A 57671-nucleotide genomic window follows, 5' to 3' on the forward strand; every position below is an offset into this window, starting at 1 on the left:
TTGTAACCGTTCGTGTTTTCAAACGGTTTGTTTTATATGCACTTTTTTATATTTGAATTTTTTTAAAATTTACTTGACTATTATTAGCTGGTCTATAAGCTATTTGCTTAAAACAAAAAAGGATGAGTATATAAGAAACTCATCCTTTTTACTTTATAAAATTTAATAACATCTATACGTAAAAAAAGAACATATTAGTACGGAGTGATACATTGTAAATATTGATTTTAGTGTTTCATCATTTATGTTATAGAATTTGCCACTGTCTGAAGCTTTAGCTGAGTTTGACATAATTCTATTGCAGAAATGATATAAACACTTAATCACTATTTACTAGTATCCGTAGTACTAATATGTTCTTTTTAAAAATATAATTATATTATATTATCTAACCCAAGCTCCGTTAGCAGCTAAAGTACAGCCATCAACAGTTGTGTTAGTAGCCATTCCTCCCCAAGAATTTAAATAATACCAAGTACCATAATCATTTAACCAACCAGTCTTCATTCCTCCCCATGGTTGCATGTAGTACCAAGCTCCATTTACAGGAACCCAACCAGTTTGCATACAACCTGAAGCGTTAGTGTAGTACCAAGTTCCATTATCATTAATCCATCCAGTCTTCATTGCTCCTCTAGTTCCATCTGAAATTGGATTTAAATAGTACCAAATTCCATTAACGTTCTTCCAGCCAGTAGCCATCTTTCCGTCATCGTTCATGTAGTACCAAGTACCACCTAAGTTTAACCAACCAGTAGCCTTAGTTCCATCTTCGTTAACATAAGTCCAAGTACCATCAGTAGCTTGTGCCCATCCTTTAGCATCTGTAACTGGCTTTTCATCTTCTTTGTCTTTGTTTCCGATTATTGAATAAACTTCATCGTCATCATCGCTCCAAACAGCCATGTTGTCTTTATTGTAAACTGATAAATGTGACATTAATCCATCTACTTTATAAACTTTATCCCAATCTTCATCGTTATCCCACTTATAAACGAATCCACCATCTACTCTCCATACATTTCCGTCAACGTCTGTATCAATACCTTCTATTTCATCATCACAGTCTTTTTGGATATCTGTATAGTAATATGAACTCTTTGATTTTAATTCAATTGTTTGAATTTCATGAGCATTTTTGCTATATGCAATTAATTTTCCATTAACAACACTATATGCAAGATCTGTTGAATTTTTTAAAGAATCCTCAATTTCATCTTTCTTTCCCTCATCATCAGAAACTATATAAGTAGTTACAGTTTTTGCATATTTAGCTCCGTCTGCATCATCAGACGCTTGTGCTTTTGATATCTTTTGAATAACTTTAAACTCTACAGTATTACATCCTTTATATTCTCCTAGTGTTGCTTTTCCATCTCTTTTAGTAAATGTATAACCATCTTCAGCCCCATCAAGACTACCATCCACAGTAACTTTAGCAGCTGCAGTAGTAGTAATACTATTAGTAGCATCTAATTTAGTACCATTTATTTTTTCTATATTATCTACACTTGTAACAATTATATTTGCTCTTCTATAAATATTATTTGAATCTTGTGCAATTGTTTTTGCATTACTAATTGATACTTGAATATCGTCATCCTTAAAAAGTTTATCAGTATCAGTATTCTTTAAAGTAACTGTGGCTCCATTACCAGTTGTAGTTTGAACTTTAATCTTACCTATATTATAATCAGCATCAATGTATTTACCTTTAGCATCAGTATATACATTGTAGAATGTACCTTTCTTAATTTTAGCAGAATCACCAGTACCTTCTATTTCAATACCCTTTGATGCATATTTAACTTGATACCAAGTTTCTCCATACTTATTTCCTGCAATCTCTTTACCATCTAATTTTGGAAATGCTTCTGAGCCATATGCTAAATCACCTGCTATTTTATATTCTTCACTTTTTTCTGAATATCTTCCATCTGTATCCTTTTTTATCTTCTTTTTTAAATCTGTTCCTGCATCCTCTGCATTATCTTCTTGGATATTATCATCTGTTACTTTACCATTTGTTAAATCAACAAAATAATCTCCATCTTGTATTTTAAGATACTTTTGTGATTTAATTCCATCAAAATCATCTCCTGAATCAAGATCTTCTAACGGAGTATATTTACCATCTTTTAAATAGTAAATTTCATCATTGTCTTCTTTAACAACATCTCCATCAATAACAAAAGTTCCATCTTTGTAAGCTTGTATATTATAAACCGTACCATCTTTTGATTCTATCCTCTTATAATCAGCTGCATTAACCCCAGTAGCTGGAACTAATGAAATTACAGCTGCTGCTGCAACTAATCCCGCCGTTATTTTGTTTGCTCTTTTAATCATTTTATTTCCCCCTATTTCAGTATTATTTTAATTATATGCATGCTACAAAATAAATATTTTTGTGTTTTTTATGCTTGTTGTTATATTTTCATTTTGTAGCTTCTTAAGTGTTCAATCTTTTATTTGTTAAATTATATAGTTGCATACTTTTTAATTGTGTGAACTTTTTGATTTATTTAATTTTTAACTTTAATTGTGTAAACTTTTTAATTTATTTGATTTTTATTTTCAAACCTTAAGTCTTAAGTCTTATTTCTTTTAAAATTGAATATTGTACTGTACTTATAACTACAATTTTTATTATATTAAAAGTAATATAAAATATATTTCATATTTTTACTTTTCTGCTATATAATACAAATCAAATTTTATATTTGGGTACCTTTTTTAATTTTTTTGTCAGAATTTATATTTTAGAAGAAGTGTAACTCCTGATTACTAAGAGCTTAAGATAAGTTTTTAAAGACTAAAAAATATTATCTTTAGAAACTTGAATGAAAATAACAAAGCTAATTTAAACCGTAATAATACTGCTAAAGAATTAATTAATATTCTTTAGCAGTATTACTTTTAAACTCAGAAAAATTAATTAGGAAATATGTTTATTTTTAATAATCACTATATACTACAACCCAATTTCCTAATTTAGGTACTTTTTTTGTAATATTATTCTTATAAAATCTAATTTTTCTAATATAAAATTTAAGTACACTTAATTTTTATCCATAAAAAAGAATTTTTTTACTTTATATTCCATTGTATTATTGTTTTAAATAAAAAGAACCCTACAAGGTAGACTTTTTATTAATTGCCTATCTTATAGGGTACATTTTATTGAATAATACGGTACAATTTATTTTATATATGCTCTATTTAATATAATTCATTATTTACATGGTTAACCTCTAAATATATACTAGAGATTCTAAATGAATTTAAATTAATAGTGGCTTTTATAATCTATATATTTCTAAAAACACGTCTATATGCAAAAAAAATAGGGATAAAAATCCCTATTTTTTAATATTATATTATATTATCTGATCCAAGCTCCGTTAGCTCCTAGGTTGCATCCATCAATAGTTGTGTTAGCAGCCATTCCGCCCCATGCTTGCATGTAGTACCAAGTACCATTGTCATTTAACCAACCAGTCTTCATTCCGCCCCATGATTCCATGAAGTACCAAGTTCCTCCTACATTAGTCCAACCAGTCTTAATTGCTCCCCATGATTGCATGAAGTACCAATTTCCTCCTACGTTAGTCCATCCAGTAGCCATAACTCCGTCATCTTTTAAGTAGTACCAAGTACCATTTAAGTTTAACCAACCAGTAGCTTTAGTTCCATCTTCTTTAACATAAGTCCAAGTACCATCTGTAGCTTGTACCCATCCTTTAGTAGTTACAACTGGCTTTTCTTCTTCTGTTTTGTTTCCGATTACTGAATAAACTTCATCTTTTTGATTCCAAGCAACCATGTTGTCTTTATTATAAACTGAGAATTCATTCATTGATCCGTCTACTTTATAAACTTTATCCCAATCTTTATCGTTATTAAATTCATAAATGTATCCACCATCTAATCTCCATACATTTCCATCAACATCTACTTCTACAGCTTTTGCATCTTCAGCATCAACATTTGTGATGTCAGTGTAAGTATATCCTTTGCTTACTTTTAAGTCTATTGTTTGAACATCTACTTTTCCAGTAACTGTTGTATCACAAGCAATAACTTTTCCGCCAGCAATACTGAAGTTTGCACCAGAAAGTAAAGTTTTGCTATTAACACCCTTATCGTCAGATATTACATAGTTAGTTACTGATTTAGAATATTTAGCTCCATCAACATCTCCTGAATCTTGAGCTTTTGATATCTTTTGGATAACATTAAATGATACTGTTTTATTATCAGTTGTTGTAAATGTCTTACCTGAAGCAGCACAGTTTGTAGCATCAAGAGTAAGTCCATTAACTGATGTTATTGTAGCTACACCAGTAGTTTTAAGTGTAATAGTTGCTGTTCTATAAATATTGTTAGAATCTTGTCCTATTACAGTAGAAGCTGAAACGTATGATGACAATTGCTTTGTTTCAACAGTACCTGAAGTAACTCCAGCAGTGTCATAGGCATCCTTTGTATTGTCTACTGTTGTTGTTTTAACAGAAGCACCAGTTGTTGTTTCAACTTTAACTTTTCCTAAGTTATAATCAGCATCGATGTAGTTTCCTTTTGCATCAGTATAAACATTTAAGTTTCCACCAATAGCTACATTATTTGTAGCTTTTGTAGCAGTATAAGTAGTTCCATACCAAGTTTCACCAAACTTGTTTCCTGTTAATTCTGTTAATGTAACATTTGCAGCATCATTACTGTATCTGTCATCTACTTTATCTTTAACTTTCTTTCTTAAAGCCATTGAAGCATCATCAGCGTTGTTTTCTGCTAACTTCTCATCTGTTACTTTACCATTTGTTAAATCAACAAAGTAATCTCCAGAGTCAACATTAAGATACTTGTCTCCATAAGCTCCTGTGAAAGTTGATCCTGAATCAACATTTTCTAATTGAGTGTATTTTCCAGCATTTAAGAAGTATACTGCATCTGTACCTTTCTCTTTAACGTCTCCATCAATAACGAAAGATCCATCTTTGTATGCTTTAGCACTGTAAACAGTACCTTCCTTTGATTCTATTCTCTTTACATCTGCAGCGTTAGCAGCAGTTGCTGGTACTAATGAAACTACAGCAGCAGCAGCTACTAATAATGATGTTATTTTATTTGCTCTTTTAAACATAATTTTTTTCTCCCCTTATCTTTTCGTAATTTTTAATTTTAATCATTTCAATTAAAATTTTTCATCTTTTGTGTTTGTAATTTTTATCTTTTGTAATTCAAGATTTTTACCTTTTGTTTTGAATTACTTGTAAAAGTTTCACGTGAAAAACTTAATAATCCATTTTAACTATGGAATATTATTTCACATTTACTTTTCGATACATAATACAGCCACTTTTTTATATTTCGGTCCTTTTTTGTCATACTTTATACTTTTTTGTCTGTTTTTTTATATTTTTCATTATATTTAATTCTTTTTCTTAGATAATTTTAGTTATATTAATATTATTTTCATATTATTCTTTAATTATCCAATTAAATATTTCTTATTTTACTGATAAAAGTATCAATTTATTTCTTATATTCTCTTTTTTATACTATAGCTTAGGAATATTCAAAAAATAACAAGTCAGTATGTTAGGATATTTGTCTTGTTGTTTTCTTTCATATGCCTATCTAAATATATTACAAAATTAACCTAGTATTAATTTTTATTTATTTCAAATAATAATATTGTCAATATTATTGCTTCTACACAATGGTTATCTTTAATATAAGGCACATCTTTGTCTATTATTTTCTCTCATGTGCCTAAATCTCTTTTATTACATTATTATTTCAGATATTTCAAATAAAAAAATTAAGGAAGTGACATGTTCTATGGCTAAAGAAGAGTCTCCTTATCTTCCAAAGGTAAGAACAGACTATCATCCAGATAATGATGATATAAAAAGTTCTTCATGTGGAGTATCTACTTATATACCTAATCCAGCAGTAGATGATATTGCCTCTAATAACATTGTCTGTCCTGAATTTGACTACACAGACAATATGGGATCAACAGAATACTTTGACTTAAACTCACCCCATCCAGAGCAAAGTTATATTAAACACTGTAACAGCTAATTTAAACATTAGATGTTTGAAAAAATTCACCCCTAAACAAAAAGGTGGAGAAATTAATTCTCCACCTTTTTTATATTCAATTTTATTACTGTATTGTAGATTATTGACGATAATTAAATAAAAAATAGTTATATTGTCTTAAATGTAGAGCAATACTACTGCTTAGTATATTAAATATAAATAATTATTGATATAATATATTAAAGACAAAAAAATAATGATAATTTTTTACTTAATTTTTATTTTATGTATTACAAATGTATACTATATAACTTTAAAATTGGCCCTATTTTAAGCCGTGTTGATATTGTTACACCTTTTGACTCTCACTTAAGAGTTCTGAAAGTCGAATTCTAATACACGCTTCACAAAAGTGTGCAATATAAACACTCTATTAAAACAGAGCGTAAAAATTGAAAACAAAGGAAGTGTAAAATTATGAAAAAACTTAGTTTAGGTGCAAAAATTAGTATAAGCATAGGACTTATAGTACTTATATGTTATTTAGGAGTATTTTCAACTATATTACTTCAGTTGCGATCACAAAGTATAAATGAAAGCGAAGTTTTAGCAAAAGAAGCATCAAAATCATATACTTCTGAGATTACATCAAATTTTAAAAATCTTGAAATTATAGTTAAAGGATTAAGAAGTGCAGTAACTAAGCAAATGGAATCAGGTATACAAAATAGAGAGTCTATCATAGAAATGCAAAAAGAAACTTTAACTATGAATCCTGAAGTTTTTGGGATAACAGTAGCATTTGAAGCAAATGCTTTTGATGGAAAAGATTCTTTATACAAGGGCAAACCTGAATTTGGTGAAAACGGTATGTTTATACCATATGTAAGCAGACTAGATAATTCTTTTGTAGTAGAAGGGGCTTACAATTCTGAAACAGAAATGACTTGGTATAATAAACCTAAAGAGCTAAATGGAACATACATTACAGAACCAACTACTTATAATATTAATGGAAAAGATATTCAAATGGCATCATTAGCAATACCTATCCTCGATAAAAGTAATAAATTTTTAGGTGTAATATCAATAGATTATAATCTTGATACATTAAATAAAATTATATCTGATAAGAAACCTCTTGGCGGAACTGTTGAATTAATATCAAATCATGGAATTTATGTAGCAAGTGGTGAAGATTCAAGTTTAGTAATGAAAGATGCTAAAAGCAATAATGCAACATGGAAAAACATTATAAATGAAACATCACAAGGAAAAGATTTCATGACTTATGGAAAGTCTGTTACAAAAAATCAAGATGTATTAATGGTATCAAATCCAGTTAATTTAGAAGGAACTAATACGAATTGGATTTTATGCAGTCAAATTCCAAAACAAAACATATTAGAAGGATATAACAACATACTAAAAAATGTTATAACAATAGCAATTATATCTTTAATTATTGTTATTTTAGTAATTGTATTAGTAATTAAGAAAATGATAAAAGGGATACAATATGCAGAAAGTCAACTAAATTTATTATCTAAAGGTGATCTTACTATAGAATTTGATAATGTTTATTTAAACAAAGAAGATGAAATAGGAAAAATGTTTAACTCAATGAATGAAATGAAAAAATCTTATAGAGATATAATAAGAGGCGTTAAAGATGAATGTACTATAGTACTAGATTCTATAAATACTACTAATGAAAAAATTGGAGATTTAAATGTAAAAATATCTGATGTATCTGCAACAACAGAAGAACTATCAGCTGGTATGGAAGAAACTGCAGCTTCAGTACAAGAAATAAATTCTTCATCAACAGAAATGGGCAGAATGCTAAGTAATATGGTTTCAAATGTAGAAAGTGGTGGAAAAACTGCAAAAGAAATAAAAGAAAGAGCTGTAAATCTTAAATCTTCAGCAATAAAATCTCAAGAAAAATCTAATAATATAACTTATGAACTTAAAAAAAGTTTGGAAGTGTCTTTAGAAAAATCTAAAGCTGTAGAGCAAATAAATGTTTTGACTGATGAAATATTAGAAATAACTTCTCAAACTAATCTTTTAGCTTTAAATGCAGCGATAGAATCTGCAAGAGCAGGGGAAGCTGGGAAAGGGTTTGCCGTTGTAGCAAATGAGATAAGAGGACTTGCTGAAAATTCAAAAGAAACAGCAATTAAAATTCAACAAATAAGTAAAGATGTAACTGAAGCAGTTAATGGACTTAAGCAAAGTTCTAATGAAGTTATTAATTTTATTAGCAATCAAGTGGTCGATGATTATATTAAGCTTGTTGATACAGGAGAACAATATAAAAATGATTCAAGTATATTTAATGATTTAGTTACTACTATTAGTGAAACTTCAGAAAAATTGCTTCATTCAACTGAAAGTATAATTTCAGCTATAGATGAAGTAGCACTAGCAACAAATGAAGGTGCTGATGGTACAAGCATTATTGCTACTAAAGCAACAGATGTAGTTCATTTGACAGAAGAATTTGTAAATCAAACATATAGAACTAAAGAATGCGTAGATAAACTATTAGACACAGTATCAGTATTTAAAATTTAACTATTTTACTATGTTAAAGAGTGTTGATATTGTAATATAAAACTCAATTAACTCCTATACCCATCTTCACCAAATTAAAGGGGTTGTCTCATAATGCAAATCATTTAATGATATGATGTATATTCAAAAAAAATAGAAATAACATTTATGGAAGAAGCATTGAAAAATAAGCTTAGAGTTTCTTCTTTAATAAATGTTATTTCTATTTCTTTGTTATTACTTCACTTGATAATTCTGAGACAGCGCCTTTTCTATTTCCTAAGGCACATTCAAAAAAATAATAGACCAGTAAGCTCGTCTATTATTTTATTTCATGTGCCTAATGTTGAATATTCCAATTTTGTTTTGTTGCATATAATGAAACTCCATCTTTTTCACTGGCTTCAAGTATACTTACTCCTCCAGCTATCAAATTATTATATGCAATATCTTTAGCTATGCTGTTAGTTGCTCTAGTCATCACACCAATATCTGCTCCAATATAACATATAAAATCCCAAGTTGATGATGTATCAAGTCCATGATGTGATACCTTAAGTACATCTATTTTTGCACCTTTTAAAAGATCATACTTTGATATATCTCTTTCTGCAGCCCATTGTATGTCTCCAGTAAATAAGGCATCTAAATCTCCATATTTTAAATATACAACTGCTGATTGATTATTAATTGACCAATATTTAGCAGATGCTCTTTTATCTCTTGAATCAAAATAATCTTTATCTATTTGAATAAATTTTAGTATACCCTCTTCATCTATTTTTGTTCCTTGAGTTGCATCTAATAATTCAATATTATTTTCTTTCATAAATTCCATTGTTTTTTTGTATACCTTATAATCATTATTCATAATTTTAATTGAATCATCATCTAAACCATCTAGTTTTGTCTCTGAGCAATCCTCTATATGACTATACTTAGGCATATAAACTTTCTTTACAGTAAACTTCTTAAGTACTTTTAATAACCCACCAATATGATCTGAATGTGGATGAGTTATTATAACGTAATCTATTATTTTGTTTCCATCCTCATCTTCTTTAAGATTTTGACCTGATAGGAAATTGATTAATTTGGTTTCACTGTCTTTAGTGTTATATCCAGTATCAATTAAAGCAGTTTCTCCACTTGGAAGCTTTGTATATATGCAATCAGCATCTCCAACATCTAAATATTTAACATAAAGATGTTCTTTCATTATTCCTCTTCCTATATATAATCCATTTTCATCAAAGCTTTCCATATTACCATCTATAATTACATCACCAATAGCTAATTCACTATTTGCTTTAACATAATAACGATTATTGTTTATGCTTATCCACTTATTAGACACCATTTCTCCATCTTTAGTGGAGTAACTTTGAACACCATTTTTTAAATATACTCCTGTTTGTAATAGTCCACTACCATTAAAATAGTACCATTTGTCATCAATATTTACTTTGCCTCTTACCATAGATCCTGATTCAGTTAGATAATATTTGTCTGCTCCTAATTTCATCCATCCAGTTTGCATTGTGCCATCATTATTCAAATAGTACCATCTGTCATCAATACCAATCCAATCTGTTTTCATGATTCCAAAATCATTAAAGTTATACCATTTGCCAGCAATTTCTTGCCAGCCAGTCATAGCAGAATAATCACTATCAAGATAATAAATATTTCTATGAAGTTCATAGTTTGAATCTTTACTTGGATCAAATTCTACCTTTGAATGATTCTCTAAGCTTGTACCATTTTCTTTATCTTGTATTTTATTATTCTCTATTAAAACAGCTTGAGCAATTTTAGGATCTTTTTCTGTTCCTTTATATATGTATTCATCTATTTCAAACCAACCAGTTTTCTTTAACATACCTTCTTTATTAAAGTAAAATCTCTTTCCGTTAATTACTCCCCAGCCAGTTTTGTTTTCATTTACTTGTGAATTGTCATCTGAAACTTTCTTTGTTGTTTCATCTGTTTTATCTTCTGAATTATTAATTGAAGTCTTTTCCTTAGAACTCGCTGATGAGTCTAATGTATTACTACTTGTCCCATCATTGTTTACTGAAGTCTTCGAATTATCTACATCACCATGTGTTGAATCTAATTCATTGTCTATTTCACTTCCATTAGTACCTACCTTATTGGTATTTAAAATACTATTATTTTTTTTATTACTCGTAGCGGCATATGCACTTGCCTGAAAGCAAAATCCACTCAAAAACACCATAACCATAACTAAAGTCAAAATTCTCTTAAACTTATTTTCCATAATACTTAATTGCTGAAATTATATAAAAATTATATACACGATAACTTTATTGCTACCTTTCTACTGCATTTTAACAGCTTGTCTTAAAATAAAATCCTACTTAGTAATCTACTTACTAATTATCATTATCAGTAATAATAACCTTTATAAATTCAAAGCAAAAATCCCTCCCCTCGAAAACTTTTCCAAGTGTATTATACCTTATATAGGAAATTTTCTCAATTAATCTATACTAATTAACTTAGATAAAAAAAATTATAAGTAAATATTTTTCTCTAAGTCACATGTATAAGATAACAAATAAAATATGCGACGGATATTTTGTATCAATCAAGAAGAAAAGTTTAGCTCATAGTTTATCTATTAACTAAACTTTTTTACACAGTATGACGCAAAATATACTAACATACTGATTTATTATTTTTTAACATGCCTAATTATTTTAATAATAGATTACCCAAATAATCTATCGTTAATGTATATATGTTGTAAAAATTAATGTATATAAGTTCTAATTAATATTCTACAGTTAGTTTATTATAGGGTAATGAACTATATGTAGTATATTTCATAGAACATATATACATTAAATTTAGAGTGTTATGTGAATTTGATTAAGAATCTTTAGTTCAACATATATATATTATTTTTAACTTAAGGCCTTAGCAAATTTTTCATCCATAAATTTTTTTGTATTTTTAATTACATCTTTCCAGTCATCATTTCCAACATACCAAAATTCTGCTGTATACTTTCGTACCCCAAGATTCCATGATTTTTTGATTATCTCTTCAAAATTAACATGTCCTGCACCAAAAGTAATTTCTCTAAACTTTCCAGGTACTGTTTCTTTTAAATGCACAGCTGAAATATGTCCTGTACCTTTATTAAAATCTTCTACTGCACTTGTTCCATATTGCAAAGTTGCATTAGTTATATTTCCACAATCTGGATATATTTGAAGATATGGAGAATTAATCAAATTAACAAATTTCATAGCTTTTTCAACTGTATTCATAAATTCTGTTTCCATAGTTTCAAAAGCAAGTATTACACACTTATTTGCTGCCATTTCAACAGATTTTCTTAAGTTTTCTTCAAAATATTTTTTTGTTTGTTCATTTCCTTGTTCATAGTAAACATCATATCCTGCTAGTTGAATTATTCTAATTCCTAAATCTGAAGCTAAATTTATTGCCTTTTCCATTATTTCAATTCCTTTATTTCTAGTAGCTTCGTCCATACTACCTAAAGGATATTTTCTATGTCCGCTAAGACACATTGTTCTTATTTCCATTCCACATTTAAACATAGTATCTACAAGTTCTTTTCTTTCTTCCTTTGTCATATCAAGTCTTGATAATTTCTCTTGAGTTTCATCTATACTAACTTCTACAAAATCAAATCCATACTCTTTTGCATAATTTAATTTTTCTTCCCATGATAAAGAAGTTGGCATTGATTTTTCATATAATCCTAATGTATATTCCTTCATAAAATCACCTTCTTATCTAAAGTTTTACTCTAAACATACTGACTTGTTATTTTTTCTAATATGACCTACACTCCAAGCATTACATACCAAAGGTCGTAATTACAATTATTACATCCCTGAGGTATCAACTATTGTCCATAATAAGCATTTGGTCCATGTTTTCTCATAAAATGCTTATTCATTAGCTCTTTTGGCATAGCTTCAATAGTCTTATTTGTTAAAATTTCTGTATTCCATGCCATCATTGCAACTTCTTCTAGGACAACTGCATTATGAACTGCTTCCATAGCATCCTTTCCCCATGTAAAAGGTCCATGATTTTTAACTAAAACACCTGGTACATGCGATGGATTTATATGTTTAAACGTATCAACTATTACCCCGCCTGTATTATATTCATAATTAATATTTATTTCTTGTGGTGTCATATCTCTTGTGCAAGGAATTTCATCATAGAAATAATCTGCTTGAGTTGTACCATATGCCTTAATATCTCTTCCTGCTTGAGCAAATATTGTAGCCCACCTTGAATGAGTATGAACAATTCCTCCTATTGAATTAAAATCTCTGTATAACTTAACATGTGTTGGTGTATCTGATGATGGTTTGTATTTTCCTTCTACAACATTTCCATCCAAATCAACTACCACCATGTCTTCTGGACTCATTTTTTCATAATCAACACCTGATGGTTTAATGACTACTAGTCCCTTTTCTCTATCTATTGCAGAAACATTTCCCCATGTAAAAGTTACTAAATTATATTTTGGTAAAAGCATATTTGCTTCATAAACTTCTTTTTTTAATTCTTCTAACATACTTATTCCTCCTAGAAATATCTAAATATAGGATTTGAATTTTCACTTTAATTAATCAGTTACAAAGTATAGTGCAGCTTCTCCAAGTTCCCTATTTGCTGATATTATAATATCTCTATCTTCATCATGTACAACAGCTACATTGCTTGGACCTATTCCAGCTTCTATAACTTCTGTTTTAAATGTAAGTTTTTCTTTATCCTCACATTGAATTACGAATAATTCTTTTTCAACTCTTCTATATCCACCAATTATGCTTGGAACTCCTCTTAATTTTCCGCCCCAAACAACATGTCCAAAGTCCATTTCTTTAGGATATTTATAAATTACTTTATATTCTCCATCAATCTTTTTATTAATTAAGAAGTTTCCTCCATGGAAATCTTCTATAGTGACTAATTCATCTTCACCATCTTCATCGATATCTACAACTGCAATATCACTGATTGGTTTATTTAAAATTTGTTCTACAGTCCAATCTTCTTCTAAACTTTGTGGTGGAGTAACTACAAATGCACCTTCTTCAGACGTAACTATTCCAGCCATCTTGCCATTCCAAGTAGTTCTACAATATCCATGATTCTTTGTTAATCCTTCTTTTATAACTTTAAGTTCTATTGGCTCATTTAAATCTTCTGGTAGAATTCCAACATAAATTTTACCTGGATCTGACCAATCATCTTTAAATTGTTTTGAGTTACATAAAACTGAGCCTAAAAAGTAATTTACTCCGTTAGCAGTTAATATATCAAATCTATGAACATAAGGTAGATCTAATAAAGTCTTTACTGTCCATTTATCATCTTTTTCAGGTTTTGCCCAAACAATTGTAGCTTTTTCAGATTGAAAAGTTGGAAAGAAATTTTGTACTGCTAAAAAGTCTCCATTCTTACCTGGTACAGGTATCATTGACATTGTTCCACCAGGACCATCCCAAACTGTTGATTGCTTAAAATCTTCTCCTGAATAGCTATAACAATCTCCTTCGCCTTCAGTTGCTAGTAATATTTTTCTTTCTCCATCCACAATAGTACTACTAGTTGCATAACATCTATGTAATAGTGTTAAACACTTCTTTTCAAATTTCATAACTTTACTCCTCCAATTTAACTATTGTTTATTTGCTACATATTAATATATATGTTGTAAAATGATTTCTTCATGAAATTTACCACTGAAGGACTTAAAATCATATAGATTTCTAATTACAACATATATATTTAAATTATCTTTTATTGACTATTTTATTTATAAAATACCATTATCTTCTTATTTACTAATTATTATTTTTTATTTACTACATTTTCTACTATTTTCTCTTCAATTTCTTTTTCTGATAAAACATTTTTTAATCCTATAACTATAGTTCCTGAATCTTCAGCTCTTTTAAAGTTTGACATTAATACTTGTGAACAAAATACTACATCAAAATTTGATGCTTGGCTTTTAGCTTCTCCAACACTACTATGTTGAATCGATACATCTATATTTAATTTTTTAAAAACCTTTGCTATTTTCATCTTTATTATTTGGCTTGATCCCATTCCACTTCCACATGCTGCTATTACTTTTAACATTATGAACATCTCCCTCAAAATTTATTTTTTAAATTCTCAATTATAAATTATTCTTATATTTTGTTTAAGTTAGGTATCTAATAATAGATAACCATACTGATCTATTATTTTTTGAATGTTCCTTAATTAGTCAACATTTGATAATGCACAATTGTAGATGAAATTCCTTGAAAATTTCTTTAAACGTGTCTTTCAAAAACTCTCAAGGAACTTCTTCCCTCCTGCATTGTGAACAATTTTTTTGTTAATTATGATTCTGCTCCCATTTCACTAAGATATTCGTCATAATCTTCTGCTATCTTAAAATATCCCTTTTTATTTTTTCTATATTGAAGTTGTGGTATAACTAGTAATGCTATAAGTACAATTCCAAATCCTACATATTGGAAATTCTTCATTAGCACTCCAATTACTGGCCATACTGTATCAAAGTCAAAGTTTCCATGCCATCCACCAAATTGTGCTAATTTAAAGTAGTAAGCTGCAAATGCTCCTCCTAATACTTGGATAATTCCAGATACAAAAGGAATAATAATTGCTGCTTTTAAGCCACCTTTTTTATTTGCAAATACTGCAAATGTTGCATTATCAAAGAATACTGGTACGAAACCTGTAATTATTAATACTGGGCTCTTAAATACTACTAAACCTATAATTGATATAAATTGTCCCAATGCTCCAAATAAGAAACCAATTGTTACTGCATTTGCATGACCAAATCCATATACTGCTGCACAGTCAACTGCTGGCATTGATCCTGGTAAAATCTTATCTGAAATACCTTGGAATGATTCTGTAAGTTCTGAAACGAACATTTTAACTCCAAGTTGTAATATACTTAAGTAAACTGCAAAGTTTAATGATTTTTCCATTATATAAAACATAAAGTTTCTATCTGGATTAAAGGTTTTATCAATTTGTTGTAATAAATCTGGTCCTAATATCCCCATTATTATTCCAAAGAAGAACATCATTAATATACCAGTCGCTACTACGTTGTCATTAAAGATTGATAAGAATCCAGGTAATTTAAGATGTTCAATTGATTTTTCTTTATTACCAATTTTTCCTGCAATCTTATCTGTAAGCCAAACACCAAACATTTGTTGGTGACCAATTGCAAATCCACCACCTTCTGTTAATTCTTGAGTAGCTTCAACTGTAAGATTTGATGATACTGCCCAATAAGTTCCAAGTAATAATCCAAGCATAATTACTGCTTGTGTATCAATTATTTCTGGGAAACAGAATAATACTATCCATAGTGCAGTTGAAGATTGTTGCACCATTATGTGACCTGTAATAAATACCGTTCTTATTTTTGTTTGTTTTCTAAACAATACTAAAACTATATTAAAAATGAATGCTATTAAAAGTACCATCATCATTAGTGAAAATGATCTACCTATATTTTCTATAGCTGATTGTGCTGCCGTTTGTCCGAAGTAAGGATCTATAACAGCTGCCGTTAAATTAAAACGATCTTTTAATCCTGCCAGTATTGGTCTAAAATTACTTACCAATCCACCAGCTGCTACATTAAGGATTAAATAACCAACTATTGCTTTTATAAATCCTGCTATAGCTTCATAAATTGGACGTTTTAATAATAAATAACCTATTAGTACTATAAAACCAATAAAAAATGCTGGGTTAGTCAAAATATTAACCTGGAAAAACTTCCATATCGACATTAGTATATCCATTTTTAATTCCCCCTAATAATTTAATAAAATTATTCTTTTTTTAAATTGAATCCTTTAATCTTATTATTTTTATCCTATTGTTTTGTTATACTGATTTTTCTTCTGTAATTTTAAGTATTTCTTCTAAATCTTCTACACTTTTAGCTTGAAGTAATTTCTTCACAATGGTTTCATCATCTATTAACTCAACCATATTAGATAAATTTTCTAGGTGTATGTTATTATCAGTTGATGCTAATACAAAAAATAATTGTGCATCTTGTTCTGGATCATCACTAAAATGAACTGGTTTTTCAGTTTTCATAAAACAAATTGATGTTTCATTAACACCTACACCTTCTTGTGCATGTGGTATACATATATTTGGTGCTATAACTATATATGGTCCATATTTTTTCACGTTTGCTATTATTGAATCTACATAAGATGCATCTATCGCGCCTTCTTTTATTAAAGGTTTACATGCTGCTTCAACTGCATCCTCCCAATTTTCAAATCCTTCATGAAATGAATATCTTTTTTTCTCAATTAATCCTTTTAACATAATCTTCTTCCCCCTATTTTTAAATGGAGGGCTAAAGAACATCTTAGCCCTCTTTGAATATTCCTTATAAGAATGATGTATATGGTAAATTTATTTCAGTTTCAAAGCAATCATCAAATCCTCTTGGATAATGATATTCTCTCTTTTCATTATCTACTGGGAATGTGAATTTTCCTCCTACTTGCCATATAAATGGGTTGAAGTTATATTGTAATCTATCTTTCTTCATATCAAATAATACTAATATTTCCTTTGTATCTGCTTGAAAATTTGACCAAATATCATGATGGAATGGAATAACAACTTTTGTATTTAATGATTCTGCCATTCTTAAGATATCTACTGATGTCATTTTATCTGTAATTCCTCTTGGATTTTCTCCATATGATCCTAATGCAACATCAATTTTATGTTCATTTCCATGTTTTGCATAATAATTTGAATAATGTGAATCTCCACTATGATAAAGATTTCCACCTGGAGTTTTTATTAAATAGTTAACTGCTTTAATATCCATATTAATTGGCATTGTTCCTCTTAAATCTCCTTCTGGAGGTGCTGTAATTAATGCTGTTCTATCAAATGCTTCTAATGCAACTATTTCTATATCTTTAACTTTTACTGTATCTCCTGGTTTAACAACGATACATCTTTCCTTTGGCACTCCCCATCCAATCCATTTATCTACACATGCTTGTGGTCCAATGAATGGAATACTTTCATCACAATTTTGCATAACTGCAGCTGCAACGTTTACATCAATATGATCATTATGATCATGTGTTGATAAAACCGCATCTATTTCTTTAATGCCAAATGGATCTAATACAAAAGGTGCTACTCTTAAATTTGGTTGAAGTTTCTTTCCTCCACACATTCTAGCCATTTGGTGTTCTGAATTTATATATGGATTTGCTTTTGTCTTCTTTCCACTTCCACACCAAAAATCTATACATATATTTGTACTTCCTTCTGATTTAACCCATATTCCTGTACATCCTAACCACCACATTGAAAAAGTACCCGGTTTTACATTTTCTTGTGCTATCTCTTCATTTAACCAAGTTCCCCATTCTGGAAAAGTATTAAGTATCCATGATTCTCTTGTTATTTTTTCTACTTGTGACATTTTTCATTTCCCCCTAAAAATTATATTTATTTTATGTATGTTGTGTATGTTGTTTCTAAATTTTAATATTCTAATTTTATTTTTACCTTGAACCTTATGTTTTGAATGTTTTGAACCTTTGTTTTTTCGTTTATTGAATGTTTTGTTTGTTTATGACTTTATATTACATCAATAGTTCATTTAATTCAAGCTTTTTTTGAATTATTTTAATATTTTTTATTATATTTGAATTTTTTGAATGTTTGGATTGAACTTTATGATTATTTGCATTATAATAAGAATAACAAAGTAAGTAAAACTTCTTTAAATAATAAAATTAAATATAAAAATATTAGGTAAAGGTGACGATAGATATGAAAAAGACACAAAGCATAGTCTCTAAAAGGAGAGATAAAATTTTAGAATATTTAAAAACAAATGAAACAATTAGTACTAACGAATTAGCAGAAAGATTGCAAATTTCTCCTCTTACCTTAAGAAGAGATTTGCAAGCATTAGATGAGGAAGGTTTAATAATAAGATATTATGGTGGCGCAAAATTATTAAATAATGCAGATACTGATATTGATAATAAAAATATCATTGAAGAAAAAGATATCAATTTAAAACGTAATCTCAAAAAAAATTGTATTGCAAAATATGCCGCTGATTTAATACAAGATGGAGATACAATATTTATAAATTCAAGTTCCACAGCACTTTTAATATTAAAATATTTGGATTCTAAAAGAGTTAATGTTGTGACTAACAATGGTAAGGTACTTCAATCAACTATTGGTCCTAATATTGAATTAGTGTTAACTGGAGGGCAAGTTTATGAAAGAAAACAATCTTTAGTTGGTGAATTTGCCACTTATATACTTTCTAAAATAACGGCTGATAAATGTTTCTTAGGGGTTAGTGGTATCGCTTCTGATTCTGGAATAAGTACTTCAGTACTTCAAGAAACATTAATAAATCATGAAATGATAAATCGTTGTAGCGGTCCAGTATATATTTTATCTGATAGTTCAAAAGTAGGTAGACATCACAATTTCTCTAGTGGAGATATAAATGAAATCACTCATCTTATTACTGATTGTGATATTGAACAAAAAGAAATTAAGAATTTTGAAGACAAAGGTATTAATGTAACAACTATAGACTATACAAAATCAATTGATTAGTCCCAAAAAGAAATAGAATTTATACTTACGCAAGATGCATTAATAAATTTTTTATTAGAGTTTCATCATTTTAGGGTGAAAAAGTGCTTCATTTGCTTACAGTTCATCTCCAAAAAGAAATAGGGATAAGTCTTTTACTAAATATTGCATCAAAAAATTTCTTATTAGAGTTTCATCATTTTAAAGGTGAAAAGTGTTACTGTCTGAGAGAATTTGTCTCGAGTTTAACACTTTTCAGTTTTGAAATGATAGACAACTCTTATAAGAAATTTTCTGCAATACGAAGTAAGGCACATTAAAATAAATAACAAGTCAGTATGCTGGTCTATTTTGCGTCATACTGCGTCGGTAAAGTCATCCCATAGCCTGCTATGAGATGACTTTATCTCCTTGTCTTACACAAAATATACGTCGTATCTTTGACTTGTTATTTTCTTTAATATGCCTAAATACTTATCCCTATTTCTTAAAAACACATCTATCTTTTGAATGTGCCTAAATTCCATAGAATTCTGTAAATGCTTTTATTGTGTATTCATTATCTTTTACTGCTGCTAATTCCCTTACTGAATGCATACTAAGAAGTGGTGCACCCATATCTATTACTGGAATGTTTAATTTTGAAGCTGTTATTGGTCCTATTGTTGTTCCACCCTTTACATCTGATCTATTTACAAATTCTTGACATGGAACTTCTGCTTTGTTACAAACTTCTTTAAATATTGAAGCTGCATAACTATCTGTTGAATAGCTTCCTGATGCTGCAATTTTTATTACTGGACCTTTTCCAAGCATTGGTCTACTTGTTGGATCATGTTTTTCAATATAATTTGGATGAAGTGCATGTGCTAAATCTGCTGAAATCATCACTGAATTTGATAATGTTCTCTTAAAGTCTTCTCTATCTTTTCCTAAAGCTAATGTAATTCTTTCTAATATATTTTCTAATAATGAAGAATTTGCTCCTTGAGCTGTTAGACTTCCTATTTCTTCATTATCTAATGCAACTAATACTTTTGTCGCTTTAGTTTTATTGCTTTGCAAAAGTCCTTTTAGTCCTGCAAAAACCATCCAAAGGTCATCTAATCTGCCTGATGATATAAATTCCTCTTCCATACCAATTATTGATCCTTTTTCAAATTCATATAAAAACAAATCAAAATCTAAGATTTCTTTTTGCTCTACATTCAAACTTTGTGCTATTAATTTTATTAAATATCCATCTTTTTCTAATTTATCATTTGCCATTGTAAGTAGTGGTAATGTATCTTTTTGCTTGTTGTATTCATATCCTTCATTAATAGTTCTATTCATATGAATTGCTAAACTTGGTATTATTAAAACTGGCTTTTTTAAATCAACTAATTCTACTCTTGGCTTTAATGGAGTTTTTCCTTTTAATGTAACTCTACCTGCAATTGATAATGGTCTATCAAACCATGTGCTAAGTATTGCTCCACCATAAACTTCTGTGTTTAATTTTAAATAATGTCCTTCTACTTGCATTTCTGCTTTTGGCTTTATTCTAAATCCTGGTGAATCTGTATGAGCTCCTATTAATCTAAAGCCTTCTTCTTCTATGTTTCCATTACCTATTTCAAATGCTATTATTGCAGATTGATTTTTCATTACATAGTATTTGTTTCCTTGTTTTAAATCCCATTTATCGCATTCCTTAACTTCCTGATATCCTTCTTTATCTAGAATATTCTTTACTTCGTAAGCTCCATGAAATGCACTTTTACTGTCATTTATAAAATCTAATAATTCTGTTGTTATACTCACAATGATTTCCCCCTATTTTTTAATATATTGATTTATTTTAATTAAAAGTTGATATTGTAATATAAACTTCATCGTCCATGAGCTTTATATTACAATATCAACACTATACTAAACCATAGCGTAATATATTTCTTTTCTATAAGGCACATGAAAATAATATGTCTAACTACATTACTATTACCTACTAAATAGTATCAAATTATACTGTTTTTATCAAATCTTCCTATTAAGTATTCTAAAAATAACAAGTCAATATTATAGTCTATTTTACAAATACTTTTTAGTGTATTAAACTATACTTATTGTGTATGATTGGAGTGATTTTATGTTTTGTGAATTTCTAGTTAATACGTTTATTAAAGATAATTCTAATATAAAAGACGATAAGGTTAGAAATTCTTATGGAATTCTTGGTGGAGTTATTGGAATTCTTATAAATGTAATTCTTTTTTCAATTAAACTTTCTGTTGGATTTTTTGCATCAAGTATTGCTATCATTGTAGATGCTTTTAACAATTTATCTGATGCTGCATCTTCTTTTATTACGATTTTAGGCTTTAAACTTGCAAGCAAACCTGCCGATAAGGAACATCCTTTTGGACATGGACGAATTGAATATTTTTCAGCTTTAATTGTAGCTTTTATGGTTATGCTGGTTGGACTTCAATTTATTAAATCTTCAATTACAAGAATTATGAATCCTGAAATAGTTAGATTTGAGGTTATTCCTTTCATCTTACTTTTAGTTTCTATTTTTCTTAAAATTTGGCTTTCAACATTTAATAAATTCGTAGGCAATAGAATTGATTCAGCTGCTTTAAAAGCTGCTGCTGTAGATGCTTTAGGCGATGTATTTACTTCTAGTTGTGTTGCTATATCATTCTTTGCATCAATGTTTACTTCTGTCCCAATAGATGGTTTCATTGGACTTATAGTTGCAGGATTTATTGTTTATTCAGGTTTTTCTTTAATTAAAGATACTCTAAATCCTCTTTTAGGAGAAGCTCCTGATCCTAAACTTGTTAATGAAATTATTGATAAAGTCTTATCTTATAAAAATATCGTAGGTGTACATGATTTGATAGTTCATAATTATGGTCCTGGCAAATGTATGTCTTCTATTCACGCTGAAATACCATCTAATATTGATATAATGAAAATACATGAAATTATAGATAAAGCAGAAAGGGAAATTTCAGAAGAACTTAAAATTTACTTAGTAATCCATATGGATCCAATATGCATTATTGAAGGTGAAGTCAAAGAAGCTCATGATGAAATCTTAGAGCTTATAGAAGAATATGAATATATCGACTCTATTCATGACTTTAGAATAGTTGGTGAAGGACAAGTTAAGAATCTTATCTTTGATATTGTTCTTAATTCTTCTCTTAAAGAAACATTAACTGATGAAGAAGTTATTAATAAAGTAACATCCAGAGTTAAATTACTACACCCTAAATATAACTGCGTAATAACTTTAGATAAACACTTCCTTTAACTTAGTAATTTAAAAGAAATAACTCTAAATGCTAAAATCAGCTATTTTAAGGCATATGAAATAAACCTAAAGCATAACTTTATCTTAGCACTAATTACCTATTATTAAAAATTAGGGGGAATAATAATGAAATGTCCACATTGTGGAAAAGATTTAGGAATTACTAATAACAATACTTATGAAAATGATAATAGTTACAACAAAAATACTAATAATATAAATGATAAAATTGACTACAATAAACATCCAAACTTAAATAAAAGTACTAATCAATATAATTACTCTTTTAATGAAAATAATATTGATATAACAGATGAAGAATTCATTGCTTTTGTTGGAGATAAAAAAAAGGACTATTACTTAGAAAAATTCAACATATTTAAGACTGATAATAAATTTGGTTCTTGGAATTGGCCAGCTTTTTTATTTTCTAGTTGTTGGTTATTATATAGAAAAATGTATCTTCCTGGTATACTATTACTCTGTTTAAAAATATTTATTGCCATGTTGTTACCTTTCTTTTTAGGTATTGTAAGTTTTATTGTATCTATTTTAATGGGTATATTCGGAAATAATCTTTATATTAGGCATGTAAATAAAAGAATTAAAAAGATTAAAAATAATTCTTATAATATAAAAAGAGAATATTATTTTAGACATATTCGTTTTAAAGGTGAAACTAATATAGTAGCAGCTTTTATTTCTGCATTTATTTATTTAATAATTATGCTATTATTAATGACTTTCACAATTGCAAAGTATTCTAATTATTATAACCATTCATCAAAACATTACTATAATAATAATAACAACAATAATAATAACAATAATAATAATAATAATAATAATAATAGATATGATAATCATTCATCTAATGATGATAAGTTTAATGAATTCGATGATAACTACGATAATGACTCTGATAATGATGATTCTGATGAACTTTACAATAAATATGATGTTCCAATAGATTCGCCAATACATAATTACTAAAAATTTTTAAAAAATACCATCTTAGAGAGAAGTTTACCTCTGAGGTGGTATTTCTTTGTATTAATTACGCTATGTTTTAGAAAAGTGTTTATATTATTATATAATAGACCAGTATGTTCGTCTATTTTGCATCTTTGGTCTATTATTTTTTTTCATGTGCCTTATACTTTATTAAAATGTAACAAATGTACATAATGTAAATATTATATATTATATAGTCATTTTTATATTTGGTGGAGTTGTGTAGATATCCATTTACGATTAGAAGAACTTATCTACGGTATAGTGCCTATTATCACACACTTTTTATAAGATATGAGTATTACAACTAATAAACATCAGATAAGGCACAATCAAAAAAATAACAAGTACATTTGCCAGCCTATTTCCCATCATAGGAAGCTCGATTCGCATACGCTCACTGAGTAAGCGATTTACACAAAATCATAGATTTTGGTTCTCTGCTCATCGGCAAATTGAACTAATAGGCCTGCTATGAGAGCAATTCATCTCCTTGCCTGATGAAAAATATCCATTGCAACTTTGGACTTGTTATTTATTTTCATGTGCTAAATTATTTATAAAAGGAGATTTGATTATGTGTGAAAATTTTAATCTTTTAGATAATTGTACTTTACAAAGTTTTAATAAATGGTCACAAATTCCTTATCCTGAACAAACTAAAGTCTATCATGGAATTGATCCAACAGCAGGTTCTTGGCCTTTATATTATTTTAAAAATCAAGGTAATGGAGTATTTACAACTCTTGATGGATCACCTATTTCATGGGAAATCATGAATCCAAGTAATGTGAATTTCATAGAAGAGCTTAAAGAGGTTCAGTATGTACAAGCTCATATAACAGAAGAACAAATTAAGATAGCTAAATATTGGGGAAATGGAGTACCATTAAATCAAATTATACCAATTGCACTTCAATTAATAAACACTTATAAAATAACTCCACCTAAATCGGCTAGAATACTATCATCTGTTGGAAATACCCTTAATGATGCATTTATATTAACTTGGTACTTTAAATATTTATGGGATTATCCAAGACCTTGTCAATTAGATAGAAGCCTAAACACAATATTAGCCACTCCTCAATTTCCAACTTATCCCTCTGGTCATTCAGTAGTATCATCTGCCTCAGCAGTAATTTTATCGTATTACTTTCCAAAAGAAAAAAGTAAGCTTTATGCCTTAGCACAAGAAGCTTCAATTTCACGACTTTACGGTGGAATACACTTTAGATCAGATTTATCACAAGGAATAAGACTTGGAAAACAAATAGGAAGACTTGTAGTTACAGAACTCAAAAAAGAAGCTGACAAAGATGGAGTAATGGTAGATGTACCAAGATTAGATTTTTTAGATGCACCTATAATTCCTAAATACTAAATACTCCTCTACAAGTTATTAAAAGAAGGGGGATATTTCATATCTTCCCCCTTTCACCTATAGCTCATATAAAAAGAAATAGGGATATGCATTTACTTAGTATTTCAGAAAATTTCTTGAAGAGTTGTCTATCATTTCAAAACTAAAAAGTGTTAAACTCGAGATAAATCTCTCAGACAGTAACACTTTTCACCTTTGAAATGATGAAACTCTAACAAGAAATTTTTTAATGAAATACTAAGTAAAAGGCATATCCCTATTTCTTGTCTAAAGGCTTATAATACTTTAGACAAGAAATCTATTGTTCTTGGATTCTTAGGATTTTTGAATACTTCTTCTGGAGTACCTTCTTCTACTATGTTTCCTCCATCCATAAATAGTATTCTATCTCCAACTTCTCTTGCAAATCCCATTTCGTGAGTAACAACTACCATTGTCATTCCTTCTTTTGCAAGGTCTTTCATAACATTTAACACTTCTCCAACCATTTCTGGATCTAGAGCTGAAGTTGGTTCATCAAATAACATAACATCCGGTTCCATCGCTAATGCTCTTGCTATTGCTATTCTTTGTTTTTGTCCACCTGATAATGATGATGGATATGCATCTGCTTTATCCTTTAAGCCTACCTTATCTAATAACTCCATAGCTTTCTTATTAGCATCTTCATTTGAGATTCCCTTTACTTTTACAGGTGCTAAAATTATGTTTTGTAATACTGTTTTGTGTGGGAATAAGTTAAATTGTTGAAATACCATACCCATTTTTTCTCTCATTGTATTTATGTTTGTATCTTTTGAAGTTATATCTTTTCCTTCAAATTCAATAACACCTGAAGTTGGTTCTTCTAGTAAATTAAGACATCTTAAAAATGTACTTTTACCTGAACCTGAAGGTCCAATTACTACAACAACCTCGCCTTTTTCTGTGTGATGATTAATTCCTTTTAATACTTGATTTTTTCCAAAACTTTTGTGTAAATCTTTAACGTATATCACTTATCTTTAGTCTCCTCTCTACATGTCCTAATATTCTTGTTAGTGTGAAAGTTATTACAAAATAAATAACAGCGGCTACCAATACTGGTTCTAAACCTAAAGCTGTATTTCCTCTTACTATTCCTGCATTGTACATAAGTTCCGCAACTCCAATAACTGAAACCATTGATGATTCTTTAATTACTGAAATAAATTCATTTCCAAGTGCGGGTAGAATATTTTTAAATGCTTGAGGTATTACAATGTAAGTCATTGATAACTTTTGACTCATTCCTAAACTTCTTGCAGCTTCCATTTGACCATTATCAACTGCATCAATTCCAGCTCTAATTATTTCAGAAACATATGCTGATGAATTTAATGCTAATGCAAATGCACCTACAATCATGTCAGGAAGGTCTATCCCTATTAATCTAGGTAATCCTATATAAATTATATATATTTGAACTAAAAGTGGAGTGCCCCTTACAAATTCCACATAAGCTGCTGATATAAAACTTATTGGTTTGAACTTTGAACGTCTTAAAAGGGTTAAACAAAGCCCCATAATTGTTCCAAATAATACTGCAAAAAATGCTAGTACTATTGTTATCTCTGCGCCCCTTAAATAATATTCATAGTATTTTCCTAAAAATGTAAAATTCAAATTTCGTTCCTCCTAGTCATTTCCTTAATATGCAACTTAGATATATATTAGATTAGGCATCTTCAAAAACTCCCTAAGGGGTTTTATCCTCCATTATTAGTTATTAATTACTAATTAATCTACTAAGTTGTTTGCTTCTATTACAAATTGTTCTATCTTTTTTTCATCTTGTAATTTCTTTATTGTTTTATTTATTTCAGCTTTTAATTCATCTGAACCTTTTTTCATAGCAATTGCTGATCCACCTTCTTCATCTTTTAAAACTACTGATGTTAATGCTATATCAGAATTCTTTTCAACATTATATTTAGCAACTGGTAATTCTACTAAAATTGCATCCACTTTATTATTTTTTAAGTCTAACACTAAATCTGTAACTTTTGCTAATGATTTAAGTTGTGCATCTGGAACACTTTTCTTTGCAAGAGCTTCTTGTATTGAACCTTTTTGAACCCCAATCTTCTTACCTTTTAAATCATCAATTGATTTAATCTTGCCTTCTTCTCCAGCTTTAACTATAAAACCATGTTCTGCATTATAATATATGTCTGAAAAATCTGCATTTTCTTTTCTTTCTGCTGTTGGTGTCATTCCTGCAAATACCATATCAACTTTCTTAGCTTGAAGTGCCACTAATAATCCATCAAAATCCATATCATTAACTTCAAGTTCTACTCCTAAGTCTTTTGCAAGTTCTTTTGCAATTGAGATATCAAATCCTACAATTTGATCTTTTCCATCTATTTCTTTATGAAATTCATATGGTGGATAATCAGCACTTGTGCCAACTACAAGTTTACCTTTTGCTTTAATTGCATCTAATGCAGTTGATTTATTGCCTGCACATCCTACTATACTTATTGCAATAGTCCCAATTGCTACAATCATTCCTAGTTTTTTTAATAATCCTTTATTCATTGATTTATTCCTCCTAATTATTTATTATAATTTAGGCCTATTCAAGAAAATAACGAGTCAGTATGCTAGTCTGTTTTTTTGTCATACTGCATCTGTAGTATGAGTCCATAGCCTGATATGCATTAATACTATCTTCTTACCCTTACATAAAGTGAAACTTTTCAGGTGGAATTTTATACTCCAGATGAATTTAGTTGAACTTATACCATCAAGGGCACCTCGTCTTAAGACAAAATATACGGCATATATTTGACTTGTTATTTTCTTTCATGTACCTTATCCGTTTCTACTATAGTATAATTATACAATAGAAACTAATAATTATGCAATAAAAATTGTATAATTATTAAATATTTAAAATAAAAAATTAAATTTATACTAATACCTAGGATTATTGTTTCCTAATTACTGAAAGTCTATGCAATGCTCTAGTGCACATAATATATTTTACTAATGATTGTATTTCATCTTTTTCCACAACTATTACTCCATCAAATTCTAGTCCTTTTGCAAGGTATGCTGGAATTAATACTCTTCCACCTTTGTATAATACATCTTCATTTTCAAAACTTTGAATGCTAATTTTTTGTTTAAGCATAGATGAAATTTCTCTTAATTCTTTCTTTCCATTAAAAATTACTGCAATATTCTCAAGACCTTCTTCTTCATAATCTTCAATTATTGAAATAAGTGTATCTGTAAATTCCTCATCTGAAAAAGTTTCTTCTTCTATTATAGGCTCACCATTTCTAACTAAAGGTATTATTTTATCTTCTTTTAAGAACTTAGTTGCATATTCCATTATTTGTTGAGTAGATCTATAACTTTTAGTTAATGAGTATTCTTTTACTTCTACTTTTGATTTATCTTTATTAAATAATTCTTGAAGATTAAGCATTGCAGGTTCTTCCTCTAGCTCAATTAATCTTTGATTAGAATCTCCAACTATTGTGTAACTCTTACACCCTGTTAGCTCTTTTATAACTTCAAATTGTATAATACTATAATCTTGAGCTTCATCTATTACAATATGTTTTACATCTTCTTTAATTTTTTTACCATCTAATTTAATCATTAGATATAGTATCCCTGACAAATCCATGTATCCTAATTCTTGAGTATTAGTTAAATTTTTATATAAATCTATAATACATTCATGGTTAATCCATTTATCTAATTCTTCTCTTGAAGTTATAACATGTCTTACTATCTCTCTTACTTTCATTCTTCTTAAATACTCTAAATTGACTGTTTCAATATCTACCTCATCTTTTGTTAATGCTGCTATCTTTTCCTTCATTTCTTCATTTAATTTATATACAACTTCATCTCTCTTATCCTTAATCTTTGAGATAAGTACTCTTTTTATCTTTTCGCTTCTTCTAAACAAAGGCATGTATTTATAGTGAAGGTTAAATAAGTCTTCTATTTCTTTAATTCCAACAATTTCTTCTCCATTGAAATTCACTGATTTTATATTAAAATAATTCTTATTTAAATCCTCTGCACCTTTATTTAATAAATCTAAAAAGTTTCTTGAGCTCTTGTATTTATATTCTTTAAGTGCTTCTTTATCTCCGTTCATAGCATCTTCTATATAACTTCCAAAACTTTTTATCTTTTGATTTTCTATATCTAATTCTCTTTTCGCAAAATTTTCAAAAGTAAATTGTTTTATTCCACCTTCACCTAGTGATGGCAATACTTGAGCTATATAATCCATAAAGATATCATTTGGCCCAAAAATTAATACCTTGTCTCCAAATTGTTTTCTGAAATTATAAAGTAAATAAGATATTCTATGAAGTGCAATTGTAGTCTTACCCGAACCTGCAACTCCATTTACAACTACAACTTTATTCTTATCTTCTCTTATAATTTCATCTTGCTCTGATTGTATAGTCATAACTATATCTTTTAATTTATCTGATGAATTTTCAGTTAATATCATTTGGAGTATCTCATCTTTAACATCAACCGCTGAATCAAATAATCCTTTAAGCTCTCCCTTTTTAACTATAATTTGTCTTCTTGATAATATACTAGCCTTCATTTCTCCACTAGGACAAATATAACTTGATTCTCCTAAATTCCCCTTATAAAATAATGATGAAATTGGAGCTCTCCAATCCACTATAATAGGTTCAGATCCATCCTCTAAAGTTAGTCCATATCTTCCTATATAAAGTTCTTCTGGAAGATTACCTTCTTCCATAAAACTTATTTTACCAAAGTAAGGTGCTTCTTTAAGGCTAGTAAATTCAATAAGTCTCTTATCTATTGTCTTATAGGCCTCTTCTTTAATATAATTTTCATGATCAAAATAATCTATAATTTGATCTTCGTCATCTTTATATTCTTCAATAAATTTTTTTCTAGATTCAAGTATATACTTTGCTACATCTTTTCTTCTTTCTAAGTACATAAGTATTTCTTTACTAAGAATATTTAAAACTTCTTGTAATTTATTTTGTTCTGTTAAAAAATCCATTTCTTGATTCAAAATAACTTTATCCCCTCTACATACATTTTATTAGGCACATGAAAGAAAATAATAGACATGCATACTGGTCTATTATTTTTTTGAATGTGCCTTAATTCTGAATTGTATACTAATCTTTGACTATTTCCTTAATTTAGAAATAGAGATATGATTGCTAAATGGGATCAATCATGTCTCTATTTCTTTAAATATGACTTATACTATTTTTTTGAATATGTCTTATTATTCTTCACTGTTAGAGGCATCTATAGCATCATTTAGAGTTTTATCTAGATTTGATCCTGCTTCTATTTTTACTCCTACTGTTTTTAAAAACTCTGCTTTTTCTTTTTCCTCATTTGCTTTTTTTAATTGGTCTATCTCTTCTTGTTTTTTTCGTTGTTTTTCTTTTTGTTCCTCATTTTTTTGTTCTCTTTCTTTATCTTTCTTATCCTTCTGTTCTTTCATGTCTGGATACTTTTCATAAATAAATCCCATAAATTCATCACCAAAAAGAGTTTCTTTTTCTAAAATTACATTAGATATTGTATCTAATAAATCTCTATTTTCTCTAAGAATTTCTCTAGCTTTATCATGCGCGGATTTTATTATTTTTAATGTTTCCTGATCCAACAATGTTGACGTTTCTTCACTACAATTTCTCACAGCTCTACCATCTAAGTATCTGTTTTGAATTGATTCAAGTGCCATCATATCAAATTTATCACTCATACCATATACAGAAACCATACTTCTAGCTGATTGAGTAGCTCTTTCTATATCATTTGAAGCTCCTGTTGAAACCACATTAAATACTTCTTCTTCAGCTGATCTTCCACCTAGCATAACTGTAATTTGGTTCATTAAATCTTCTTTCGAAATCAAATATTTTTCTTCTTCTGGAAGTTGCATAGTATATCCTAGCGCTCCCATAGTTCTAGGAACTATAGTTATTTTATGAACTGGATCTGTTCCCTCAAGTAACGTTGCAACTAAAGCATGACCTACTTCATGGAATGCTACTAATTCTTTTTCCTTTGAAGAAAGAATTCTATCTTTCTTTTCCTTACCTGCAATTATTACTTCAACAGCATCTCTTAAGTCTTCTTGAAGTACAACTTTTCTTCTAGTTCTTACCGCTCTTAAAGCTGCTTCATTTACTATATTCGCAAGATCTGCTCCTACTGCACCAGGAGTTCCTTTTGCTATCTCTACAAGATCTACATCTTCTCCAAGATGTACATTTTTTGCATGGACTTTTAATATAGCTTCTCTGCCTTTAAAATCTGGTCTATCTACTATAACTCTTCTATCAAATCTACCTGGTCTTAAAAGAGCTTTATCTAAAATTTCAGGTCTATTAGTAGCTCCAAGTAAAACTACTCCTTTTGATGGATCAAATCCATCCATCTCTGCAAGTAATTGATTTAAAGTTTGTTCTCTTTCATCATTACTTTGCATTTGATTATCTCTACTCTTACCTATTGCATCTATTTCATCTATAAAAACTATACAAGGGGCTTTTGCTACTGCATCTTTAAATAATTCTCTAACTCTTGAAGCTCCAACTCCAACAAACATTTCAACAAAGCTTGAACCTGATAAAGAGAAAAATGGCACCTTTGCTTCTCCTGCAACAGCTCTTGCAATAAGAGTTTTTCCTGTTCCTGGAGGTCCTACAAGTAATACTCCCTTAGGTAATTTTGCTCCTATTTCTGTATACTTACCTGGACAATTTAAAAAATCTATAACTTCTTTTAATGATTCCTTAGCTTCTTCTTGCCCTGCAACATCTTCAAATGTTACTCCTATTTCATTTTCTATATATACTTTAGCATTATTTTTGCCGATACCCATGATACCGCCACCCATGCCGCCTCCGCCATTTCCCATTTTAGCAAATATGAATTTCCAAATGAAAAAGAATGCTACCATAGGTAAAATCCAACTAAGAGCAAAATCCATAAGTGGTGTCTTTTTAGGACTTGTTCCTTTAAATATTATCTCTGGATGTTGTTGTAATGTAGATATTAATTTTTCATCATTAACATTTCCTGTATATAAAGTTTTATCTTTAAATTCACTATTCTCTGTAGGCGTTATTATTAAGTTTTCATTTGTAATAACAACCTTTGAAATTTCTTTATTTGCTATCATGTCTGAAAATTCATTATATGTAATTTCTTTAGTCGTAGCTGCTTCTTTTACATAATTAGCAGTCATTATAAACATAAATACCATTATGAAATATATAATCATAGTGGTATATCTTTTTTTCTTATTTTTGTTATTGCCTTTCATCAAATCATCCCTTCTCTCAAGCTGTGTCCATATATTGTTAGATTTAAACATTATAATTATGTTCTTTAAAATGCCTTAACAAATTATTTCCACATATTTTTCATCATGTCGTGTGTTTTATCTTTTCTATTTATTGTTAAATCATTATCAACAATAAATGTATCTCCTTTATTAATTAAAATATCTCCTTCTTTTGGAGTTCCTTTAATTTCTGAAACTGATATCCTTAACATATCACCATTATAGCATTCAAGTATTGCATACATTCCTTCAATTCTGTCTATTATATATTTATTTCCCATATCCTACCCACTCCCCACTTCAATATACAAAACTAACACTATACAACTGACAATTATCATTAAGGTATATCCAAATAAATAACTAAAACTCCTTTGAAGCTTTATCCCCCATTTTTTATTGTACATTGTCAATTTATTAACTATTCGGCATATTCAAAAAAATAACAAGTTCGTATGCTAGTCTATTTTGTGTCATATGCCTTATTCATTGTAATAGCTTATCTAAATAGTATACCATAATAATTAAAAATAAATCTTTCTATTTAAGACTTCCAAAATCTTTTATTGGCCAAAATTTAATTTGAGCTTTTCCTTTTATGTCACTCTCATCTATATATGGATTTATCCATTTTCTTGCATCATTTGAACGTATTCTGTTATCTCCTAAAAAGAAATATTTATTAGCTGGTACATCAAAAATACCATCATAATGTTCATTATTTTTTACATAATCTTCTTTTATGTCTTTTCCATTTATATTAACTACTCCATCTTTTATTTCAATATGATCTCCTGGTAATCCTATTACTCTTTTTATTACTGTTTCATGAAGTTCATCAGAATAAAATACTACAATATTTCCTCTATTAATTTTACTTAAATCATAAACTCTAGTTACAAATAACTTATCTCCAATATTTAAAGTTGGAACCATAGATTCACTTGGAATATAAACATTATATACTAAAAATTTGTTTATTAAAAAAGCAATTGCTAATGCTGCAAATATTGGAATTATCCACTCTTTAAAAAAACTTCCAGTCTTATTGGGTAGCTTTTTTTGTACTCTAACATTGTTATTATCTTTAACATTGTTATCAATTTCTTTTAAATCCTTGTTATCATCTTTAACATTATTGTTAATTTCTTTTGAATCCTTGTCATTATCTTTAATATCATTATCAATTTCTTTTAAATCTCTGTTATCATCTTTAATATTATTGTCAATTTCTTTTGAATCCTTGTTACACATTAAATCTTTCTCCTCTTATATCAATGTACTTCAATGTACATTGTAAAGTATCAATTTATTAATCATTGTACATTGGTTATATTATAATTAATTATCAATTTAGTGTTTATTTATACATTTGAAAGTCATTTAATGGATATATTTTTATTTTAGCTTTTCCTTCTATTTTATCTCCTTCTATATATGGATCTTTCCAACACCTAGAATCATCTGATCTATCTCTATTGTCTCCTAAAAAGAAATATTCTCCTTCTGGAACATCAAAAGTTCCACTGTAATGATCATTATTTTTCACATATGGTTCTTCTAACATTTCTCCATTTCTCCATACAACACCATTTTTTATCTCTATATGATCTCCTGAAATTCCTATTAATCTTTTTATAAGCGTTGCCTTTAGTTCATCTGATTGAAAAATTACAATATCTCCTCTTTGTAAGTTTTCCGGATTATGCACTCTTGTCGCAATAAGTCTATCCTTTACTCCTAATGTTGGAATCATAGAGCCACTAGTAATCCATACACTATAAATTAGAAATTTCCATAATAATAATCCTATAACAACAGCAGCTATTATTGTTGGTGCCCATTCTTTAACAAATCCTTTTTTGCTACTATCCTCCATCTCATTTCCACCTTCCTATATTATAATCAATATAATAATATAAAATATATATCGCATTTTTGACTAGTTATTTTATTTCATATGCCTAAGTATATCATTTTTTTATTTAAATTACCTTATGAAAAAAAATATGCACCAAACATTTTTGGCACATACCTCTTTTTTATATATTATATCTTGGGAAAGAATATTAATAAAAAGCTTTTTTAATTTATAAAAACATAATATTTTTAGTTAAACTACTTCATTCCTTATTACATCTTTATAAGTTTCTCTTTTACAGACAAGTCTTGATTCCTTGTCTTTAACCATAACTACAGCTGGTCTTGGTATCTTATTGTAATTATTAGACATAGAATATCCATATGCTCCTGTAGTCATAACTGCTAAAATATCGTTTTCCTTAACTTCTGGAATCTTAATGTGTTCTAATAATATATCTCCTGATTCACAACACTTACCAGATATAGTAACTGTTTCTTCAGAATTATCCTCCACTCTATTTGCAATAACACATTCATATTCTGCATTATAAAGTGCTGGTCTTATATTATCAGTCATTCCACCATCTACTGAAACGTATTTTCTTATTCCTGGAATATCTTTAATTGATCCTACTGTATATAGGGTTATTCCAGAATTTGCAACTATACTCCTGCCTGGCTCTATAATTAAAAGTGGTCTTTCTTGGCCAGTTCGTAAACAAACCTCATCAACTTTATTTAATATTGTTTCACAATACTCTTTAGTTGTCCTTGGTTTATCCTGTCCACTATAGTATATACCAAAACCTCCCCCTAAATCCAGTTCTTTTATCAAATAACCAGTATTTTTTTGTATTTTTTGTATTAATTCCATCATTATTTCAACTGCATCTTCATATGGTTCTAGTTCAAATATTTGTGAACCTATGTGACAATGAAGTCCTGCTAAATTTATATTAGGAAGCTCTATGGCTTTTTTAATTGCATCTGTTATCATATCTCCTACTGGTGCAAATCCAAACTTTGAATCTACTTGACCAGTTTTTATATACTCATGAGTATGTGCTTCTATGCCTGGTGTTATTCTTAAAAATATATTTTGAATTTTGTTATACTCACCTGCTAATTTATTTAAAACTTCCATTTCATAATAGTTGTCTACAACAAATCTTCCAACCCCAAGTTTAACCCCTAATTCAATTTCGTCTAACGTCTTATTATTTCCATGAAACATTGTTTTTTCTAATGGAAACTCTGACTTATATGCAGTATATAATTCCCCACCAGATACAACATCTAAATATAATCCTTCTTCTTTTACTATTTTGCACATTGCAATAGTTAAAAATGCTTTTCCTGCATAGGCAACTCTATTTTCATTTTCACTACATTTAAAGTACTTATAATAATCATTACAATATTCTCTGATTAATTCCTCATCCATAACATATAACGGAGTACCATATTCTTTCTTTAGTTCAGTAGCTTTTACCCCTCCAACTACTAATTGGTTATCTTCAACCTTCATCGTACCAAATAATTTCATCTTTCTACCTCCATTAATTTTTTGTTTAAAAAACAAACGCCACAGATAAACCTATTTATCTGCGACAGGTAGAGACTCTGCTAGTTAGGATTTTTTGTTGCTTTTTTGCTTATTGCTAAACTTAATCATCTTCAAAAAATAACTAGTTAATATGCTAGTTTATTTAGTGAAATATTTTTGCAACTATTATACCTTGTAGCTCCCCACATTAAGGCACATGAAAGAAAATAATATACTAAAGATGCGTCGTAGATCGAGTCTATTATTTCTTTGAATGTGCCTAAGTGACAGTTATGCATATATTATATACATACCCAGAAATAAACTTTTACAAATAGCTTATTCCTTCGGCCATAATCCCTTTCTCTATAAATCATAATCTGTCGATTCCTTATAGATACTTATAATTACAGCACCTCTACCCAGGTCATGTTCTTATTACTATCTTATTAAACTATTAAAAATATGATATCATATTTTTAATTTAAATCAACACTTTTTAATAGTAATCTAAAATTTTTATAAATTTATTAATTTATTAATAAATAGCCCTCATTTTTATATTTAATTATTAATATACAGCTATTAAATTTAATTGAGAACAGAAAAAGCTAAATCCTAAACAAAAATTTCTTGTATTTTTAATGTTTAATATAAAAGTTCTAATTAAATTATCTTTTGCAATATTATTATACCCAAATTGTTTTTTTGCATAACACACTCTCTTCTACAGTTAAAAATTAGCACCTACACGCTTCTTATATAACTGTTTAAATTTGAAAGTTAAGGTAATACTTTTTCATTTTAATAAAATCAAATTGGTCTTAAGAAATAATTACCATTTAAACCTTAAATTAGTTTAAATGGTAATTATTTTATATAAGTTCATCATTATTAAATAAAGCATCTATAAAAAAAAATAGGGATATGCTTTTACGTAGTGATACATTAGTGAATAGGACTTCTAGTATTTCATTATTTATAAGATAGAATTTGTCACTGTCTGAGCCCTTTAGGCGAGTTTGACAAAAATTCTATAACATAAATGATTAAAATACTTAAGTCATATTCACAGTATCCGTAGTATAAACATATCCCTATTTTTTTAAAGTATATATCTTATTTATCATTCTTAGAAATTTTAAATTTAGATACTAACTCATTAAGTCTATCAGAAAGTTTTGATAACTGATTAGCTCCATTACCAATTTCCTCCATAGAAGCAGTCTGTTCTTCAGCACCAGCTGATATCTGTTCTGTAGCAGATGCTGTTTGCTCAGATATAGCAGATGTATTTTTCATTTCTGTCACAGTTCTTTCTGCAGTTTGAATCATTGTTTCTGTAGCAGATGATACATCTTTTACAACAGAGAAAATATTGCTAATAGCTTTTTCAATATCATCAAAATGAGTTCCAGCTTGTAATGCAACTTGCATACCACTAGTAATTTCATTTGAACCATCGTCCATACTATCTGTTATAGATGAAATCTGCCCTTGTATACCACTGATTAAATTAGATATTTGATTAGCAGCAATTGATGATTGCTCTGCAAGTTTTCTAACTTCATCTGCAACAACAGCAAAACCACGTCCTTGTTCCCCTGCACGAGCAGCTTCTATAGCAGCATTAAGAGCAAGTAAATTAGTTTGATCTGCAATGCTAGTAATAACTTCAACGATTTTACCAATTTCTGATGATTTTGCAAGTAGTAGTTTGCTTTCATCTAAGTTTTTCTTGTTATTTCCAACAATTATCTTCATACTATATACTGCTTTATCTACTGCTTTAAAAGCTACAGAACTTATATTGTGTGATTGCTCAGCAGTTTCAAGCATGTAGTTACATTTGCTAGTAACAGCTTTACTTGCTTTTTCCATTTCAATAGTCTTGTCAACAGCTAAACCTACTTGTCTTGCTTGTTCTGTAGTATTTTCTGCGACAAATTGTATTGTCTTAGCAGCTTCCTCTGTAACCTTGCTAGCATCATCACATGAACTTGCAAGCTCACTTGAAAGACTATTAACCTTTTTTGATTCACTATTTATGTCTGTCAATATATTTCTTAAAACTTGAATAGTATTATTAAATGCTTTAGAAAGATTTCCAATTTCATCTTCAGACTCAATCTCTACAGAACCACTTAAATCACCAGTAGAAACATCATCAGCAAATTTACTAAGCTTAGTTAATGGCTTAATAAGATGACTAGCAGCAAAATATATAGCTAATGATAAAATTACTGTAATTACAAATGCTATTACTAACATAACTACTAGCAATTTATTAGATGCCGCAAAAAGTTCATCTTGATATACTATATTAACTACAGTCCAGTCTGATATTGAAGATTTAGCATAAAAAGCAATTTTTTTATCATGACCTTCACCAAAGCGGAATATCCCTGGATTACCACTTTTAACAAGTTCACCAAGTTTATTAAGATCTGCATCTTTAACTGTACTGATTTTTTCTTTCATAGCCCAATCTTCGTTTGGATGAGCAATAAAAGTTCCATCATTTGCAAGCAACATTCCATATCCTTTTTCGCCGTACTTCATATTTTTTACAATGTCTTGTACTGCTTCGATTTTTAAGCTTGCACCAGCTCCTGCTGTGACCTTACCAGTATCATCCTTTTGCCATGCAAACATTAATACCATATTTGTTTTATATGCTTCAGAATATGCAGGTTTCAAAATAACATCATAAGGGATACCACCGTTATGAGTGTATCTTTCTGATGCTTCAGTTACTGCTGCTTTAGCCCAAGGAGAAGTTTTAGATACTCCATCTTTTACATTATAATAACGTGCTTGAAGTTTACTTAAACTATCAGGATTACTCCACTCATTTGGTTCTAAAGAATTTACAATATGTAAGGCTGCATATTGATCAGGATATGTTGTATTAATAAATTTCCAACGTGCTAAATTCACTTCATCTATAAGTTCTATAGATTGATTATTACTTTCAAAATCAAGATTAGGATTAATCTCCAAAATACGCTTCGTCATAGGATTGTTAATAGTTTCGCGTACTTCAGCAAGTCTCCCTGTTAACCAAGTATTAATATGATTTGTAGCTTCAGTTGTTCTTGTTGACATTGAATCAGTTAACTCTTTTTCGATTATATTATTGAACTTAAAATATGCTACCCCTGTTAGCGACAATAATCCAACTATAACTAATGGTAAAATTACCACCATAAATTTCCATTTAAAAGACATTTTCATATTCTTCATGTTTTATCCCCTTTTAAGTATTAACTATTTGTTAAGTTATATTAAAGGTTAAGCTGTTTTTTCATATCAGCTTAACAGAATTAGTATTAAGGTATGTATAAAAAATTAAAGCTTTATATTTTTATTGTTGAAATTTACTATTATGAAGCCATATGTGATTTAGCTCATCTTCACTATTATCAAAAGTTTTTCTATTTCTCATCTCTTTAGCAGGTACTCCTGCCACTAGAGAATTTGCTTCTACACTTTTATCTACTAATGAACAAGCAGCTACTATAGACTGCTTTCCAATTGTTACACCTGGTAATATAGTTGAATTTGAATATATCTTAGCATAATCTTCTACTATTACAGGACTATACTCTCTTAAAAAATGGTCATGTTCTAAATGAGAATGAGTAAATATTGTTACTCCTTCAGTTATAACTACTGAATTTCCTAATATTACACCACCCTTAGAATCTATAAATACTCCCCTATTTAAGAATACATTATCTCCTACTTCAATATTATCTGGTATATTAAAACGAACATTTTCTTCAGCTATGAAATTTTCTCCACATGATTTAAACATTTTTTTTGCTAATATTCTTCTAAATGGAATAGAAAAATTAGATATAAGGCACATAGGTGATTTATCTAATACATCCCATAAAAAATGTAAATATCTCTTTTCTTGTGAAAAACCTATTTCTTGATTTTTAGGTAAATAATCTCCATATAGTTCAATTTCTTCTAATATTTCGAATGGAAAAGAACATTGTAAAACATTTAAAATATCTATTACACCATTTTTGGTTATACCTTTACTTACGATATCTTCTATTTTACATAACAAGTTATCTATTTTACTCATATGTTATTATGATTATTAAAATTGCAAGAAAAAATAATCATTTTCTCCTTTCTGTAATTTATTAACGTTTGCAATTTTATTAAATAAGGCATCTTCAAAAAATAACAGTTCAATATGCTACATATATTTTGTGCAAGACAAAGAGATGAACTTCACTTATAGTTTGTACTCTCTACGAACTTCGTCTTACAAAGTATGGTGCAAAATATACTAACATATCGACTAGTTGTTTTTTAAAGATGCCTAAGTATGATTGTATGTTTTATCTCAAAATTTTAAGCTACTAATCCTAATTAATAAGTAGCTAAACTTAAACTTGACACGTCACTTTTACATTTATTTGTAAAACTAACTATTTTATATCAAATACTTATTTCGAGACATTAGTTAAAAAGTGCCTATTAATAATAAACACTAAAATATAAACAAATATAAAATTTGAAATATTAACTATATTTTGGTAACCTGACAATCATAGAAAATAAAATTTCCTTAGACTCATAGCTTTGCGACCTTACCTTTCGATAAGTTTGCTATTATCATTATAGATTTTAAACTTGCAATGGTAATTATGACATTTATTGCACTAAATTTCAACATAATAAACCTTTTTTTTAATATTTTATTAAATATATTATATTTAGATATATCTAACAATGTTTTTTATGATAATTTTATACATATTTTACAATTTTATATTATAGGCATATTAATTTATAAATATATTACTGATTCTAATGTCATTTTTTTCTTGCTTAGTTATATAAAACACTTCTTAAAAATAATGCAGTTTGATTATGATATAATAGTTGCACAAATTAAAATGCTGATTTATATATTAAAATGCACTTATTTTATATAGTTTTAAATCGATATAAATTAGTAAAAATAAAATCTAATAAAAGGACTGTGATATATGAAAAGTGTAAAAATAAAAATATTATTACCTGTTTTTCTAATGTGTATATTTTTTGTAAGTTTTATGATAATTCAATTTATGTATACAAATAATAATTTGAAGTTAGTAAAAGAAATGAATGCAAAATATTTTTCTACTATTTCAAAAGCTGAGGAATTAAAACTTGATGTTGTACAAGTTCAACAGTGGCTTACTGATATAAGTGCAACAAGGGGAGCAAAAGGTTTTGATGATGGCTTTAATACAGCTGAAGAATATGCTAAAAATATAAAATTAGTTACACAAGAACTTAAGCAAATAAATCCTGAAAATACACAATATGTTGATGATATAGAGAAGAGTTTTGAACCATATTATGAAACTGGTAAAAAAATGGCCAATGCATATATTAGTGGTGGCCCTGAACAAGGTAACTTATATATGGAAGATTTTGATGCTACCGCAGAAAAAATTAATAGTCAAGTTGATAAATTTAAGACTTTATCAAGTGAAAATATTAAAACTTCTATAGAGAATATAGAACAATCAATAAAAGATACAATAAAATTAATAGTATTATCTATTTTACTTTTAATAATAATATCTACAATATCATGGATGTTTGTTACAAAAAGTATTGTTAACCCAATAACCAAAATATTATCAAAATTAAAATCTATGGCTAATAATGGTGGTGATTTAACACAAAAGATCGATTTTGTTAGTGATGATGAAATTGGTGAGTTAGCAATCAATTTTAACTTAATGCAAGATTCCTTTAGAAATATCATTAAAATTATTATTGAAGAATCTAATACTGTTGAGAACAAAGTTAAGAAAACAAATGAAAATATTAGTCAATTAGATATGTTAATTGAAGATATTTATTCTACAACAGAAGAACTCTCTAGTGGTATGGAAGAAACAGCAGCATCAACAGAAGAAATGCATGCAGTAGCTTCTGAAATTGATTCACACATTGAGTCAATTACAACAAAAGCAAAAGTTGAAGCTGAAAATTCATCATTAATTAAAAAGAGAGCAAATGAACTTAAAAATACTGCTATTTATTCTAAAGAAATAGCAGTAAAAATTAATATCGAAACACAAAATAAGCTTTTAGAAGCTATTGAAAATTCTAAAAAAGTAGAAAAAATAAGTGTTTTATCTGAAGCTATTTTACAAATAACATCTCAAACTAATTTGCTAGCGTTAAATGCAGCAATAGAAGCAGCCAGTGCAGGTGAAGCTGGCAAAGGATTTTCTATAGTAGCTGATGAAATTAGAAAGCTTGCTGAAGACTCCAAAAATACTGTATCAGAAATTAAAAATATTAATGATATAGTTGTTAATACAGTACAAAACTTAGTAAGTACATCAAAAGATATGATTGAATTTATAAACAATCAAGTTATAAATGATTATGAAATGATTGTTAAAACTGGTGAACAATATAGCAATGATGCAATTATGATTAATAATATGACAACTGATTTTAGTGAAAAATCCAATAACATAATGATTTCAATGGATGCAGTTATGGAATCTGTAAATGAAATAACTAAGGCAAATAGTAATTCAGCAAATGGAACAAACAATATTGCTAGTAAAATGAATACAATCTCTGAAAAATCTACTAATGTAGTTCATTTAGTTAAAGAAGTTAATAATAGCACTGATAAATTAGTTGATATAGTCAGTAATTTTATAGTGTAGTTTTTTAAATATAGACTATGTTTTAAGGAATGTTGATATTGTAATATAAACACTATTTTAAAACATGGCCAAAACATAAAAAGTAAGTGGCTGTCTTAGAATTATCAAGTGAAGTAATAACAAAAAAATAGAAATAACATTTATTAAAGAAGACTAGAAAAATTTCGCTAAGCTTATTTTTCAATGCTTCTTCCACAAATGTTATTTCTATTTCTTTTTTTGAATATACATCATATCATTAAGTGATTTGTATTATGAGACAGCCCCATTGTTTTATCAGATATATAACATACGTAACATTCCATTCTCTTTCATGTACCTAATTTACTCACTGTGTAAATTGATTAATGAAAAAGAATCTATTCTTTATTCGTTTCTATATACATCCATAAGATCTCCCATAATACTTGCCGATGATGGAGGTGTATATGTTATTGCATTAGCACCTGCTAAAATAGTTTCTTTTATAGATTGAGTTGTTGGTCCTCCTGTTGCTATTACAGGAAACTCTGGATATTTTGATCTTATATTTCTAACAATTGCAGCTGTATTTTTACCACCTGAAACATTTAAAATAGTTGCTCCTGATTCTATTCTTTCTGCAATATCTTCATCTTCTGATACAACTGTTACTACAACTGGAATATCAATTGTAGATCTTATTCTTCTTACAACTTCATTGGAAGTTGGTGCATTTACAACAACACCCATAGCTCCTTTAAACTCTGCATCTAATGCCAAATTTATAACTCTTTTTCCCTGAGTTATTCCTCCACCAACACCACAGAAAACTGGTACATCTGCTGACATAATAAGTGCTTGTGTAATTAATGGTTGAGGAGTAAATGGATATACCGCAATAATTGCATCTGCATTAGTATTTCTGATTACTGCAACATCAGTACTAAATAATAACGATTTTATTCTTTTTCCAAAAATTTTAATTCCTCCACAATCTCTTATTACTGTGGGAACTTCAACTACATGATTTCTTAATGTTCCTTTTATTTCTGGAACAAACTTAGGTTCTTTTGTCGCCATACACTTAACCCCCTATTAGGCATTATCACTAAATAATAAACCTATTTATATATATTAGGCATATTAAAGAAAATAACAATTCAAAGATACGACGTATATTTTGTGTCAGACAAGGAGATGAAATAATCTCATAGCAGGTATGGGATGATTTTGCCGACGCAGTATGACGCAAAATAGACTAGCATACTGACTTGTTATTTATTTTAATGTGCCTTAGGTTCCCTCTTTCCTTCAAAGGCCTTATATTAACTTTTTTAATTACATAATCGTATAAATATATTATACTCTTTTCAATTTTTTCTTAAAGATATTTTTTCCGATGAAGTTTTCCACATTATCCACAGTTTTTATCCACAGTTTTGTGAATAGTGTTAATATTTGTTATATCTCTATATTTAAATAATTTATTTTAAATTTCGATGCATCTTTATTTTACAATTTTCTATATATTGTTACATACTATTTACAATTATCTATATATAGCATAATCAAATATAATAGAAATAAAATTATCCACAGTTTTATCCACAAGCTAATTTCGTTATCCACATTATTCGTACAAGCCGTATTTTGCTGTATTTAAACGGTTTCAATGAGCTGAACTAGTACCATTTAATCCCCAGAGTTATGCACAAGCTCTAATATTCTTTATATTTCTTCAAAATTTACCATGAACTTAAATTACTGATAAATAATAAAGGTTTTTTATATTTTTACTTAATATTTTAAATTATTAATTATGCACTTAAAAAAACTTAAAATATATTCTTTTTTTATCTATTACCATATTGCTCAATTACATTAATACTTATGCAAAAATGCCTTAAGTAATTAAGCTTGTATTATATAAATTGCTTAATAACTTAAGGCATTTTTAGTTCTTTAAATATATATGTTCTAATTAAGTTAATACATTTATAATCTTTTATATAATTTTTATAGAAAATTATATCTTTAATTAACAATATCTATTTAGAAGCATATATATCATAAATTTTCTATATAAGTTCCTCGCTATACTGGTGAGTCATAACATTATATAAATATTCTAAGATTTATATTAATGAACAAACTTTATTGGAACTTATATATATAGCTTATAATACTTAATTTACATTTATAGAAATCTCTTTAATATCTTTTGTTATCTCTTCTTTAACCAATTCCATTGGAAAGTTTTTTCCTGGACATAATGTATCGTATGTATCTCCATGTCCTTGTACTTTATTAATGTTATATTTAACTATTAGGTATGTTGATAATTTTTCTAGTGACTTAATTTCATCTTCAGTAGGATTTTCTTCTTCTAAATTTCCTTCTAAACATATACCTAAAGAATCCTTATTTTTTCCTTTTATATGTGCTCCTATAGCATCTTCTGGTCTTCCTCTATATATAGTTCCATCTTTTTTTATATAAAAATGGTATCCTATACCTGCCCATTCTTTATTTATATGCATATCATGTATTTGTTGTGGAGTTAATTGTTTTGACGCAGTATGATGAAATACTAATAGCTTAGGTTTGTTATTATACTCTAATTCTTTATTCCACTTATATTGTACATCATGTATTCCTAATTGCTTTTTTAAATTAGGCAAATTCTTTTGCAAATCTTTAATTTTAATTTTACTTCCCTGATAATACTGATTATTTTCTAAAAATTTCACATATCTATTTTGATTAATATTAATTGATAGCATTATTAACACAAATATACTAATAAATAATATTACCTTTTTGGGTATATGTGCATTATTTTTATGTATGCCTTTGGGAGTAATTTTATAATATTCTTTATTTCCTTTTCGTACAGTATTTTTATTAATTGATTTTCTTTTTACTTTATTCTTACTTATTAAATTACTCATATATATACCATCCTTTTATTTTAGACTACATATATATTATAATGTAAATTTAATAAAATTCCAAATAATGTAATATATTTATATTTTATAATTTAAATGCTTCTACTAATTGAGTTAATTGTTGTGACATTTCAGATTCTTTTTCTACTATTGACACAACTTCTGACATCATTTCAGTGGTGTCATCAATTCCTTTTTGTATTTTTTGAGAATTTTCTGATGCAACTTGAGTATTATTAGCAGTATTTTCAATACTTGCACTAATTTGTTCCATCGATGCACCTATTTCTTGTGACATTGAAGATAATTGCAATGAAAGTTCATTTATAAAAGAACCATCTTCCTCATATTGTTTTCCAATGTCTCTATATTGTACTAAAACTTGTTTTATATCAGTTTTAAGGAAGTTAAGTATGTCCTTAGTATGGATTGAAAGATTTTCAAATGCACTTTCTACTTTTTCTATTGTATTTTGAATAGTAATAACTGTTTTTGATGATTCCTCTGCTAACTTTCTAACTTCTTCAGCAACTACAGCAAATCCCTTTCCAGCTTCTCCTGCTCTAGCTGATTCAATAGCTGCGTTTAATGCAAGAAGATTAGTCTGTCCTGCTATAGCATCTATAGCATCTGCCATTACTTTTATCTCTTCAACTACTTTTGCTGCCTCAATAGCTTCTAATATATGTTTTTCTTTCTCTCTATAAACTTTTTGTGTATTATTATATACACTTTCACTTTGAATTTGTATTTCACTTGCTTTTTTACTTATTCTTTCAGAACTTGCATTTGAATCTTCTGCTTTTTCTGCTAATTCTTCTATATTTCCATTTACTTCTTGAACAGATGCAGATAGTTCTTCCATATTACTACTTGATTCAACTACCCCTTCACCTATGGTTTTAGTAGCTGTATCTATAATTTTAAAATTCGATGATAATTCTTGAATAGTTGCAGATATTTCCTGACTTAAAGATGATGTATTTGAAGACTTATTAATAGTCTCTTCGACTATTACTTTTATATTGTCTTGCGCTGTATTTAACGCAAATCCTATTTGTCCAAATTCATCATTTCTTGTAATCGTTATATCTGTTGATAAATTTCCTTCTGAAATTCTTTCTGCAAATTCTCTTATTTTTATTAATGGCTCTAAAATATTTCTAATTGAAAGTGCTATTATACCTCCTACTAATATTAATGCTATAAGTACTCCTATCACTTTTGTTGGTAACTTACTCATTAATATCATTCCTGTAATTAGTCCAATTATAAATGTTGATGTGTAGACTATAGTAAGTCTATTTCTAACACTTATATCTTTTAGTTTTTTCATAATTAATCTCCCTTCAAAATATATTTTATTATAAAGACTCTCCAAATAAATAACCTTAATTTAAGTCGAATTATTCTAATTGTATCATCTTTTGTTTTATTTTGGTATATATTGAATATCTAATTATAAATGTTAATATTGATAATTTAAATTTTCAATAAAAATTTGTGTTAAAATATTTATAATCAATAATTTAGGCACATTCAAAAAAATAACAGACCAATGTGTCTTACTTAAGGGGGAGAGAGCTAATGATATCACAAAAAATGAAAACACTTGTAAGCAACAACTCTACTATAAGAGCTATGTTTGAAGAAGGCAAAAAGCTATCAAAAATCTATGGTGAAGAAAATGTTTTTGATTACAGCATAGGTAATCCAAATGTTGAACCGCCTGAAAATATTAAATCAATAATAAATGAAATTTTAAATGAAGAAGTTCCTAATCTTGTTCATGGTTATATGAATAATTCTGGATATGAAGATGTAAGAGCAGAGATTAGTTCATTTGTTAATAAAAAGCATTCTCTTAATCTTTCTAAAGATAATATCATTATGACCTGTGGAGCAGCTGGTGGCTTAAATATAACTTTAAAGACACTTTTAAATCCTGATGATGAAGTCATTACTTTTGCACCATTTTTTGGTGAATATAAAAATTATGTGGAAAATTTTGATGGTAAACTTATTATTGTACCTGCAGATACAAGTACATTTGAACCAAATTTAGATGTGTTAAGAGAAAAAATCACAAGTAAAACTAAAGCAATTATAATTAATACTCCAAATAATCCAACTGGAGTTATTTATTCTGAGCAAGCAATTAAAGATTTATCTTCATTACTTAATGAAAAACAAAAAGAACTTAACACTAGTATTTATTTAATTTCTGATGAGCCATATAGAGAAATAGTTTATGATGATGCTACAGTTCCATGTATATTAAAATATTATAGTAATTCATTTATTGGGTATTCTTATAGTAAATCTTTATCACTACCTGGTGAACGTATAGGATATGTTGTAATTAACAAAGACATGGAAGATTTTAATGATGTTATATCTTCATTAAATGTTGCTAATAGAATATTAGGCTTTGTTAACGCTCCATCATTATTTCAAAGAGTAGTTGCAAAATGCTTAGATGCTGAAGTCGATGTTAACATTTATAAAAAGAATAGAGATCTTTTATATAACCACTTAGTAGAACTTGGCTTCACTTGCCATAAACCTCAAGGTGCATTTTATTTATTCCCTAAAGCACCAATCGAAGATGATAAAAAATTCTGTGAAGATGCAAAAAAATTCAACTTATTACTTGTCCCAGGTTCAGCATTTGGCTGTCCAGGATATGTAAGAATATCATACTGTATCTCTTATGAAAAAATTGAAAATTCTTTACCTGCCTTTGATAAATTAGCAAAGTTATATAGTCTTAGGCATTGTAAAATAAATAACTAGTAAAAGATTCTTATGATTTTTTGAACTAGACAAGGAAGTAAAGTCAGTTAATACCACTGTTATTAGTTGACTTTGCTGACACAGTATATTACAAAGAAGCTGCCTAGTTATTTATTTTGATGTGCCTTAAGTAATGGTTAATATCTAAATCATATAATAATAGTATATAGCTCATCTAAAAAAAGAAATATGGATATGCTTTTTACGTAATATTGCATCAAAAAAATTTTATTAGAGTTTCATCATTTTAGGGCGAAAAAGTGTTACTGTCTGAAAGATTTATCTCGAGTTTAACAACTTTTTTGTTCTAAAATGATAGATAACTCTTTAAAATTTTTTCTGCAATATTAGTAAATGCATATCCATATTTCTTACAACTTTCTATATTTTAAACATATTTATTTGTTTTTCTAAGTCTTCTGAACATTTTTTTGTATTACTAGCTTCTTCTAATACATTATTTACATTTTCAACTATTTCCATAATTCTTTCTGCTATAAGGGTTGAACCATCTGCTCCGTCATGAGCAGCACCAGATATTTCCTCTATAGCTTGTACTACGCTTTTAACATCATTTTCTAATTGGTACGCTGTATTTGAAAAATCTGAAACTAATTCATCAATAAAAGCTGCATCATTACTATATTGCTCTCCTGTATGTACCAGATCTTGATAATCACTACTTATATTGTTATCCATAAACATTAACATACCTTTAGAATTTTCAACTAAACTGTCAACTGATTCCGTAACCAATTGTGTTACTTTTTGAATTTCAATAGCTGCTTCCTTTGAATTTTCAGCCAAATTTCGTACCTCTTCAGCTACTACTGAGAAACCTTTTCCTGCTTCACCAGCTCTCGCTGCTTCAATAGCTGCATTTAATGCTAAAAGATTAGTTTGAGATGCAATTTCAAAAATTGTATCTGATAATAATTTTATTTGTTTTATAGATTTAGACTTGTCTATTGAAATTTTAATTTGTTCTTGTGTTTTATCATAAATTTCTTTAGTAACCCTTTGAGAATTTAGTGAATTTTCTTTTAAAGTTTCTGCTCTTTGTTTAATTTTTTCTGCTGATTCCTTACCTTTTTTTGATTTTTCAGCTGTTCTTTCTACACTTTGTTGAATTCTAAAAGATGATTCATGCATCTCATTAGCTGATGCTGCTGTTTGTTCTAAACTAGCTGATAATTCTTGTGTTGTAGATGAAATACTTTCTGTACCTTCATATACTTTATCTACTCCAACACTCGTATTATATATATTTTTTATAATACTATTAGTTTCTTTTTTTACATTTTTAACCATATCTCTTATTGATTTTTGCATTTTCTGAACTGATTTACATATAGAACCTATCTCATCTTTTCTTTTTAATATTTTTTCATTCATTTTTGTACTAAAGTCCCCAACCGCAAGTTTATTAATCTCTTTTTCCAAGGTTTCTAAATCTTTAGTCATATGCTTTGATATCATAGCAACACACAAAACACTAATAAGAATTATAAATATACTTATTAATGTCATAGCTAAAGCTAAAGCTCCAACTTCTTTATCCATTTCCTTATGTGACATTCCCACAAAATACATACCTACTACTTTTTCATTACCATCTTTTAAAGGTGTAAAAGTCCCATATAAATTTTCATTTGCAGATTCTAAATTTACTGTTGTATTATACTGTTTACCATTTTTTATTACTTCATTTATAACATCTTCATTTGCTTTTTGCCCTGTTATTCTTAACCCATTTTTATCTACTAAGTTTGTTGTTACTCTTGTGTCACTTAAAAAAATACTTGAATACATACCTGTTTTATCTTTTATTGTATCAATCATTGTAGAGTTATCATTAATAAGAGTATCGCCTTTATATAGTTGCTTGCCATCTACTCTCCAATTTCCTGGATATTTTTCATCCAATGCTATCAATTGTATAGCTAAATTTGAATTAAGCTCTTTTTGTGTCTTAACTTCTAATATGTTACTTATTTTGTTATACATAAATACACCTAGAACTGCACTAAAAGTAACAAGTATTAATGAAATTATTGTACATACCTTCCACTTTAACTTCATAATTATTCCCTCCCCAATCCTAATCCCTTTAATAATTTGGCTTTGTTTTAAAACCGTGTTGATATTATTATATATTGTAAAGTGGGCTAAGAAATTGAACTTAAGAACGTCTAAATAAGTATAGTCCCCTTTTAGCTTGCTCCAAAGACAAGCTTTTGACAAGCTGAAAAAGGGACAATACTCATTAAGAGTTCTAAAAGCCCAATTTCAATGTCCACTTTACAAAAATATAACAATATCAACACTCACCTAAAACATAGCGAATAATTTTTATTCTTTCAATAAAATACATTAAATTAAAAATGATTTTCCTTTGTATTTAAGGCATCTTCAAATAACTAAATTCACCACTTTTCATATTAGGCACATGGAAGGAAATAACAAACCAAAGATGTGCCTTGATCAATTTCATTTTTAATATTATGGTATATTATCCTATATTTATATTATATTATATTTTTTGTAAAATTGTATGATATACAATTAAAATAATTATATATATTTCATTAAAAATTAAAATAACAACATATTTACTTAAAATAATCTATAAAAATAAACAAATAATATACAAAAAAAATATGAATATGTCTTTTACATAACTATTGCAAATTTTTTCTACAATATTAGTAAATACATACCCATATTTCTTAAAATATTTATATATTAAATTTATTCATTTCATTTTCTAAGTCTTCTGAATATTTTTTTGTATTATTAGCTTGTTCTAATACATTTTCTACTATAGACATAACGCTCTGTGTTATATGATTTGAACCATCAGCTCCATCATGAGTATTATTAGATATTTCTTCTATTTTGCAAACCATACTATTAATAGATATTTCTAATTCATTTGCTGTATTTGCAAAATCTGAGACTAACTCATTAATAAAGATGTCATCATTACTATATTGTTCTCCTGTTTGTACAAAAGATTCATAATCCTTGTCTATACTATTATCCATAAGTTCTAGCATATTCTTAGAATCTTTAGCTAAGCCTTCTACTGATTCAGTAACTAATTGTGTTAATTTTTGAATTTCAGAAGCTGCTAATTGGGAATTTTCAGCTAAAATTCTTACTTCTTTAGCTAAAACTGAAAGTCCTTTTCCTTCTTCTCCTACTCTAGCTGCTTCAATATCAACATTTAATGCTAACTGATTAATTTGAGAAGATATATCAAAAATTGTATCTGATAATAACTTTATTTGTTCAATAGATTTAGACTTATCTATTGAAATTTTAATATTTTCTTGTGTCTTATCATAAGTATCTTGTGTAACTTTTTGTGATTTCATTACATTTTTAACTATCCCTTTTATTCCATTTTGCATTTGTTCAACTGATTTACATATCTTGCCTACTTCATCTTTTCTATTTAATATGCTTTCATTCATTTTAATACTTAAGTCTCCACTTTTAAAAACATCAATATTTTTTTGTAATGTTTCTAAATCTTTAGTAATATGTTTTGACATCATAGTAGCTATAAAAGCACCTATAATAATTATAAATATACTTGTTAAAATAATAGTTATAGCTAACTGAGTAACTTCTTTACCTACTTCTTCATGTGATATTCCAACAAACCACATTCCTATGATATCTCCATTTTTGTCCTTTAAAGGAGTATAGTTCGCATTTATGTCCATTCCTTCTATATTTATGTTTTGGGTATATTCTATACCTTTTTTAAGTACATCATTAATAACTTGTTCATCTGCTTTTGTACCAATAGTTCTTTCTCCATTTTCATTAACTACATTTGTTGTTATTCTTGTATCATTTAAAAATATACTTGCATACATACCTGTTTTTTCTTTTATTGTATCAACAGCAACGAAGTCATCATTAATAGGTGTAGCCCCCTTATACAGCTTTCCACCTTCTACTTTCCAATCTCCTGGATACTTTTCATCTAATGTTATTAAACCCATAGCTGAACTTGTATTAAGTTCTTTTTGTGTTTTAATTTCCAATATATTACTTACTTTACTATACATTATTGTTCCTAATATTATGCTAAATAACACAAGTATTAATGAAATTACTGTACATATCTTCCATTTTAATTTCATAACTCTTCCCCCTATTTTTTTAATAACATATGTAGTTTATTGTCATAAATATATACCATTTTCAACGAATATATATTCAAATAAAGTAATTTATATTTTGTTCTTGTTTTCATCATCGCATTAGGCACACGAAAAAAATAATAGGCCAAAGATGTGCCTTATCTAATGTTCCATATTATACATACTTATATAAAAATCAAATATTTTCAACTTATATAACTTACATTTAAGAAAAAAAAGCAAACAAAAAGCCACCAATTAATCTTATTAATTGCTGGCGGGGTGCACCACTAACTCCAAATTCTCAAGGTGCCCAAATTAAGAGAATTGTTCATCGTTTCCAACGTTATATAATATTTATTTATATATATTCTAATTAATATAATTCATTATTTATATGGTTAATCTCTAAATAAATAATAGAGATACTGAATAAATTCAAATGAACAATGATTTTTAGAATATATATATATATATATAAATTACTTATTATTTTTTTAAATTAATGTCTAAATATATTGTAAACATAATTTTCCATGTTTAAGTATTATTATAATCCTAAAATAGAGATTTATCAACAAATTTCTTACTTTTTCCAGGATAAATAATACAAAATTCAACAAAAAATTAAGAGATTTAAGTTAAGGGGCTGTCTCAGAATTATCAAGTGAAGTAATAACAAAGAAATAGAAATAACATTTATTAAAGAAGACTAGAAAAATAAGCTAAGATTTTCTAACATTTAAAGTTGTACCCATAAAAGATTGCTCCTAATATGCATTAGGACAATCATTTATGGAACAACTTCAAATGAAGAAACTCTAAGCTTATTTTTCAATGCTTCTTCCACAAATATTATTTCTATTTCTTTTTTTGAATATACATCATATCATTAAATGATTTGTATTATGGTACATCCCTTTTAACACATAATTAATTTATTCTTTAATCTTTGCTTATGATTAATTAAAATAATTCTGGTAATTCATCTGATCCTACTTTTAATATTGCTATTCCTTCAGCATTATCAATTTTTAATTTATTATCATAATTACCTGTTTCATCAGGTAATATTTCATTGTATAAAATCAAGATACGATCCCCAGCTTGCGAAACATTATTAAAAGCAAACGTATAATTATTTTTATCTCCCTTGCTCATTTCTCCAATACTAATTAATCCATCTGTACCTACTTTATAAACCTTAATGCTTCCATCAACAATTCCATTTGGAATATTAAGATTAGCTGTACTTCCATTACTATATACATTAAATGTTGCTCCTAAACGTACTTTAGCTTCCTTTAAAAATATCTCTGATGCTGTATTAGTATCTATATTAGGATCATTCCCATCCATACCTTTATAAAGTCCATGATTTACAGTTTCAATACCTCGTATTATTATAGTGGGTGTCTTTATTGGTTTATTTACTAAATTTCCTGTAAAATTCTTATATGATATTTTATTATTGGTTGTCCCAAATCCTAAGCTTCCATATTTCCCCTTTGATGCTTTTATCTTAAATATTATATCTATAGGCTTTGTTTGTTTCCACACATTTTTTCCATCTTCATTCTTCAAAGTATATTCAATATGTGGCAATGTCACTGTACGGATTTTTCCTTCACCTTCTAGTACGCTACCATCCACTGCATCAAAATTTTCTCCTAAGTCAAAATTTAACTTAGCATCAGTAATTGTTAATGATTTATTAGTTGAATCTAAACTCTCTTCCCCAATATTATATTCAAAAGAATCTGTATCAATCTTATATTTAACTTCTATTTCTTCAGATGGATTTGCTGGATTTGGACTTGCACTAATGAAATTTGCTTTTATATCAGGTAATTGATTATCTTTTATTTTAATTATTAAATCATCAGAAATTTTTACTGGTATTGTTATTAAATCATTCTCCCATGAAAATGTTACAGTAGAATCTTTAAATATATCTTTACCTATATACTCGCCTACTTTTTTTCCTTTAATAACAAATTTAAATGATACTTTATCTGCTTCATATCTTGCTTTTCCATTTGATTCTGATACCTTTTTATAAATAATATTATTCAGTTTTACTTTATTTCCTTTAATATTTAAACTAAATCCATCATCCGATTTAAAATTCATATTCATTTCTAAATTATCAATGGTGTAACTCTTTATTATTTTGTCAGCTATTTGGTCAAATATTTTGTCTATTGCTCCCGCATCAGTAGCAAAAAAATCATTTTCTGCTCCTCCCATAGAGTCATGAATTTCTTTCATTGTTTTATTTCCATCACTATTTTTAGCACCTAATCCATATCCAATTGAAAATACATTACTCTTATTATTTCTAATTATTTCTCCTATTTCTTTGGCGTACCCCTTACAATATCCCTTATTATCCGAATTACCAGTACCTGCAAGTATAGGATCAGTGTTATCTATTGATGTATAATAATCATAGTATGTTCTATAGTAAGGATAACCATATCCATTATAATATTGATCATAGTATATTTCTTGCTCTTTGTTATAATATTGATCATAGTATTGATTGTATTTATCATAGTATCTTCCACAGTATTCATCATAGTATTGATCATTATATTGATTATAATCTCTGTCATACTTTTTTTCTACAGAATAATAAGTTGGTAGTCCATCTGACATAAATACAATTGATTTGCTTGCATCTGAATCCCCATTCTCTATCATATATTCAGTTTTTCTTAAACCTTCTCCTGTATTTGTACCTCCATCAGCTCTTAACTTATTTATTATATAATGTAAATTCCAATTATTAGTTTCCCCACTCTTATAATCCTTCTCATCATTATTCTTTATAAATGGATTTATTTTTGCATTTGTTGAATAATCTACTATGCCTATTTCTAAATTAGGTATATTTTTCATTTTATCAATAAAATTATTTGCAGCAGTTTTTAACTCTGCTATTTTAGTTGTATAATGCTCTTCATTCGTCTTATGTTCTTCACAATAATCATTAATCCAATGATGCAAACCAAATCCCAAATGATTTGGATCTGAGCTGCCATGTTTAATACAATATCTTACTCTTTTATTTGTACATCTTTTATTTCCTGGGTCATTCATACTACCAGAAACGTCTAGTACCAAAACTATTTCCTTCTTTTGTGGTTTTATTTCCATTTCAAAAGGTTTTGGTGTTATAGTACCTTCAATAGTGATATCTTCGCCTACTAATGCTGGATTTGGCTTAGCTTTATTTATTTGTACTTCGAAAGATGGTTCAGTTTGTAGTCTATCATCTGCTTTAATTAAAGGAACATTCATTAAAGTACAAAATACTATAATAGTAACAAATAAACTAACTTTTTTAACAACATTTTTCCTGTTCTTTATAATTTCTATTTTCACAATTTCTTACCTCCCTTCATACTTTCTAGAAATTATTCTTTTCCTTTATTTCTAAACGTAATTTTCACAGTTACTGGATACTTTATATCGCTATAGCCTTTCTTTTTAGTTAGTAGAATATTAAATTCAACAGTCCCAACATTATCTAAATTATCTTTATACTCAATTAAATCTGGGCTTATTTTTATACTTTCTACATTACTTGAAAGTTCTTTTCCATTTATATAAAAATTTCTTTCATTATGCTCAATTTTAAATTCGCATTCTTTTCCATCTTTATTATATGAATTTATTACTATGTCTTTTATTTCTTCTAAACTCTCTTTGCCTGAGATATTTTCTCCTGTAACAGATTCTATCCCTATTGCTTGCATTCCAATATTACTTAAATTTTCTTGAATTGCTTGTCCTTCTGTTTGTAAGGTGGATTTAACATCAACATCTGAAATAATTCTGTTATTTGTATTAAACATTCCAAATACCATCCCTAGTATCACAACAGTTAACGCCATAACAATTATCATCTCAACCAGTGTAAAACCTTTTTTCTTTTTAATCATTACTTAAGGCATCTCCAAATAAATAAATAATCAAAAAATACTAAGAATATTTTACTAGTTATTTATTCTACGATGCCTAAATCCACCCCCTTCTTACCAATTCTCAACTATACGTTATTTTATCCTATTGCTACCATTGCTCCCCCCATCTTATATCAAAGTGGGGACTAAGCACTGCTACACACCTGGATAAGTTCTTCTAAGGCTCAAATTTAGAAAGTATTTCTAATGAACAAACTGCATTTAAACCTAAGAATCACTTGATTATTTTCCAAAGCTTAGTCTTTAAGAACTTATTTAAATCATATTGAACATTTAAATTAGGATTACTACTATCTCCTGTTTCTGATGAATTTGTATCATCACTTGAATCTCCAAATACCTCATTAAAAAGTTCAACATTTGAAGCTTTAATTCTGTCACATAAATCTTTATCATATTTTATATTCTTATCTTGATTTCCTTGAATAGTTAAGTTTCCTTCAGCAATTATATTGCCATTAAAGTTAACTTCTCCATCAATAATAACATCACCAGCAGTTGCTACAAATGCATTCAATTCCCCTTTATCTGCCTCAATAACTATTGGGGTTTGTTCTGAAATACTTCCACGAGCATTATTATAAGTTCCAGCCGAATTTTTACCTTTAATTATTATTGTCTTATAGTAATCATGGTTAAATATAGCTTTTTCATTATTTGACTTTTGACTATCTAAATCATAATCTTGTGGTATATCTTTTAGTTTCATTAAATAATCAACTGGACTTCCTAAATTCCCTAATGAATCATACCAATTACTACCCACATCTTTTCCCATTGCATATACTTTTGAAGCATATTCTATTTGTTTTTTAGGTATTACAGTATTTATATCCATCTTATTTTTATCCATAGTATAACTACTGTCCTTAAGTTGAATTTTTCCTGAAGCATCTTTGTATACAATTGCGCCTATAGAATAAGTACTTTCTGGTAATGCAATTCCACCTGTATTTTTATCCTCTAATTTGCCATCCCAATACTTTTTAAAATGTTCACTCTTCTTTAAAACATTTTCTTCATTTAATAATTGTAATGGCTTATAATAATCAAACTTCTCATTATCATCTAAAGGAGTTGCATAAGCTACATAATTCCCCTTAATCCCAGTAGACTCTCCTGTTTGGTATTCAGGTGTTGTATCAATATGAGCTACCCCCATAATGTAAGCTTTATTATTAATCTTAATATTTGAATTTTCATTTCCATTAACTATAATACTACTAGATGTTCTTTCCGCTGTTCCCTCTGAAGAAGCGTGCATAGTATCACCATATTTAGTATTCTTATCATTAATTCCA

The 57671-nt window shown here is 28.1% G+C and carries 38 protein-coding genes and 3 riboswitches (1 of these 41 running past the window's edge); of the genes, 8 read left to right on the top strand and 30 right to left on the bottom strand.

Going from position 1 to position 57671, the window contains the following annotated elements; all coding sequences use genetic code 11:
• Positions 1 to 384: 384 nt before the first annotated feature.
• Together BM027_RS12180 and BM027_RS12185 are read right to left on the bottom strand one after the other, a co-directional pair.
• On the bottom strand, positions 385 to 2349 hold the full coding sequence (locus tag BM027_RS12180; RefSeq protein ID WP_090092146.1) for an N-acetylmuramoyl-L-alanine amidase family protein: 1965 nt from the start codon (positions 2347 to 2349) through the stop codon (positions 385 to 387).
• Between the two features lie 1036 nt (positions 2350 to 3385).
• A complete protein-coding gene (locus tag BM027_RS12185; protein ID WP_090092148.1) occupies positions 3386 to 5146 on the bottom strand; it encodes an N-acetylmuramoyl-L-alanine amidase family protein in 1761 nt (586 codons plus the stop codon).
• 701 nt (positions 5147 to 5847) lie between these two features.
• Between BM027_RS12185 and BM027_RS12190 the strand changes: the two genes are divergently transcribed.
• Both BM027_RS12190 and BM027_RS12195 read left to right on the top strand, forming a co-directional pair.
• Entirely contained in the window at positions 5848 to 6093 is a 246-nt protein-coding gene (locus BM027_RS12190; RefSeq protein ID WP_090092150.1) for a hypothetical protein, read from the top strand.
• A gap of 438 nt (positions 6094 to 6531) precedes the next feature.
• The gene (locus tag BM027_RS12195) at positions 6532 to 8637 is read left to right on the top strand and encodes a methyl-accepting chemotaxis protein (RefSeq protein ID WP_242943328.1); all 2106 of its coding nucleotides are present in this window, start codon (positions 6532 to 6534) and stop codon (positions 8635 to 8637) included.
• Between the two features lie 319 nt (positions 8638 to 8956).
• Here the strand turns inward: BM027_RS12195 and BM027_RS12200 are convergent, their stop codons facing one another.
• The 8 genes from BM027_RS12200 to ulaG all read right to left on the bottom strand — a co-directional run bounded on the left by BM027_RS12200 (position 8957) and on the right by ulaG (position 18169).
• The gene (locus BM027_RS12200; RefSeq protein WP_090092155.1) at positions 8957 to 10900 is read right to left on the bottom strand and encodes an MBL fold metallo-hydrolase; all 1944 of its coding nucleotides are present in this window, start codon (positions 10898 to 10900) and stop codon (positions 8957 to 8959) included.
• 649 nt (positions 10901 to 11549) lie between these two features.
• Entirely contained in the window at positions 11550 to 12395 is an 846-nt protein-coding gene (locus BM027_RS12205) for an L-ribulose-5-phosphate 3-epimerase (protein WP_090092158.1), read from the bottom strand.
• Positions 12396 to 12523: 128 nt separating this feature from the next.
• Positions 12524 to 13213 (bottom strand): L-ribulose-5-phosphate 4-epimerase, encoded by a 690-nt coding sequence (gene araD / locus BM027_RS12210; RefSeq protein WP_090092161.1) that lies wholly within the window; start codon positions 13211 to 13213, stop codon positions 12524 to 12526.
• A 51-nt stretch (positions 13214 to 13264) separates the two neighbouring features.
• Positions 13265 to 14302 (bottom strand): hypothetical protein, encoded by a 1038-nt coding sequence (locus BM027_RS12215; protein ID WP_090092163.1) that lies wholly within the window; start codon positions 14300 to 14302, stop codon positions 13265 to 13267.
• A gap of 194 nt (positions 14303 to 14496) precedes the next feature.
• Positions 14497 to 14790 (bottom strand): PTS sugar transporter subunit IIB, encoded by a 294-nt coding sequence (locus tag BM027_RS12220; protein ID WP_090092164.1) that lies wholly within the window; start codon positions 14788 to 14790, stop codon positions 14497 to 14499.
• A 248-nt stretch (positions 14791 to 15038) separates the two neighbouring features.
• The gene (locus BM027_RS12225) at positions 15039 to 16496 is read right to left on the bottom strand and encodes a PTS ascorbate transporter subunit IIC (protein ID WP_090092167.1); all 1458 of its coding nucleotides are present in this window, start codon (positions 16494 to 16496) and stop codon (positions 15039 to 15041) included.
• A gap of 85 nt (positions 16497 to 16581) precedes the next feature.
• Complete coding sequence (locus BM027_RS12230; RefSeq protein ID WP_090092170.1) at positions 16582 to 17040, bottom strand: PTS sugar transporter subunit IIA; 459 nt, start codon at positions 17038 to 17040, stop codon at positions 16582 to 16584.
• 64 nt (positions 17041 to 17104) lie between these two features.
• Complete coding sequence (gene ulaG / locus BM027_RS12235) at positions 17105 to 18169, bottom strand: L-ascorbate 6-phosphate lactonase (RefSeq protein WP_090092173.1); 1065 nt, start codon at positions 18167 to 18169, stop codon at positions 17105 to 17107.
• Between the two features lie 353 nt (positions 18170 to 18522).
• Between ulaG and BM027_RS12240 the strand changes: the two genes are divergently transcribed.
• Positions 18523 to 19335, top strand: a complete 813-nt coding sequence (locus tag BM027_RS12240) for a DeoR/GlpR family DNA-binding transcription regulator (RefSeq protein ID WP_090092176.1) — start codon at positions 18523 to 18525, stop codon at positions 19333 to 19335.
• A 495-nt stretch (positions 19336 to 19830) separates the two neighbouring features.
• On the opposite strand, the gene BM027_RS12245 is transcribed toward BM027_RS12240, so the two are convergent.
• A complete protein-coding gene (locus BM027_RS12245) occupies positions 19831 to 21120 on the bottom strand; it encodes a M18 family aminopeptidase (protein ID WP_090092180.1) in 1290 nt (429 codons plus the stop codon).
• Between the two features lie 325 nt (positions 21121 to 21445).
• Between BM027_RS12245 and BM027_RS12250 the strand changes: the two genes are divergently transcribed.
• The 3 genes from BM027_RS12250 to BM027_RS12260 all read left to right on the top strand — a co-directional run bounded on the left by BM027_RS12250 (position 21446) and on the right by BM027_RS12260 (position 25019).
• Complete coding sequence (locus tag BM027_RS12250; RefSeq protein ID WP_090092182.1) at positions 21446 to 22621, top strand: cation diffusion facilitator family transporter; 1176 nt, start codon at positions 21446 to 21448, stop codon at positions 22619 to 22621.
• A gap of 126 nt (positions 22622 to 22747) precedes the next feature.
• Positions 22748 to 23614 (top strand): DUF2628 domain-containing protein, encoded by an 867-nt coding sequence (locus tag BM027_RS12255; RefSeq protein ID WP_090092185.1) that lies wholly within the window; start codon positions 22748 to 22750, stop codon positions 23612 to 23614.
• A 598-nt stretch (positions 23615 to 24212) separates the two neighbouring features.
• Positions 24213 to 25019 carry a vanadium-dependent haloperoxidase gene (locus tag BM027_RS12260; protein WP_090092188.1) on the top strand — a complete coding sequence of 269 codons (807 nt, stop codon included), beginning with the start codon at positions 24213 to 24215 and terminating at the stop codon, positions 25017 to 25019.
• Positions 25020 to 25294: 275 nt separating this feature from the next.
• Here BM027_RS12260 and BM027_RS12265 read toward each other — a convergent pair whose 3' ends face one another.
• The 11 genes from BM027_RS12265 to BM027_RS12315 form a co-directional block, all read right to left on the bottom strand.
• On the bottom strand, positions 25295 to 26017 hold the full coding sequence (locus tag BM027_RS12265; protein WP_090092191.1) for an amino acid ABC transporter ATP-binding protein: 723 nt from the start codon (positions 26015 to 26017) through the stop codon (positions 25295 to 25297).
• Complete coding sequence (locus BM027_RS12270; protein WP_090092193.1) at positions 26004 to 26663, bottom strand: amino acid ABC transporter permease; 660 nt, start codon at positions 26661 to 26663, stop codon at positions 26004 to 26006. The genes BM027_RS12265 and BM027_RS12270 overlap by 14 nt, the downstream gene beginning before the upstream one ends.
• A gap of 114 nt (positions 26664 to 26777) precedes the next feature.
• Complete coding sequence (locus BM027_RS12275) at positions 26778 to 27581, bottom strand: ABC transporter substrate-binding protein (RefSeq protein ID WP_090092195.1); 804 nt, start codon at positions 27579 to 27581, stop codon at positions 26778 to 26780.
• Positions 27582 to 27972: 391 nt separating this feature from the next.
• Complete coding sequence (locus tag BM027_RS12280; RefSeq protein ID WP_090092198.1) at positions 27973 to 30084, bottom strand: HelD family protein; 2112 nt, start codon at positions 30082 to 30084, stop codon at positions 27973 to 27975.
• 222 nt (positions 30085 to 30306) lie between these two features.
• Positions 30307 to 32364, bottom strand: a complete 2058-nt coding sequence (gene ftsH, locus BM027_RS12285; protein ID WP_090092201.1) for an ATP-dependent zinc metalloprotease FtsH — start codon at positions 32362 to 32364, stop codon at positions 30307 to 30309.
• Positions 32365 to 32447: 83 nt separating this feature from the next.
• Complete coding sequence (locus tag BM027_RS12290; protein ID WP_090092203.1) at positions 32448 to 32666, bottom strand: DUF3006 domain-containing protein; 219 nt, start codon at positions 32664 to 32666, stop codon at positions 32448 to 32450.
• A gap of 259 nt (positions 32667 to 32925) precedes the next feature.
• Positions 32926 to 33405: a signal peptidase I gene (gene lepB, locus BM027_RS12295; RefSeq protein ID WP_423230333.1), complete on the bottom strand. Its 480-nt coding sequence runs from the start codon at positions 33403 to 33405 to the stop codon at positions 32926 to 32928.
• Positions 33406 to 33745: 340 nt separating this feature from the next.
• A complete protein-coding gene (lepB, locus tag BM027_RS12300; protein ID WP_090092207.1) occupies positions 33746 to 34264 on the bottom strand; it encodes a signal peptidase I in 519 nt (172 codons plus the stop codon).
• A 234-nt stretch (positions 34265 to 34498) separates the two neighbouring features.
• On the bottom strand, positions 34499 to 35794 hold the full coding sequence (lysA, locus tag BM027_RS12305; protein WP_090092209.1) for a diaminopimelate decarboxylase: 1296 nt from the start codon (positions 35792 to 35794) through the stop codon (positions 34499 to 34501).
• Between the two features lie 188 nt (positions 35795 to 35982).
• Positions 35983 to 36223: riboswitch (Lysine riboswitch) on the bottom strand.
• A 690-nt stretch (positions 36224 to 36913) separates the two neighbouring features.
• Positions 36914 to 39031, bottom strand: coding sequence for a methyl-accepting chemotaxis protein (locus BM027_RS12310; protein ID WP_090092284.1), 2118 nt, complete (start codon positions 39029 to 39031; stop codon positions 36914 to 36916).
• 130 nt (positions 39032 to 39161) lie between these two features.
• Entirely contained in the window at positions 39162 to 39896 is a 735-nt protein-coding gene (locus tag BM027_RS12315) for an acyltransferase (RefSeq protein WP_090092212.1), read from the bottom strand.
• Between the two features lie 456 nt (positions 39897 to 40352).
• A riboswitch (cyclic di-GMP riboswitch) is annotated at positions 40353 to 40441 on the bottom strand.
• Positions 40442 to 40812: 371 nt separating this feature from the next.
• Between BM027_RS12315 and BM027_RS12320 the strand changes: the two genes are divergently transcribed.
• Positions 40813 to 42510 (top strand): methyl-accepting chemotaxis protein, encoded by a 1698-nt coding sequence (locus tag BM027_RS12320; protein WP_090092214.1) that lies wholly within the window; start codon positions 40813 to 40815, stop codon positions 42508 to 42510.
• A 366-nt stretch (positions 42511 to 42876) separates the two neighbouring features.
• Here the strand turns inward: BM027_RS12320 and BM027_RS12325 are convergent, their stop codons facing one another.
• The 3 genes from BM027_RS12325 to BM027_RS12335 form a co-directional block, all read right to left on the bottom strand.
• Positions 42877 to 43551: a hydrolase gene (locus BM027_RS12325; protein WP_090092216.1), complete on the bottom strand. Its 675-nt coding sequence runs from the start codon at positions 43549 to 43551 to the stop codon at positions 42877 to 42879.
• Between the two features lie 1106 nt (positions 43552 to 44657).
• A complete protein-coding gene (locus BM027_RS12330; RefSeq protein ID WP_090092219.1) occupies positions 44658 to 45422 on the bottom strand; it encodes a peptidoglycan recognition protein family protein in 765 nt (254 codons plus the stop codon).
• An 85-nt stretch (positions 45423 to 45507) separates the two neighbouring features.
• Complete coding sequence (locus tag BM027_RS12335) at positions 45508 to 46758, bottom strand: methyl-accepting chemotaxis protein (protein WP_090092222.1); 1251 nt, start codon at positions 46756 to 46758, stop codon at positions 45508 to 45510.
• A 251-nt stretch (positions 46759 to 47009) separates the two neighbouring features.
• Here BM027_RS12335 and BM027_RS12340 point away from each other — a divergent pair, with 251 nt between their 5' ends.
• A complete protein-coding gene (locus BM027_RS12340) occupies positions 47010 to 48218 on the top strand; it encodes a pyridoxal phosphate-dependent aminotransferase (protein WP_090092225.1) in 1209 nt (402 codons plus the stop codon).
• Positions 48219 to 48599: 381 nt separating this feature from the next.
• On the opposite strand, the gene BM027_RS12345 is transcribed toward BM027_RS12340, so the two are convergent.
• From BM027_RS12345 to BM027_RS12365, 5 genes are all read right to left on the bottom strand, one after another.
• Positions 48600 to 50300, bottom strand: a complete 1701-nt coding sequence (locus tag BM027_RS12345; protein WP_090092227.1) for a methyl-accepting chemotaxis protein — start codon at positions 50298 to 50300, stop codon at positions 48600 to 48602.
• A gap of 656 nt (positions 50301 to 50956) precedes the next feature.
• Positions 50957 to 52378, bottom strand: a complete 1422-nt coding sequence (locus BM027_RS12350; RefSeq protein ID WP_090092229.1) for a methyl-accepting chemotaxis protein — start codon at positions 52376 to 52378, stop codon at positions 50957 to 50959.
• A 267-nt stretch (positions 52379 to 52645) separates the two neighbouring features.
• Positions 52646 to 52729: riboswitch (cyclic di-GMP riboswitch) on the bottom strand.
• A gap of 615 nt (positions 52730 to 53344) precedes the next feature.
• Positions 53345 to 55768 carry a vWA domain-containing protein gene (locus BM027_RS12355; RefSeq protein WP_242943329.1) on the bottom strand — a complete coding sequence of 808 codons (2424 nt, stop codon included), beginning with the start codon at positions 55766 to 55768 and terminating at the stop codon, positions 53345 to 53347.
• Positions 55769 to 55800: 32 nt separating this feature from the next.
• Positions 55801 to 56328, bottom strand: coding sequence for a PilW family protein (locus BM027_RS12360; protein ID WP_090092235.1), 528 nt, complete (start codon positions 56326 to 56328; stop codon positions 55801 to 55803).
• Between the two features lie 256 nt (positions 56329 to 56584).
• A protein-coding gene (locus BM027_RS12365) for a hypothetical protein (protein WP_090092238.1) crosses the window boundary here: on the bottom strand, positions 56585 to 57671 show its 3' end. 1376 nt of this gene lie beyond the right edge of the window; 1087 of the gene's 2463 nt are visible here — the last part of the coding sequence; its start codon lies off the right edge, out of view — the gene reads right to left on this strand; the stop codon is at positions 56585 to 56587.

The sequence above is a fragment of the Clostridium uliginosum genome (assembly GCF_900112485.1).
Lineage (GTDB): Bacteria > Bacillota > Clostridia > Clostridiales > Clostridiaceae > Clostridium > Clostridium uliginosum.

Coding starts and splice junctions, on each gene's coding strand:
- BM027_RS12180 (WP_090092146.1), bottom strand. CDS start 2,349: ATGATTAAAAGAGCAAACAAAATAACGGCGGGATTAGTTGCAGCAGCA.
- BM027_RS12185 (WP_090092148.1), bottom strand. CDS start 5,146: ATGTTTAAAAGAGCAAATAAAATAACATCATTATTAGTAGCTGCTGCT.
- BM027_RS12190 (WP_090092150.1), top strand. CDS start 5,848: ATGGCTAAAGAAGAGTCTCCTTATCTTCCAAAGGTAAGAACAGACTAT.
- BM027_RS12195 (WP_242943328.1), top strand. CDS start 6,532: ATGAAAAAACTTAGTTTAGGTGCAAAAATTAGTATAAGCATAGGACTT.
- BM027_RS12200 (WP_090092155.1), bottom strand. CDS start 10,900: ATGGAAAATAAGTTTAAGAGAATTTTGACTTTAGTTATGGTTATGGTG.
- BM027_RS12205 (WP_090092158.1), bottom strand. CDS start 12,395: ATGAAGGAATATACATTAGGATTATATGAAAAATCAATGCCAACTTCT.
- araD (WP_090092161.1), bottom strand. CDS start 13,213: ATGTTAGAAGAATTAAAAAAAGAAGTTTATGAAGCAAATATGCTTTTA.
- BM027_RS12215 (WP_090092163.1), bottom strand. CDS start 14,302: ATGAAATTTGAAAAGAAGTGTTTAACACTATTACATAGATGTTATGCA.
- BM027_RS12220 (WP_090092164.1), bottom strand. CDS start 14,790: ATGTTAAAAGTAATAGCAGCATGTGGAAGTGGAATGGGATCAAGCCAA.
- BM027_RS12225 (WP_090092167.1), bottom strand. CDS start 16,496: ATGGATATACTAATGTCGATATGGAAGTTTTTCCAGGTTAATATTTTG.
- BM027_RS12230 (WP_090092170.1), bottom strand. CDS start 17,040: ATGTTAAAAGGATTAATTGAGAAAAAAAGATATTCATTTCATGAAGGA.
- ulaG (WP_090092173.1), bottom strand. CDS start 18,169: ATGTCACAAGTAGAAAAAATAACAAGAGAATCATGGATACTTAATACT.
- BM027_RS12240 (WP_090092176.1), top strand. CDS start 18,523: ATGAAAAAGACACAAAGCATAGTCTCTAAAAGGAGAGATAAAATTTTA.
- BM027_RS12250 (WP_090092182.1), top strand. CDS start 21,446: ATGTTTTGTGAATTTCTAGTTAATACGTTTATTAAAGATAATTCTAAT.
- BM027_RS12255 (WP_090092185.1), top strand. CDS start 22,748: ATGAAATGTCCACATTGTGGAAAAGATTTAGGAATTACTAATAACAAT.
- BM027_RS12260 (WP_090092188.1), top strand. CDS start 24,213: ATGTGTGAAAATTTTAATCTTTTAGATAATTGTACTTTACAAAGTTTT.
- BM027_RS12275 (WP_090092195.1), bottom strand. CDS start 27,581: ATGAATAAAGGATTATTAAAAAAACTAGGAATGATTGTAGCAATTGGG.
- ftsH (WP_090092201.1), bottom strand. CDS start 32,364: ATGAAAGGCAATAACAAAAATAAGAAAAAAAGATATACCACTATGATT.
- BM027_RS12290 (WP_090092203.1), bottom strand. CDS start 32,666: ATGGGAAATAAATATATAATAGACAGAATTGAAGGAATGTATGCAATA.
- lepB (WP_090092207.1), bottom strand. CDS start 34,264: ATGGAGGATAGTAGCAAAAAAGGATTTGTTAAAGAATGGGCACCAACA.
- lysA (WP_090092209.1), bottom strand. CDS start 35,794: ATGAAATTATTTGGTACGATGAAGGTTGAAGATAACCAATTAGTAGTT.
- BM027_RS12310 (WP_090092284.1), bottom strand. CDS start 39,031: ATGAAAATGTCTTTTAAATGGAAATTTATGGTGGTAATTTTACCATTA.
- BM027_RS12315 (WP_090092212.1), bottom strand. CDS start 39,896: ATGAGTAAAATAGATAACTTGTTATGTAAAATAGAAGATATCGTAAGT.
- BM027_RS12320 (WP_090092214.1), top strand. CDS start 40,813: ATGAAAAGTGTAAAAATAAAAATATTATTACCTGTTTTTCTAATGTGT.
- BM027_RS12325 (WP_090092216.1), bottom strand. CDS start 43,551: ATGGCGACAAAAGAACCTAAGTTTGTTCCAGAAATAAAAGGAACATTA.
- BM027_RS12330 (WP_090092219.1), bottom strand. CDS start 45,422: ATGAGTAATTTAATAAGTAAGAATAAAGTAAAAAGAAAATCAATTAAT.
- BM027_RS12335 (WP_090092222.1), bottom strand. CDS start 46,758: ATGAAAAAACTAAAAGATATAAGTGTTAGAAATAGACTTACTATAGTC.
- BM027_RS12340 (WP_090092225.1), top strand. CDS start 47,010: ATGATATCACAAAAAATGAAAACACTTGTAAGCAACAACTCTACTATA.
- BM027_RS12345 (WP_090092227.1), bottom strand. CDS start 50,300: ATGAAGTTAAAGTGGAAGGTATGTACAATAATTTCATTAATACTTGTT.
- BM027_RS12350 (WP_090092229.1), bottom strand. CDS start 52,378: ATGAAATTAAAATGGAAGATATGTACAGTAATTTCATTAATACTTGTG.
- BM027_RS12360 (WP_090092235.1), bottom strand. CDS start 56,328: ATGATTAAAAAGAAAAAAGGTTTTACACTGGTTGAGATGATAATTGTT.